The 52975-nt window shown below is 66.7% G+C and carries 69 protein-coding genes (2 of these 69 cut by a window edge); 60 read left to right on the top strand and 9 right to left on the bottom strand.

Annotation, left to right across the window (positions count from 1 at the left end):
• The 8 genes from rplC to rplP form a co-directional block, all read left to right on the top strand.
• Positions 1-643 carry the 3' portion of a 50S ribosomal protein L3 gene (rplC, locus tag EIP85_RS10815; protein WP_127902198.1) on the top strand. It extends 92 nt beyond the left edge of the window, so 643 of the gene's 735 nt are visible here — the last part of the coding sequence; its start codon lies off the left edge, out of view; the stop codon is at positions 641-643.
• Complete coding sequence (gene rplD, locus EIP85_RS10810; protein WP_127902197.1) at positions 640-1260, top strand: 50S ribosomal protein L4; 621 nt, start codon at positions 640-642, stop codon at positions 1258-1260. The genes rplC and rplD overlap by 4 nt, the downstream gene beginning before the upstream one ends.
• Positions 1257-1553: a 50S ribosomal protein L23 gene (locus EIP85_RS10805; protein WP_127902196.1), complete on the top strand. Its 297-nt coding sequence runs from the start codon at positions 1257-1259 to the stop codon at positions 1551-1553. The genes rplD and EIP85_RS10805 overlap by 4 nt, the downstream gene beginning before the upstream one ends.
• A 457-nt stretch (positions 1554-2010) precedes the next feature.
• Positions 2011-2847 (top strand): 50S ribosomal protein L2, encoded by an 837-nt coding sequence (gene rplB, locus EIP85_RS10800; RefSeq protein ID WP_127902195.1) that lies wholly within the window; start codon positions 2011-2013, stop codon positions 2845-2847.
• Between the two features lie 3 nt (positions 2848-2850).
• Positions 2851-3129: a 30S ribosomal protein S19 gene (rpsS, locus tag EIP85_RS10795; RefSeq protein WP_068305486.1), complete on the top strand. Its 279-nt coding sequence runs from the start codon at positions 2851-2853 to the stop codon at positions 3127-3129.
• Positions 3130-3132: 3 nt separating this feature from the next.
• Positions 3133-3525, top strand: coding sequence for a 50S ribosomal protein L22 (gene rplV, locus EIP85_RS10790; protein WP_127902194.1), 393 nt, complete (start codon positions 3133-3135; stop codon positions 3523-3525).
• Positions 3525-4235 carry a 30S ribosomal protein S3 gene (gene rpsC / locus EIP85_RS10785; RefSeq protein WP_127902193.1) on the top strand — a complete coding sequence of 237 codons (711 nt, stop codon included), beginning with the start codon at positions 3525-3527 and terminating at the stop codon, positions 4233-4235. Before rplV ends, rpsC begins: the two co-directional genes overlap by 1 nt.
• Before the next feature lie 12 nt (positions 4236-4247).
• A complete protein-coding gene (rplP, locus tag EIP85_RS10780) occupies positions 4248-4661 on the top strand; it encodes a 50S ribosomal protein L16 (RefSeq protein ID WP_127902192.1) in 414 nt (137 codons plus the stop codon).
• 181 nt (positions 4662-4842) lie between these two features.
• Here rplP and EIP85_RS10775 read toward each other — a convergent pair whose 3' ends face one another.
• Entirely contained in the window at positions 4843-5232 is a 390-nt protein-coding gene (locus EIP85_RS10775) for a DoxX family protein (RefSeq protein WP_127902191.1), read from the bottom strand.
• A gap of 310 nt (positions 5233-5542) precedes the next feature.
• On the opposite strand from EIP85_RS10775, the gene rpmC reads away from it, so the two are divergent.
• The 36 genes from rpmC (at position 5543) to EIP85_RS10595 (ending at position 31481) form a co-directional block, all read left to right on the top strand.
• Entirely contained in the window at positions 5543-5746 is a 204-nt protein-coding gene (gene rpmC, locus EIP85_RS10770) for a 50S ribosomal protein L29 (RefSeq protein ID WP_164871694.1), read from the top strand.
• 15 nt (positions 5747-5761) lie between these two features.
• Entirely contained in the window at positions 5762-6001 is a 240-nt protein-coding gene (gene rpsQ / locus EIP85_RS10765) for a 30S ribosomal protein S17 (RefSeq protein WP_127902190.1), read from the top strand.
• Between the two features lie 71 nt (positions 6002-6072).
• Positions 6073-6441, top strand: a complete 369-nt coding sequence (gene rplN, locus EIP85_RS10760) for a 50S ribosomal protein L14 (RefSeq protein ID WP_127902189.1) — start codon at positions 6073-6075, stop codon at positions 6439-6441.
• Positions 6441-6746 carry a 50S ribosomal protein L24 gene (gene rplX / locus EIP85_RS10755; protein WP_127902188.1) on the top strand — a complete coding sequence of 102 codons (306 nt, stop codon included), beginning with the start codon at positions 6441-6443 and terminating at the stop codon, positions 6744-6746. Before rplN ends, rplX begins: the two co-directional genes overlap by 1 nt.
• Positions 6746-7306, top strand: coding sequence for a 50S ribosomal protein L5 (rplE, locus tag EIP85_RS10750; protein WP_127902187.1), 561 nt, complete (start codon positions 6746-6748; stop codon positions 7304-7306). The genes rplX and rplE overlap by 1 nt, the downstream gene beginning before the upstream one ends.
• A gap of 18 nt (positions 7307-7324) precedes the next feature.
• Positions 7325-7630, top strand: a complete 306-nt coding sequence (gene rpsN, locus EIP85_RS10745) for a 30S ribosomal protein S14 (RefSeq protein ID WP_127902186.1) — start codon at positions 7325-7327, stop codon at positions 7628-7630.
• A gap of 12 nt (positions 7631-7642) precedes the next feature.
• Positions 7643-8041 carry a 30S ribosomal protein S8 gene (rpsH, locus tag EIP85_RS10740; protein WP_206615501.1) on the top strand — a complete coding sequence of 133 codons (399 nt, stop codon included), beginning with the start codon at positions 7643-7645 and terminating at the stop codon, positions 8039-8041.
• A 10-nt stretch (positions 8042-8051) separates the two neighbouring features.
• A complete protein-coding gene (gene rplF / locus EIP85_RS10735) occupies positions 8052-8585 on the top strand; it encodes a 50S ribosomal protein L6 (RefSeq protein ID WP_127902185.1) in 534 nt (177 codons plus the stop codon).
• Positions 8586-8596: 11 nt separating this feature from the next.
• Positions 8597-8956 carry a 50S ribosomal protein L18 gene (gene rplR / locus EIP85_RS10730; RefSeq protein WP_127902184.1) on the top strand — a complete coding sequence of 120 codons (360 nt, stop codon included), beginning with the start codon at positions 8597-8599 and terminating at the stop codon, positions 8954-8956.
• Positions 8957-9071: 115 nt separating this feature from the next.
• Complete coding sequence (gene rpsE, locus EIP85_RS10725) at positions 9072-9638, top strand: 30S ribosomal protein S5 (RefSeq protein WP_127902183.1); 567 nt, start codon at positions 9072-9074, stop codon at positions 9636-9638.
• Positions 9639-9650: 12 nt separating this feature from the next.
• The gene (gene rpmD, locus EIP85_RS10720) at positions 9651-9842 is read left to right on the top strand and encodes a 50S ribosomal protein L30 (protein ID WP_127902182.1); all 192 of its coding nucleotides are present in this window, start codon (positions 9651-9653) and stop codon (positions 9840-9842) included.
• Between the two features lie 173 nt (positions 9843-10015).
• Positions 10016-10450, top strand: a complete 435-nt coding sequence (locus EIP85_RS10715) for a GFA family protein (RefSeq protein ID WP_127902181.1) — start codon at positions 10016-10018, stop codon at positions 10448-10450.
• 211 nt (positions 10451-10661) lie between these two features.
• Positions 10662-11141, top strand: a complete 480-nt coding sequence (gene rplO / locus EIP85_RS10710; RefSeq protein ID WP_127902180.1) for a 50S ribosomal protein L15 — start codon at positions 10662-10664, stop codon at positions 11139-11141.
• A gap of 101 nt (positions 11142-11242) precedes the next feature.
• Entirely contained in the window at positions 11243-12607 is a 1365-nt protein-coding gene (gene secY, locus EIP85_RS10705) for a preprotein translocase subunit SecY (protein ID WP_127902179.1), read from the top strand.
• Complete coding sequence (locus EIP85_RS10700; RefSeq protein ID WP_127902178.1) at positions 12604-13251, top strand: adenylate kinase; 648 nt, start codon at positions 12604-12606, stop codon at positions 13249-13251. Before secY ends, EIP85_RS10700 begins: the two co-directional genes overlap by 4 nt.
• A gap of 173 nt (positions 13252-13424) precedes the next feature.
• Positions 13425-13793 (top strand): 30S ribosomal protein S13, encoded by a 369-nt coding sequence (rpsM, locus tag EIP85_RS10695; RefSeq protein ID WP_127902177.1) that lies wholly within the window; start codon positions 13425-13427, stop codon positions 13791-13793.
• Positions 13794-13805: 12 nt separating this feature from the next.
• Positions 13806-14195 (top strand): 30S ribosomal protein S11, encoded by a 390-nt coding sequence (gene rpsK / locus EIP85_RS10690; RefSeq protein WP_127902176.1) that lies wholly within the window; start codon positions 13806-13808, stop codon positions 14193-14195.
• Between the two features lie 116 nt (positions 14196-14311).
• Positions 14312-15328: a DNA-directed RNA polymerase subunit alpha gene (locus tag EIP85_RS10685; protein WP_127902175.1), complete on the top strand. Its 1017-nt coding sequence runs from the start codon at positions 14312-14314 to the stop codon at positions 15326-15328.
• 137 nt (positions 15329-15465) lie between these two features.
• Positions 15466-15885, top strand: a complete 420-nt coding sequence (gene rplQ / locus EIP85_RS10680) for a 50S ribosomal protein L17 (protein ID WP_127902174.1) — start codon at positions 15466-15468, stop codon at positions 15883-15885.
• Between the two features lie 168 nt (positions 15886-16053).
• Positions 16054-17442: a trypsin-like peptidase domain-containing protein gene (locus EIP85_RS10675; RefSeq protein WP_127902173.1), complete on the top strand. Its 1389-nt coding sequence runs from the start codon at positions 16054-16056 to the stop codon at positions 17440-17442.
• Positions 17443-17482: 40 nt separating this feature from the next.
• Positions 17483-18799 carry a replication-associated recombination protein A gene (locus EIP85_RS10670; RefSeq protein ID WP_127902172.1) on the top strand — a complete coding sequence of 439 codons (1317 nt, stop codon included), beginning with the start codon at positions 17483-17485 and terminating at the stop codon, positions 18797-18799.
• Positions 18800-18811: 12 nt separating this feature from the next.
• On the top strand, positions 18812-19195 hold the full coding sequence (gene crcB / locus EIP85_RS10665; RefSeq protein WP_127902171.1) for a fluoride efflux transporter CrcB: 384 nt from the start codon (positions 18812-18814) through the stop codon (positions 19193-19195).
• Complete coding sequence (locus EIP85_RS10660) at positions 19192-20226, top strand: RluA family pseudouridine synthase (RefSeq protein ID WP_127902170.1); 1035 nt, start codon at positions 19192-19194, stop codon at positions 20224-20226. The genes crcB and EIP85_RS10660 overlap by 4 nt, the downstream gene beginning before the upstream one ends.
• Positions 20223-20891, top strand: coding sequence for an HAD-IA family hydrolase (locus EIP85_RS10655; protein WP_127902169.1), 669 nt, complete (start codon positions 20223-20225; stop codon positions 20889-20891). The genes EIP85_RS10660 and EIP85_RS10655 overlap by 4 nt, the downstream gene beginning before the upstream one ends.
• A complete protein-coding gene (locus EIP85_RS10650) occupies positions 20888-21601 on the top strand; it encodes an ATP12 family chaperone protein (RefSeq protein ID WP_127902168.1) in 714 nt (237 codons plus the stop codon). The genes EIP85_RS10655 and EIP85_RS10650 overlap by 4 nt, the downstream gene beginning before the upstream one ends.
• 216 nt (positions 21602-21817) lie before the next feature.
• A complete protein-coding gene (locus tag EIP85_RS10645; RefSeq protein ID WP_127902167.1) occupies positions 21818-22834 on the top strand; it encodes an amino acid ABC transporter substrate-binding protein in 1017 nt (338 codons plus the stop codon).
• A gap of 143 nt (positions 22835-22977) precedes the next feature.
• Positions 22978-24231 carry an amino acid ABC transporter permease gene (locus EIP85_RS10640; protein ID WP_127902166.1) on the top strand — a complete coding sequence of 418 codons (1254 nt, stop codon included), beginning with the start codon at positions 22978-22980 and terminating at the stop codon, positions 24229-24231.
• 1 nt (position 24232) lies between these two features.
• Positions 24233-25540 carry an amino acid ABC transporter permease gene (locus EIP85_RS10635; RefSeq protein WP_127902165.1) on the top strand — a complete coding sequence of 436 codons (1308 nt, stop codon included), beginning with the start codon at positions 24233-24235 and terminating at the stop codon, positions 25538-25540.
• Positions 25541-25550: 10 nt separating this feature from the next.
• Positions 25551-26318: an amino acid ABC transporter ATP-binding protein gene (locus EIP85_RS10630; RefSeq protein WP_127902164.1), complete on the top strand. Its 768-nt coding sequence runs from the start codon at positions 25551-25553 to the stop codon at positions 26316-26318.
• Between the two features lie 196 nt (positions 26319-26514).
• A complete protein-coding gene (locus EIP85_RS10625) occupies positions 26515-27381 on the top strand; it encodes a hypothetical protein (protein ID WP_127902163.1) in 867 nt (288 codons plus the stop codon).
• The gene (gene acpS, locus EIP85_RS10620) at positions 27378-27809 is read left to right on the top strand and encodes a holo-ACP synthase (RefSeq protein WP_127902162.1); all 432 of its coding nucleotides are present in this window, start codon (positions 27378-27380) and stop codon (positions 27807-27809) included. The genes EIP85_RS10625 and acpS overlap by 4 nt, the downstream gene beginning before the upstream one ends.
• A gap of 1 nt (position 27810) precedes the next feature.
• On the top strand, positions 27811-28599 hold the full coding sequence (lepB, locus tag EIP85_RS10615; RefSeq protein WP_127902161.1) for a signal peptidase I: 789 nt from the start codon (positions 27811-27813) through the stop codon (positions 28597-28599).
• Positions 28600-28705: 106 nt separating this feature from the next.
• Positions 28706-29485 (top strand): signal peptidase I, encoded by a 780-nt coding sequence (lepB, locus tag EIP85_RS10610; RefSeq protein WP_127902160.1) that lies wholly within the window; start codon positions 28706-28708, stop codon positions 29483-29485.
• Positions 29482-30165, top strand: a complete 684-nt coding sequence (gene rnc, locus EIP85_RS10605; RefSeq protein ID WP_127902159.1) for a ribonuclease III — start codon at positions 29482-29484, stop codon at positions 30163-30165. Before lepB (EIP85_RS10610) ends, rnc begins: the two co-directional genes overlap by 4 nt.
• 66 nt (positions 30166-30231) lie before the next feature.
• Positions 30232-31140 (top strand): GTPase Era, encoded by a 909-nt coding sequence (gene era, locus EIP85_RS10600; protein WP_127902158.1) that lies wholly within the window; start codon positions 30232-30234, stop codon positions 31138-31140.
• A gap of 8 nt (positions 31141-31148) precedes the next feature.
• Positions 31149-31481, top strand: a complete 333-nt coding sequence (locus EIP85_RS10595) for a DUF1491 family protein (protein WP_127902157.1) — start codon at positions 31149-31151, stop codon at positions 31479-31481.
• A gap of 3 nt (positions 31482-31484) precedes the next feature.
• Here the strand turns inward: EIP85_RS10595 and EIP85_RS10590 are convergent, their stop codons facing one another.
• Positions 31485-32243, bottom strand: a complete 759-nt coding sequence (locus EIP85_RS10590; protein WP_127902156.1) for a sulfite exporter TauE/SafE family protein — start codon at positions 32241-32243, stop codon at positions 31485-31487.
• A gap of 160 nt (positions 32244-32403) precedes the next feature.
• Between EIP85_RS10590 and EIP85_RS10585 the strand changes: the two genes are divergently transcribed.
• Positions 32404-34068: an acyl-CoA dehydrogenase family protein gene (locus EIP85_RS10585; RefSeq protein WP_127902155.1), complete on the top strand. Its 1665-nt coding sequence runs from the start codon at positions 32404-32406 to the stop codon at positions 34066-34068.
• Between the two features lie 64 nt (positions 34069-34132).
• Positions 34133-35152: an NAD-dependent epimerase/dehydratase family protein gene (locus tag EIP85_RS10580; RefSeq protein ID WP_127902154.1), complete on the top strand. Its 1020-nt coding sequence runs from the start codon at positions 34133-34135 to the stop codon at positions 35150-35152.
• A gap of 3 nt (positions 35153-35155) precedes the next feature.
• Here EIP85_RS10580 and EIP85_RS10575 read toward each other — a convergent pair whose 3' ends face one another.
• Both EIP85_RS10575 and recO read right to left on the bottom strand, forming a co-directional pair.
• On the bottom strand, positions 35156-36397 hold the full coding sequence (locus EIP85_RS10575) for an MFS transporter (protein ID WP_127902153.1): 1242 nt from the start codon (positions 36395-36397) through the stop codon (positions 35156-35158).
• A gap of 88 nt (positions 36398-36485) precedes the next feature.
• Positions 36486-37211, bottom strand: coding sequence for a DNA repair protein RecO (gene recO, locus EIP85_RS10570; protein WP_127902207.1), 726 nt, complete (start codon positions 37209-37211; stop codon positions 36486-36488).
• Positions 37212-37464: 253 nt separating this feature from the next.
• Between recO and EIP85_RS10565 the strand changes: the two genes are divergently transcribed.
• Entirely contained in the window at positions 37465-37878 is a 414-nt protein-coding gene (locus EIP85_RS10565; protein ID WP_127902152.1) for a lysozyme inhibitor LprI family protein, read from the top strand.
• A 5-nt stretch (positions 37879-37883) separates the two neighbouring features.
• On the opposite strand, the gene EIP85_RS10560 is transcribed toward EIP85_RS10565, so the two are convergent.
• The 3 genes from EIP85_RS10560 to EIP85_RS10550 all read right to left on the bottom strand — a co-directional run bounded on the left by EIP85_RS10560 (position 37884) and on the right by EIP85_RS10550 (position 41057).
• Positions 37884-38240 (bottom strand): YigZ family protein, encoded by a 357-nt coding sequence (locus tag EIP85_RS10560; protein ID WP_127902151.1) that lies wholly within the window; start codon positions 38238-38240, stop codon positions 37884-37886.
• Positions 38241-38350: 110 nt separating this feature from the next.
• Positions 38351-39217, bottom strand: coding sequence for a thiol:disulfide interchange protein DsbG (gene dsbG / locus EIP85_RS10555; protein WP_127902150.1), 867 nt, complete (start codon positions 39215-39217; stop codon positions 38351-38353).
• A gap of 241 nt (positions 39218-39458) precedes the next feature.
• Complete coding sequence (locus EIP85_RS10550; protein ID WP_127902149.1) at positions 39459-41057, bottom strand: phosphoenolpyruvate carboxykinase; 1599 nt, start codon at positions 41055-41057, stop codon at positions 39459-39461.
• Between the two features lie 340 nt (positions 41058-41397).
• Between EIP85_RS10550 and EIP85_RS10545 the strand changes: the two genes are divergently transcribed.
• The 12 genes from EIP85_RS10545 to EIP85_RS10490 all read left to right on the top strand — a co-directional run bounded on the left by EIP85_RS10545 (position 41398) and on the right by EIP85_RS10490 (position 51247).
• Positions 41398-42099 carry a response regulator transcription factor gene (locus EIP85_RS10545; protein WP_127902148.1) on the top strand — a complete coding sequence of 234 codons (702 nt, stop codon included), beginning with the start codon at positions 41398-41400 and terminating at the stop codon, positions 42097-42099.
• On the top strand, positions 42096-43829 hold the full coding sequence (locus tag EIP85_RS10540) for a sensor histidine kinase (RefSeq protein ID WP_127902147.1): 1734 nt from the start codon (positions 42096-42098) through the stop codon (positions 43827-43829). Before EIP85_RS10545 ends, EIP85_RS10540 begins: the two co-directional genes overlap by 4 nt.
• Positions 43826-44311 carry an HPr kinase/phosphorylase gene (locus tag EIP85_RS10535; RefSeq protein ID WP_422067212.1) on the top strand — a complete coding sequence of 162 codons (486 nt, stop codon included), beginning with the start codon at positions 43826-43828 and terminating at the stop codon, positions 44309-44311. The genes EIP85_RS10540 and EIP85_RS10535 overlap by 4 nt, the downstream gene beginning before the upstream one ends.
• A 28-nt stretch (positions 44312-44339) precedes the next feature.
• On the top strand, positions 44340-45212 hold the full coding sequence (gene rapZ / locus EIP85_RS10530; RefSeq protein ID WP_127902146.1) for an RNase adapter RapZ: 873 nt from the start codon (positions 44340-44342) through the stop codon (positions 45210-45212).
• Between the two features lie 25 nt (positions 45213-45237).
• Positions 45238-45639 (top strand): PTS sugar transporter subunit IIA, encoded by a 402-nt coding sequence (locus EIP85_RS10525; protein ID WP_127902145.1) that lies wholly within the window; start codon positions 45238-45240, stop codon positions 45637-45639.
• Complete coding sequence (locus EIP85_RS10520; protein WP_127902144.1) at positions 45639-45908, top strand: HPr family phosphocarrier protein; 270 nt, start codon at positions 45639-45641, stop codon at positions 45906-45908. Before EIP85_RS10525 ends, EIP85_RS10520 begins: the two co-directional genes overlap by 1 nt.
• A gap of 34 nt (positions 45909-45942) precedes the next feature.
• Positions 45943-46815, top strand: a complete 873-nt coding sequence (locus EIP85_RS10515) for a lysophospholipid acyltransferase family protein (RefSeq protein ID WP_127902143.1) — start codon at positions 45943-45945, stop codon at positions 46813-46815.
• A gap of 161 nt (positions 46816-46976) precedes the next feature.
• Positions 46977-48461 (top strand): AMP nucleosidase, encoded by a 1485-nt coding sequence (locus tag EIP85_RS10510; RefSeq protein ID WP_127902142.1) that lies wholly within the window; start codon positions 46977-46979, stop codon positions 48459-48461.
• Positions 48462-48590: 129 nt separating this feature from the next.
• Positions 48591-48878 carry an HU family DNA-binding protein gene (locus EIP85_RS10505; RefSeq protein ID WP_127902141.1) on the top strand — a complete coding sequence of 96 codons (288 nt, stop codon included), beginning with the start codon at positions 48591-48593 and terminating at the stop codon, positions 48876-48878.
• A gap of 258 nt (positions 48879-49136) precedes the next feature.
• Entirely contained in the window at positions 49137-50021 is an 885-nt protein-coding gene (locus EIP85_RS10500) for a DMT family transporter (protein ID WP_127902140.1), read from the top strand.
• 78 nt (positions 50022-50099) lie between these two features.
• A complete protein-coding gene (locus EIP85_RS10495; protein ID WP_127902139.1) occupies positions 50100-50813 on the top strand; it encodes a cytochrome c biogenesis CcdA family protein in 714 nt (237 codons plus the stop codon).
• A 14-nt stretch (positions 50814-50827) separates the two neighbouring features.
• Complete coding sequence (locus EIP85_RS10490; protein ID WP_127902138.1) at positions 50828-51247, top strand: thioredoxin family protein; 420 nt, start codon at positions 50828-50830, stop codon at positions 51245-51247.
• 15 nt (positions 51248-51262) lie between these two features.
• Here EIP85_RS10490 and EIP85_RS10485 read toward each other — a convergent pair whose 3' ends face one another.
• Entirely contained in the window at positions 51263-51883 is a 621-nt protein-coding gene (locus EIP85_RS10485) for a glutathione S-transferase family protein (RefSeq protein WP_127902137.1), read from the bottom strand.
• Positions 51884-51960: 77 nt separating this feature from the next.
• Here EIP85_RS10485 and EIP85_RS10480 point away from each other — a divergent pair, with 77 nt between their 5' ends.
• Positions 51961-52674: a helix-turn-helix transcriptional regulator gene (locus EIP85_RS10480; RefSeq protein ID WP_127902136.1), complete on the top strand. Its 714-nt coding sequence runs from the start codon at positions 51961-51963 to the stop codon at positions 52672-52674.
• Between the two features lie 116 nt (positions 52675-52790).
• Here EIP85_RS10480 and EIP85_RS10475 read toward each other — a convergent pair whose 3' ends face one another.
• Positions 52791-52975: the 3' portion of an AEC family transporter gene (locus EIP85_RS10475; protein WP_127902135.1), read on the bottom strand. Its footprint extends 763 nt past the window's final position; only the last 185 of its 948 coding nucleotides appear in the window; its start codon lies off the right edge, out of view; it ends in the stop codon at positions 52791-52793.

The raw sequence follows: 52975 nt of genomic DNA, 5'->3' as shown, positions 1-52975 counted from the left end.
CAGCCTGCAAGTCGTGGCGCAGCGTACCGCTGAGAAGGACGGCTACACCGCCGTTCAGCTCGGCGCAGGAACCGCGAAGGCGAACCGTACCACGGCGCCGATGCGCGGTCATTTCGCCAAGGCCAGTGTCGCGCCGAAGCGCAAGATCACGGAATTCCGGGTCAGCCCGGACAACCTGATCGGCGTCGGCGAGGAGATCACCGCGGACCACTACCTGGAAGGCCAGTTCGTGGACGTGGCGGGCACCTCGATCGGTAAGGGTTTTGCCGGTGCGATGAAGCGGCACAACTTCGGCGGTCTGCGCGCCTCGCACGGCGTGTCGATCAGCCACCGCTCGCACGGCTCGACCGGCCAGTGCCAGGACCCCGGCAAGGTGTTCAAGGGCAAGAAGATGGCCGGCCATCTCGGCGCCGTCCGGGTGACCACGCAGAACCTGCAGGTCGTCCGCACCGACGCCGACCGTGGCCTGATCATGGTCAAGGGCGCGGTTCCCGGCTCGAAGGGCGGCTGGGTCACGATCAAGGACGCGGTGAAGAAGGCTGCGCCCAAGGATCTGCCGCTGCCGGCCGCGTTGAAATCGGCCAAGGTGGACGCCGCTCCCGAAGTGGCTGCCGAAGCCCCGGCTGAAGGAGCGACGGAATGAAACTCGATGTGATCCAGCTCGACGCCAAGAAGGCGGGCTCGATCGAGCTTTCGGACGAGATCTTCGGTCTCGAGCCGCGGGCCGACATCCTGCACCGTGTCGTGCGCTGGCAGCGGGCCAAGGCCCAGGCCGGCACCCACTCGGTGCTGGGCAAGTCGGACGTCAGCTACTCGACGAAGAAGATCTACCGCCAGAAGGGCACCGGTGGCGCGCGTCACGGGTCCAAGAAGGCGCCGATCTTCCGTCACGGTGGTGTCTACAAGGGCCCGACGCCCCGCAGCCACGCCCATGAGCTGCCGAAGAAGTTCCGCGCCCTCGGCCTGAAGCATGCGCTTTCGGCCAAGGCCAAGGCGGGCGAGCTTATCGTGCTCGACTCGATCGAGATGAAGGAAGGCAAGACCGCGTTCCTCGCCAAGGCGGCGAAGGAACTTGGTTGGAAGCGCGTCCTCATCATCGACGGGGCCGAGGTGAACGAGAACTTCGCCCGCGCCGCGCGCAACATCGAAGGCATCGACGTGCTGCCGACGATGGGCGCGAACGTCTATGACATCCTGCGCCGCGATCAGCTCGTGCTGACCAAGGCGGGTGTCGAAGCTCTGGAGGCGCGACTGAAATGAGCGCGAAACCCGAACATTACGACGTGATCCGCAAGCCGATCATCACCGAGAAGGCGACCATGGCCTCGGAGGCCAATGCCGTCGTGTTCCAGGTGGCGATGGACTCGACCAAGCCGCAGATCAAGGAAGCGGTCGAGGAGCTGTTCGGCGTGAAGGTGAAGGCGGTCAACACCACCATCACCAAGGGCAAGGTGAAGAAGTTCCGTGGCCAGCCCGGCCGCCGGAACGACGTCAAGAAAGCCTATGTCACGCTCGAGGAAGGCAACACGATTGACGTGACGACCGGCCTCTGAGCCGATCGGACAGGACTTGAGAGGGCCCCTCGCGAAGGCGGGGGGCCTTTTCGCTTTCGGGAGGACGCTTGGGGGATGCGGACCCTACGGGCAGCGCCCGGCCCGATCCGCGGTGCGGCACGCACCGCCGGGCAGCGCCCGGCCGCCCGGACGGGCGGGCGCTTCTTCGCCCTCGCAGAGGGGGATGGCGGAGGGGGAGCGTCACCGAAAAGGGACCGGCCGGGGGCGTGGGGTGCGCCCACCCGCGGTCGGGCGCTGCCTTCTGTGGTCTTGGGGTGGAGGGACCGTGGCGAAATCGCCTTGTGGCTATAGACAACCCCTCCGGCCTCTGATACCTCGCCACGGTCGCGTGGCCTCGGATTCGTTCCGGGGCCATGTGACTTAACCGGGGACCTTCGGGGCCCTTGATTTCGAAGAGACGGGCCTAAGGCCCGCAAAGCAACGGAAGACAGAAAGCATGGCACTCAAGTCGTATAATCCGACGACGCCTGGCCAGCGCGGGCTGGTACTGATCGACCGTTCGGAGCTTTGGAAAGGCCGCCCGGTCAAGACCCTGACCCAGGGTCTTACGAAGACCGGCGGACGGAACAATACCGGACGGATCACGATGTGGCACAAGGGTGGGGGCGCGAAGCGTCTCTATCGCATCGTCGATTTCAAGCGCCGGAAGTTCGATGTCCCGGCGACCGTCGAGCGGATCGAATACGATCCGAACCGGACCGCCTTCATCGCGCTGATCAAGTACAAGGACGGCGAACTGGCCTATATCCTCGCGCCGCAACGGCTTGCAGTTGGCGACCAGGTGATCGCCGGCGCCAAGACCGACGTGAAGCCGGGCAACGCGATGCCGTTCTCCGGCATGCCGATCGGCACGATCGTCCACAACGTCGAGCTGAAGCCCGGCAAGGGCGGCCAGATCGCGCGCGCCGCGGGCACCTATGCCCAGTTTGTCGGTCGTGACGGCGGATATGCGCAGATCCGCCTCTCCTCGGGCGAGCTGCGGCTCGTGCGGCAGGAGTGCATGGCGACCATCGGCGCCGTGTCCAACCCGGACAACTCGAACCAGAACCTGGGCAAGGCGGGCCGCAAGCGGCACATGGGCATCCGCCCGACCGTCCGCGGCGTTGCCATGAACCCGATCGACCACCCGCACGGCGGCGGTGAAGGCCGCACCTCGGGCGGCCGGACGCCGGTCACGCCCTGGGGTAAGGACACCAAGGGCCGCAAGACGCGGAGCAACAAGACGACGGACAAGCTCATCGTTCGTCGGCGCAGCGCGAAGAAGGGGCGGTAATCCATGGCGCGTTCAGTTTGGAAGGGTCCCTTCGTCGACGCCTATCTGCTGAAGAAGGCAGAGAAGGCGCGCGAGAGCGGGCGCAGCGACGTCATCAAGATCTGGTCCCGGCGGTCGACGATTCTGCCGCAATTCGTGGGCCTGACCTTCGGCGTCTACAACGGCAAGAAGCATATCCCGGTGAACGTCACCGAAGAGATGATCGGCCAGAAGTTCGGGGAATATTCGCCGACGCGGACCTACTACGGTCACGCCGCCGACAAGAAAGCGAAGAGGAAGTAAGCCATGGGTAAGGACAAGAATCCGCGCCGCGTGGCCGAGAACGAGGCGATGGCCAAGGCGCGCATGCTGCGCACCAGCCCTCAGAAGCTGAACCTCGTCGCCGGGCTCATCCGCGGCAAGAAGGTCGAGAAGGCCATGGCCGACCTCACCTTCTCGAAGAAGCGCATTGCGGGCGACGTGCTCAAGTGCCTGCAATCGGCCGTCGCCAATGCCGAGAACAACCATGGGCTGGACGTCGACGAGCTCGTCGTCGCCGAGGCCTATGTCGGCAAGAACCTGATCATGAAGCGCGGCCATCCCCGCGCCCGGGGCCGGTTCGGCAAGATCGTGAAGCCGTTCTCGGAACTGACCATCAAGGTGCGTCAGGTCGAAGCTCAAGCTGGGGAGCAAGCGTAATGGGTCAGAAGGTTAATCCGATCGGGATGCGCCTGCAGGTCAACCGGACCTGGGACAGCCGCTGGTACGCCGATAGCAAGGAATACGGCGATCTGCTGCTGGAAGACCTGAAGATGCGCGAGTTCATCTTCAACGAGGTCAAGCAGGCCGGTGTTTCCCGCGTGATCATAGAGCGGCCGCACAAGAAGTGCCGCGTGACGATCCACACCGCGCGTCCGGGCGTGATCATCGGCAAGAAGGGCGCCGATATCGAAACCCTGCGCAAGAAGCTGGCGAACTTCACCGCTTCCGAGCTGCACCTGAACATCGTCGAGGTCCGCAAGCCGGAGCTGGACGCGCAGCTGGTGGCCGAGTCGATCACCCAGCAGCTCGAGCGTCGGGTCTCGTTCCGCCGCGCGATGAAGCGTGCGGTGCAGAACGCGATGCGCATGGGTGCCCTCGGCATCCGGGTCAACGTCGGCGGCCGTCTCGGCGGCGCCGAGATCGCCCGGACCGAATGGTACCGCGAAGGTCAGGTGCCGCTGCACACGCTGCGTGCGGACATCGACTATGCGACCCACGAGGCGAAGACCGCCTACGGGATCATCGGCGTCAAGGTCTGGATCTACAAGGGCGAGATCCTGGAGCATGACCCGCAGGCGCACGACCGTCGGCAGTCCGAGGCGAACGAGGGTGGCGCTGGCCGCCCGCCGCGCCGCGACGCCCGCTAAGGAGGCGAGAAGATGCTGCAACCCAAGCGCACAAAGTTCCGCAAACAGCACAAGGGCCGGATTCACGGCGAAGCCAAGGGCGGCTTCCTGCTGAACTTCGGCTCCTTCGGGCTGAAGGCGACTGAGCCGGAACGTGTCACCGCGCGCCAGATCGAGGCGGCACGCCGCGCTCTGACCCGTCACATGAAGCGTCAGGGCCGGGTCTGGATCCGGATCTTCCCGGACGTTCCGGTCACCTCCAAGCCCACCGAAGTCCGGATGGGTAAGGGTAAGGGCTCCGTCGACTTCTGGGCGGCCAAGGTGAAGCCGGGCCGGATCATGTTCGAGATCGACGGCGTCTCCGAGGACATCGCCCGCGAGGGCCTGCGCCTGGCGGCGATGAAGCTGCCGGTGAAGACCCGGATCATCGCCCGCGAGGACTGGTGATCGGATAGCGGTCCGCGTTCACCGCGCACCGCACGGAATGAAAACCCCCGCCGGGCGACCGGCGGGGGTTTTTCGTTTTCGGCCTGCCCCGGCCCGAAATGGCGGTTGGGAGGCCCCCTGGGGCCAGCGCCCGCCCGCCGCCGGGACGGGTGAGCGCTGGACGTTCTTCAGGCGGAGGGGGTCAGGCGGACTTGGCGCGCTTGGCGTCAAGGCTCCAGACGCCGGCGCCGGCGAAGAACAGGTAAAGGAAGAAGAAGCAGAAGAAGATCGCCGGCTCCCCATGGTTCAGGGCGGGCCAGAAGCTGATCCAGATATGCACCTTGAAATAGGCCACGGCCATCTCGCCCGCTGCGATGAAGGCGGCGAGACGGGTGAAGAACCCGAGGGCGATCATAGCGCCCCCGACCGTCTCGATCACGCCGGCGACCAGGAACAGGGGCGGCAGGTGCCCGTGGCCGAGCGCCGCGGGAAAGCCCACGAGCTTCATCAGCCCGTGTTCGAGGAAGAGGAGCGCCGTGATGATCCTGAGGATCGCGAATATGTAAGGCGCATAGGCATCCAGTTTCGGCATTAGGGTCTCCGGTTGAGGAAGGTAAACGGAAGCGGAGTCTGACGGGTTTGCCCGCGGCGGTCTTCCTGTATGGTTGCACAGCCGCTGTTCCCTGTCGCAGGGGCCTCACGCAATTGCGATGAGGTGAGAGGGCCGCTGCGCCGGTGGGCGCGACGGCGAATCCGCGCTGGGGTAGGAAAAAAAGGCTCCGGCGGCGCGCGGAGGGCTTGCCATGCTGGCCCATCCGGCGTATTGCGCAGCCTTCGCGAGACCTCCTCCGGATTCGGCGTGACCTTTGGGGCGCCCCGGTGATGTTGAAAGGACAAGCCTGATGAAGGCAGACGATCTGCGGGGCCAGAGCCCCGACCAGCTGCGCGACCAGCTGACCCAGTTGAAGAAGGAGGCGTTCAACCTCCGCTTCCAGCAGGCAACCGGCCAGCTGGAAAACACTGCCCGGATGCGTGTGGTGCGCCGCGATGTGGCGCGGGTGAAGACGATCCTGTCCCAAAAAGCCGCTGAAGCGGCGGCGAAGTAAGGAGCAAGACGAGATATGCCCAAGCGCATCCTGCAAGGCACCGTGACGAGCGACAAGAACGAGCAGACTGTGACGGTTCTGGTCGAGCGCCGTTTCAAGCATCCGCTTCTGCACAAGACCGTGCGGAAGACCAAGAAGTACCGGGCTCATGACCCGGCGAACCAGTTCAAGGTTGGCGACGTTGTCCGCATCGAGGAATGCGCGCCGATTTCGAAGACGAAACGCTGGCAGGTGGTTGTCGAAACGACGGCCTGAACCTTCCGGTTTGATCGAAACCCTGGGGGGGAAGAACCCGTGAAGGGCCCCCAAAGGTCGGGAGAAACCAAATGATCCAGATGCAGACCAATCTGGATGTCGCTGACAACTCCGGCGCGCGCCGGGTGCAGTGCATCAAGGTTCTCGGCGGTTCGCACCGCCGTTATGCCTCGGTGGGCGACATCATCGTTGTCTCGGTCAAGGAAGCGATTCCGAAAGGCCGTGTGAAGAAGGGCGACGTGCGCAAGGCCGTCGTCGTGCGGACGGCGAAGGAAGTGCGCCGCGAAGACGGCACCGCGATCCGCTTCGATCGCAACGCCGCCGTGATTCTGAACAACCAGAACGAGCCGGTCGGCACCCGTATCTTCGGGCCGGTCGTGCGCGAGCTGCGTGCGAAGAACTTCATGAAGATCATTTCGCTGGCGCCGGAGGTGCTCTGATGGCTGCGAAACTGAAAAAGGGCGACAAGGTCGTCGTGCTCGCTGGCAAGGACAAGGGCCGGCAGGGCGAGATCCAGCAGGTTTTCCCGAAGGAGAACAAGGCTGTGGTAGAGGGCGTGAACGTCGCGATCCGCCACACCAAGCAGAGCGCGCAGAGCCAGGGCGGCCGCATCCCGAAGGCGATGCCGATCGACCTGTCGAACCTCGCGCTGCTCGATAGCAACGGCAAGGCGACCCGCGTGGGCTTCCGCACCGAGAAGGGCGAGAAGATCCGCTTCGCCAAGACCACCGGGGAGGCGCTCTGATGCTGGACGCGACCGACTACACCCCGCGCCTGAAGGCCGCCTACCGGTCGACGGTGCGTGCCGCGCTCAAGGAAGAGTTCGGCTACAAGAACGACATGATGATCCCGCGGCTCGACAAGATCGTGCTGAACATGGGCGTCGGCGAAGCGGTCAAGGACACCAAGAAGGTGAAGACCGCGCAGGAAGAGCTGACCGCGATTGCCGGTCAGAAAGCCGTCATCACCCATGCCCGCAAGTCGATCGCCGGCTTCCGGGTGCGTGAAGACATGCCGCTGGGCGTCAAGGTCACCCTTCGCGGCGACCGGATGTACGAGTTCCTCGACCGCCTGATCACCATCGCGCTGCCCCGCGTCCGCGACTTCCGCGGCGTCAAGGGCACGTCGTTCGACGGGCGCGGCAACTACGCCATGGGGCTGAAGGAACAGATCGTCTTCCCGGAGATCGACTTCGACAAGGTCGACGAGATCCTCGGCATGGACATCATCATCTGCACGACGGCGAAGACCGACGCGGAAGCCAAGGCGCTGTTGAAGCACTTCAACATGCCCTTCAACAGCTGATCGCGGGAGATAGGAACAATGGCTAAGAAATCCATGGTCGAACGCGAGCTGAAGCGCCAGCGCATGGTGGCGAAATTCGCCGCCAAGCGTGCGAGCCTGAAGGACATCGCGAACAATCAGGAGCTGTCGGTGGAAGAGCGGTTCAAGGCGAACCTCAAGCTCGCCCAGCTGCCCCGCAACTCCTCGGCGACGCGCCTGCACAACCGCTGCCAGATGACCGGCCGCCCGCATGCGTATTACCGCAAACTCAAGCTCTCGCGGATCATGCTGCGTGACCTGGCCTCGTTCGGCCAGATCCCCGGCATGGTCAAGTCGAGCTGGTAAGGAGGTCGGACGATGTATGTGAACGATCCGATCGGCGACATGCTGACCCGTATCCGCAACGCCTCGCTGCGCGGCAAGTCGACGGTGTCGACGCCGGCCTCGAAGCTGCGCGCCTGGGTGCTCGACGTGCTTGTCGACGAAGGCTACATCCGTAGCTACGAGAAGAAGGACTCCGCGAATGGCCAGGGCGAACTGGTGATCTCGCTGAAGTACTTCGAAGGCGCTCCCGCGATCCGCGAGCTTCACCGGGTGTCCAAGCCCGGCCGCCGGGTCTACATGGGCGTCAAGGACATCCCGAGCGTCCGCAATGGCCTCGGCGTGTCGATCGTCTCCACGCCGAAGGGCGTGATGTCGGATGCGGCAGCGCGCTCCGCCAATGTTGGCGGCGAAGTGCTCTGCACGGTCTTCTGAGGAGAGGGATATGTCTCGTATTGGCAAAAAACCGGTCGAGCTTCCGAAGGGGGTGACCGCCTCCCTCTCCGGGCAGACCGTGGAAGTGAAGGGGCCGAAGGGCACCCGTCAGTTCACCGCGACCGACGATGTGAACATCTCGATCGACGGCGACAAGGTAAAGGTGGACCCGCGTGGCACCTCCAAGCGCGCTCGCGCGCAATGGGGGATGAGCCGCACCATGGTCGCCAACCTCGTGAAGGGCGTGACCGAGGGCTTCAAGAAGGAGCTCGAGATCAACGGCGTCGGCTACCGTGCCCAGATGCAGGGCACCACGCTGAAGCTGTCGCTCGGCTACTCGCACGAAGTGAACTTCGAGGCGCCGAAGGGGGTGACCATCACCACCCCGAAGCAGACCGAGATCGTGGTCGAGGGTATCGACCAGCAGCAGGTCGGCCAGGTTGCCGCGAACATCCGCGAATGGCGTGGTCCCGAGCCCTACAAGGGCAAGGGGATCAAGTACAAGGATGAGTTCATCTTCCGCAAGGAAGGCAAGAAGAAGTAAGGGGCGCGAAAATGGCGAACACGAAAAGAGATCTGTTCCTCAAGCGCCGCTTGCGCGTTCGGAACAAGATCAAGTCGATGGCCGGCGGCAAGCTGCGTCTGTCGGTTCACCGCTCTTCCAAGAACATCAGCGTGCAGCTGATCGACGACGTGAAGGGCGTCACCGTGGCCGCGGCCTCCTCGCTGGAGAAGGACCTCGGCGTGATCGGTCACAACAACATCGACGCGGCGACCAAGGTCGGCGCGGCGATCGCGGAACGGGCCAAGAAGGCGGGCGTCGAAGAATGCTACTTCGACCGCGGCGGCTTCCTGTTCCACGGCAAGATCAAGGCGCTTGCCGATGCGGCCCGTGAAGGCGGGCTGAAGTTCTAAGACTAGGTGGGGGACGTCCGCGTCCCCCCGATGATCCGGGCCCCGGACCTTCGTTCCGGGGCACCAGGATTGGACCAAACGGTGCGGGCGCGCGCCACCATGGAAGGGAAGCCTTATGGCAGAACGTGAAAACCGCCGGGATCGCCGTGAGCGCGAGGAAACCCCGGAATTCGCCGATCGTCTCGTCGCGATCAACCGGGTCTCGAAGACGGTGAAGGGCGGCAAGCGCTTCGGCTTCGCGGCTCTCGTGGTGGTCGGTGACCAGCGCGGCCGTGTCGGCTTCGGCAAGGGCAAGGCCAAGGAAGTTCCGGAAGCGATCCGCAAGGCCACCGAGCAGGCGAAGCGGAGCATGATCCGCGTGCCGCTGCGCGAGGGCCGGACGCTGCACCACGACGTCGAGGGCCGCCATGGCGCGGGCCGCGTTGTGATGCGGACCGCCGTTGCCGGTACCGGGATCATTGCCGGTGGTCCGATGCGCGCCGTGTTCGAAATGCTGGGCCTGCAGGACGTCGTGGCGAAGTCGCTCGGTTCGCAGAACCCGTACAACATGATTCGCGCCACGATCGACGGCCTGACGAAGGAAGCCAGCCCCCGGATGGTCGCGCAGCGCCGCGGCAAGAAGGTGGCCGACATCCTGAAGAAGCCGGAAGCCGAGGCCCCGGCCGAAGCCGCCGAAGCGTAAGGAGCGAGGACCATGGCCAAGAAGACCATCGTCGTGAAGCAGGTGGCCTCCGCCGCCCGCCGCCCGGAGATCCAGACCGCCACGCTCAAGGGCCTGGGGCTGAACAAGCTGAACCGCACTCGCGAGCTGGAAGACACCCCGGCCGTGCGTGGGATGGTGAACAAGATCCCGCACCTGGTGAAGATCATCGAGGAGCGCGGCTGAGCTTCAGCCGGACAGTTCGAGAGACAGCAAACGCCCCGGTGAACACCGGGGCGTTTCGCATTTTTCCGCCTGCGGGCATCGCTGACCAATCCGTTCCTCGACGTGAGGGGCGGAATTCGGCCTAATGGAGGCGTGCCGGACTCACCCGGTCCGGCAGGACAAGGGAGGAACTCATGGCGGAGCACAACGGAGGTTGCGCGCATATCCATACCCACTCCAGCGCGGAGCCGATCGATAACCACATGTGTCACTGCAATGTCTGCAAGGCCGTCACCGGCCAGCAGATAACGCATGTCGCCTTCTTCAATTATTCCGATCTGGAGGTGGATCACCCCGAACTGCTCAAGCGGCAGCCGTTCAACAAGGACAATCCGGACGGCGCCCTGGAGCTCTGCACCTGTTCGGTCTGCGGGACGCCGATCCTGCTCGACGACAAGCAGCACCGGATCCGCGTCGCCGTGCCGAACCTGATGGGCTACGAGGCGAGCTTTCCGAAGGCGACCTACCACGCGTTCTGGGACACGACGAAGGGCTATGCGAAGCCCAGCGACGGCAGGCCGGTCTTCGAGGCGTTCCGGCCGGAGTTCTCGATGCCGCAGCCGGCCTGAGGGCTGGCTGCCGAATCGGGCCATCCGGACCCCAGGACATTTCAGGCCCGCCGCCGGTGCCCCGGCGGGCCTGATCACGTCGGGCTTGATCGTGGCCGGGGGAGCCTCTATACGCCCCCGGTGGCCCATTCCGGGCCCGACTCGGAAATCAACCAAGAAACGCCGTGGCCGCCCTTTCGCTCGCGGGTGCGTCCGGCAAGGAGAGAGCGATATGAAGCTTAACGAACTCGCCGACAACGAAGGCGCCGCCCGCAAGAAGAAGCGCGTTGCGCGCGGCCCGGGCTCGGGCAAGGGCAAGACCGCCGGCCGCGGTATCAAGGGTCAGAAGTCGCGTTCGGGCGTGGCGCTGAACGGGTATGAAGGCGGCCAGATGCCGCTTTACCGCCGCCTGCCGAAGCGCGGCTTCACCAAGCCGAACCGGAAGGAATGGGCGGTCGTCAACCTCGGCCTGATCCAGAAATTCATCGACGCCGGCAAGCTCGACGCCAAGGCGGAGATCACCGAGGACGCGATCATCGCGGCCGGCCTGACCAACCATAAGCGCGACGGTATCCGCGTTCTCGCCAAGGGCGAGATCAAGGCCAAGGTGAAGCTCGCCGTCTCCGGCGCGTCGAAACCGGCCGTGGAAGCCATCGAGAAGGCTGGCGGCTCGGTCACGCTGCTGCAAGCGGCCCCGGTCGCGGCCGAATAGTGGTTGTGGGCGGGCGCGTTCCCGCTTACATGAACCCCTAGTTTTCCTGCGCCGCCGATCCGGGAAACCGTTCGGCGGCGCTGTCGTGAAAGAGACGGGCTATGGCATCTGCTGCAGAGCAAATGGCGGCGAACCTCAGCTGGGGCGCGCTTGGCAAGGCGACGGAGCTGCGTCAGCGCATCCTGTTCACCATCGGGTTGCTGATCATCTACCGCCTGGGGACCTGGATTCCGGTTCCGGGCATCGACCACAACGCCTTGGCGAACTTCATGGACAAGGCGCAGAACGGCCTTGGCGGGATCCTGAACATGTTCACCGGCGGCGCGATCAGCCGCATGGGGATCTTCGCGCTCGGCATCATGCCGTATATCTCGGCCTCGATCATCGTGCAGCTGCTCGTCACCATGGTGCCCTCGCTTGAGGCGCTCCAGAAGGAAGGCGAGCAGGGCCGCCAGAAGATCAACCAGTACACGCGCTACGGCACGGTCGGGCTGGCTGTCTTCCAGGGCTTCGGCATCGCCCGCTCGATCGAGATCGGCAAGCTCGCGACCCATCCGGGACTGAACTTCGAACTCAGCTGCGTCATCACGCTGGTCGGTGGCACGCTGTTCCTGATGTGGCTGGGCGAGCAGATCACCTCGCGCGGGATCGGCAACGGCGTTTCGCTGATCATCTTCATCGGCATCATCGCGCAGAGCCCGCGGGCGGCGGCGCAGTTCCTGAGCCAGGGCCGCGAGGGCGTGATCTCGCCCGCGATCATCATCATGGTGATCCTGATGGTCGTCGCGACCATCGCCTTCGTAGTGCTGATGGAGCAGGCGCAGCGGCGCGTGCATATCCAGTATCCACGGCGACAGGTGGGGATGAAGGTCTATGATGGCGGCTCATCGCACCTGCCGGTGAAGCTGAACCCGTCGGGGGTGATCCCGCCGATCTTCGCCTCGTCGCTGCTGCTGCTGCCGACGACGATCTCCACCTTCTCGGGCAACCAGACCGGGCCGATTATGTCGACGCTTCTGGCCTATTTCGGGCCGGGGCAGCCGTTCTATCTGCTTTTCTTCGTGGTGATGATCGTCTTCTTCACCTTCTTCTATACCCACAACGTTGCCTTCAAGGCCGATGACGTGGCCGATAACCTGAAGAACCAGAACGGCTTCGTTCCGGGGATCCGGCCGGGCAAGAAGACCGAGGAATACCTTACCTACGTCGTCAACCGCGTGCTTGTCGTCGGCTCGGCCTACCTGGCCTTCGTCTGCCTCCTGCCGGAGATCCTGCGCCACGAGTTCTCGATCCCGTTTTACTTCGGCGGCACCTCGGTGCTGATCGTGGTCTCGGTCGCGATGGACACGGTGAGCCAGATCCAGTCGCACCTGCTGGCGCACCAGTACGAGGGCCTGATCGAGCGTTCGCAGCTGCGCGGCAAGAAGCGTGGCGGCAGCACCCGCAGGGCGCCGACGCGGCGATGAACCTGATCCTGCTCGGGCCACCGGGTGCCGGCAAAGGCACTCAGGCGAAGATCCTTGTCGAGAGCCGGGGCCTTGCCCAGCTCTCGACCGGGGACATGCTGCGCGAGGCCAAGACCAGCGGAACCGAGATGGGTCACCGGGCGGCCGAGGTGATGAACCGCGGCCAGCTCGTCTCTGACGAGATCGTCGTCGGCCTGATCGAGGAGAAGCTGGAAGCGCCGCATGGCGCGGGCTTCATCTTCGACGGCTTCCCGCGGACCCTGGCGCAGGCCGACGCGCTTGGCGCGCTGCTCGACCGCCACGGCCAGGAGGTCGACGCGGTGATCGAGATGCGGGTGGACGACGCGGCGCTGGTCAGCCGGATTTCCGGCCGCTTCACCTGCGCGACCTGCGGCGCGGTCTATCACGACGAGACCAAGCCGACGGCGAAGCCCGGGGTCTGCGATGTCTGCGGCGGGACGGAGTTCATCCGCCGCGCCGATGACAATGCCGACGCGCTGAAGCAGCGGCTTCTGGAGTACTACAAGAAGACCTCGCCTCTGGTCGGCTACTACCACGCGAAGGGGCTTCTTCACGGGGTCGACGGCCTGGGTGAGATCGGTGCGGTTTCGGCCGAGATCGCGAAAGTTCTTGACAAGCTCTGAGCTTTTGCTCCCGGCGGCTTGACGGGGGCGGCAAAAGCCCATATCTCACGGCGTCTCTTCCCAAAGAGATTCGCCTTCGGCCATGGCCGTGGGCATCGAGCGGCCCGGGTGTCCGGGCCCGTTGTGAAAAAAGGTTCTGGTATTACGGAACCGCAACGAAAGGACGTGAACACGTGGCCCGCATTGCTGGCGTCAACATCCCCACCGCCAAGCGCGTACCCATCGCGCTGACCTATATCCACGGCATCGGCCATCATTTCGCCGAGCAGATCTGCGAATCCGTCGGCATCGACCGGACCCGCCGCGTGAACGAACTCAGCGACGCCGAAGTTCTGGCGATCCGCGAATTCATCGACGCGAACTTCACGGTTGAGGGTGACCTCCGCCGCGAGGTGGCGACCAACATCAAGCGTCTGATGGACCTTGGCTGCTACCGCGGCCTGCGTCATCGCCGCAACCTGCCAGTGCGCGGCCAGCGCACCCATACCAACGCTCGCACCCGCAAAGGCCCCGCGAAGGCCATTGCCGGCAAGAAGAAGTAAGGGGAGGCAGGAATGGCTCGCGATAAGGTTCGGACCAAGCGCAAGGAGCGCAAGAACATCGCCGCTGGCGTGGTTCACGTGAACTCCTCGTTCAACAACACCAAGATCCTGATCTCCGACGTGCAGGGCAACGCGATCTCGTGGTCGTCCGCCGGCACGATGGGCTTCAAGGGCTCGCGCAAGTCGACGCCCTACGCCGCCCAGATGGCTGCGGAAGATGCGGCCAAGAAGGCGCAGGAGCACGGGATGAAGACCGTCGAGGTCGAGGTTCAGGGCCCGGGAACCGGCCGCGAATCGGCGCTGCGCGCGCTGGCCGCTGCGGGGCTGACCGTGACTTCGATCCGCGACGTGACGCCGATCGCGCACAACGGCTGCCGCCCGCCGAAGCGTCGCCGCGTCTGATTGAGGCAATTTGACATTGGGCCGTGCGACTTTCGCGCGGCCCGCATCCGTTTTGATGATCCTCGGGCGTCTGCGGTCTTCGGACATGGGCCGCTGACAGGTATGGAGGCGAAAGCATGATCCACAAGAATTGGCAGGAACTGATCAAGCCGATGCAGCTTGAGGTCCGTCCCGGTGCGGATCCGTCCCGCCAGGCGACCGTCGTGGCCGAACCGCTGGAGCGGGGCTTCGGCCTGACGCTGGGCAACGCGCTGCGTCGCGTTCTGCTCTCGTCGCTTCAAGGCGCGGCGATCACCTCGGTGCAGATCGACAACGTGCTGCACGAGTTCTCGTCCGTCTCCGGCGTGCGCGAGGACGTGACCGATATCGTGCTGAACCTGAAGGGCGTCGCGCTCCGGATGGAAGTCGAAGGGCCGAAGCGCGTCTCGATCTCCGCCAAGGGGCCGGGCGTCGTGACCGCGGGCGACATCTCCGAGACCAACGGCATCGACGTGCTCAACAAGGATCACGTCATCTGCCACCTCGACGATGGCGCCGAGGTCTACATGGAGCTGACGGTCAACACCGGGAAGGGCTACGTGGCGGCCGACAAGAACCGCCCCGAGGATGCCCCGATCGGCCTGATCCCGATCGACGCGATCTACTCGCCGGTCAAGAAGGTCTCCTACGAGGTCACACCGACCCGTGAGGGCCAGGTGCTCGACTACGACAAGCTGACGCTGAAGGTGGACACCGACGGCTCGCTCTCGCCGGATGATGCGGTTGCCTATGCGGCCCGCATTCTGCAGGATCAGCTGTCGATCTTCGTCAACTTCGAAGAGCCCGAGCAGGCCGGCCGTGGCGCCGAGGAAGAAGGTCTCGAGTTCAACCCGCTTCTGCTGAAGAAGGTGGACGAGCTGGAGCTTTCGGTGCGGTCCGCGAACTGCCTGAAGAACGACAACATCGTCTATATCGGCGACCTGATCCAGAAGACGGAGGCCGAGATGCTTCGGACCCCGAACTTCGGCCGCAAGTCGCTGAACGAGATCAAGGAAGTGCTCTCGGGCATGGGTCTGCATCTCGGGATGGACGTCGAGGACTGGCCGCCGGAGAACATCGAGGACCTCGCGAAGCGGTTCGAGGACCAGTTCTGATTGACTCTTTCGGGGCCGTCGCCTAGACGGCCCCGCACATGCCCGGGACGGCCGGGGACGACATGGGCAATGGTGCCCCAAGGTGAGCGGCTCGCAAGACAGGGTCGCCGGACAAAGCAAAACGAAGGATCAAAGCCATGAAGCATGGTGCCGGCTATCGCCGCCTGAACCGTACCCACGAGCACCGCAAGGCGCTCTTCGCCAATATGGCGGGCTCGCTGATCGAGCATGAGCAGATCAAGACGACCCTGCCGAAGGCCAAGGAACTCCGCCCGATCATCGAGAAGCTGATCACGCTCGCCAAGCGCGGTGATCTGCATGCCCGCCGTCAGGCCGCGGCCCAGCTGAAGCAGGACGCCTATGTCGCGCGCCTCTTCGACGTGCTCGGCCCGCGCTACAAGGAACGCCAGGGTGGCTATGTCCGGATCCTGAAGGCCGGCTTCCGCTATGGCGACATGGCCCCGATGGCGATCATCGAATTCGTCGATCGCGATCCCGAAGCCAAGGGCGCTGCCGACAAGGCCCGCGTCGCGGCCGAGGAAGCTGCCGCGGAATAATCCCGCGCAGCAGCCCACGCGAGATCTGGAAGCCCGCCACCGGCGGGCTTTCTGCTTTTCCGGCCCATGTCTTCGGCCCATGTTTTCGGGGTTGTGAACGCCGCGTCATTTACCTTGGCGCAACCCCAGTGGCATTACCGCTTCAACGGAACATGCAGGGAGACGCCGATGAAACCCTTTGCCGTTCTCTTCGCGCTCGCGCTGAGCGCGGGGGCCGTGACGGCCCGCGCCGAGGTGCAGGTCCCCCAGACCACAAGCCAGATCACGCTGAGCTTTGCGCCGGTGGTGAAGGCTGCAGCGCCTGCCGTCGTCAACGTCTTCGCCAAGAGCATCGTTCGGCAGAGCGCCAGCCCCTTCGCAGGTGACCCGTTCTTCGGCCCGCTTTTCCGCGACTATGCCCAGACCCAGCCGCGGGTGCAGAACTCGCTTGGCTCCGGGGTGATCCTCTCGCCGGACGGGCTGGTGGTGACCAATTACCACGTCATCGCCGGGGCGAACGAGATACGCGTCGCGCTGAAGGACCGGCGGGAGTTCCCGGCAAAGGTGGTGCTGGCCGACAAGGCGGTGGACCTGGCGGTCCTGAAACTCGACGGCGCGCATGGTCTGACGGCGCTGAAGCTGCGGGATTCGAATTCGGTGCAGGTCGGGGACCTCGTGCTCGCCATCGGCGATCCGTTCGGGGTGGGGCAGACGGTGTCGAGCGGCATCGTCTCTGGCCTTTCGCGTTCGCTTCTGTCGCTGAACAACGGCAAGGGCTACTACATGCAGACCGACGCGCCGATCAATCCGGGCAACTCCGGCGGCGCGCTGGTGGACATGACCGGGCGGCTGGTGGGGATCAACTCCGCGATCCTGTCGCGTTCCGGCGGGTCGAACGGTATCGGCTTCGCGATCCCGTCGAACCTCGTGCGCGCCTTCCTTGCGCAGGCCGAGGCCGGGGCCAAGCATTTCGTGCGCCCCTGGGCGGGGATGACGGAGCAGGCGGTGGACGCCTCGCTGGCCGAGAACCTGGGGATGGCCGCGCCCGACGGCGTGCTGGTGGCGGCCATGGCGGGCGAGAGCCCCTTCGCCCGCGCGGGCGTGGCGCGGGGCGACGTGATCCTCAGCATCGACGGGCAGCCGGTGAACAGCCCGCAGGAACTGAGCTACCGGATGACCGCCGCCGGCCTCCACCGCAGCGTTCCGGTGACCTACCTGCACAAGGGCGAGCGCCGGACGGCGGATGTCGCGCTGATGCCGCCACCTGACCGGCCTGCGCGGGAGGAACTGACGATCTCAGGCAATGTCGTCTTCCGCGGGCTGACAGTGGAGAATGTGAACCCCGCGGTGATCGCGGAACTGTCGCTTCCGGCCGATGCCAAGGGCGTCGTCGTTGCTGATGCCGAGGATTTCGCGGCGCAGGTGGGCCTGCAGCGGGGTGATATCCTGATCTCCGTCAACGGTCATCCGATCCACAGCCCGGCCGACGTGCGCCGCGCATCGCGTGAGCAGACGCATTACTGGCGGGTGGAGGTGATCCGGGGCGGTAACCGCCTGAGGCTGCGCTTCTCCATCTGACCTTTCCCCCGCCGGGGCGGCGTCGTAATCTCGCGCCGGCATGTCAGACCTGTTCGACACATCCGCCCCCGAGGCGCCCCAAGCGCCGCGCCCGCTGGCCGACCGGCTGCGGCCGCGCAGCCTTTCGGCCGTGATCGGGCAGGACAAGGTGCTTTCGCCCGAGGGGCCGCTTGGCGCGATGCTGGGCTCGGGGAGCCTGTCGTCGCTGATCCTCTGGGGCCCGCCCGGGGTGGGCAAAACCACGATCGCGCGGCTTCTGGCGGATGAGACGGACCTGGCCTTCGTCCAGATCTCGGCCATCTTCACCGGGGTGCCGGAGCTGAGGAAGGTCTTCGAGGCCGCCAAGCTCCGCCGCCAGAACGGTCGCGGCACGCTGCTTTTCGTCGACGAGATCCATCGCTTCAACAAGGCGCAGCAGGACGGCTTCCTGCCGCATATGGAAGACGGGACGATCCTCCTCGTCGGTGCCACGACCGAGAACCCCTCCTTCGAGCTGAACGCAGCGCTTCTGAGCCGGGCGCAGGTGATCGTGCTGGAGCGGCTGGAGCTGTCCGACCTCGAGCGCCTCGCCCAGCGGGCGGAGAAGGAGGTCGGCCGCGCGCTGCCCTTGAAGGCGGAGGCGCGCGAGCGGCTCTTGGAGATGGCCGACGGCGACGGCCGGGCGCTTCTGAACCTGATCGAACAGGTGATGGCCTGGAAGGTCGCCCAGCCGCTGGACGTGGCGGCGCTGGGGCAGCGTCTGATGCGGCGCGCGGCGAAGTACGACAAGTCGGGCGAGGAGCATTACAACCTCATCTCCGCGCTGCACAAATCGGTGCGCGGATCGGACCCGGACGCGGCGCTCTACTGGTTCGCCCGCATGTTGGAGGGCGGCGAGGATCCGCGCTACCTCGCCCGCCGGATCACGCGCATGGCGGTAGAGGATATCGGGCTGGCCGATCCGCAGGCGCAGACGCAATGCCTTCATGCCTGGGAGCTGTACGAGCGGCTCGGTTCGCCGGAGGGAGAGCTGGCGCTGGCACAGGCGGTGATCTACCTCGCCCTCGCGCCGAAGTCGAACGCCGGATACGTCGCCTACAAGGCTGCGCGGGACGAGGCACGGCGGACCGGATCGGCGATGCCGCCGAAGCATATCCTCAACGCGCCGACGAAGATGATGAAGGATCAGGGCTACGGCGCGGGCTATACCTACGACCATGAGGCCGAGGATGGCTTCTCCGGCCAGAACTACTTTCCAGAAGGTGTCCGGCGCCCTGTGTTTTACGAGCCGCCCGAAAGGGGCTATGAGCGCGAGTTGAAAAAGCGAGTCGACTATTTCGCAAAGCTTCGGGCGAAGCGGCAGGCCGACAGGACTTAGGGAACGTGGGATATGTTTGGGACGGTGTTGCAGGTCGCGATTGGCGGCGCGATCGGGGCTTCGGCCCGGTATCTGGCGGGGGTCGCGATCCTGAGGAGCTTCGGCAGCCATGAATTCCCGCTCGGCGTGATCGCGGTCAATATCCTCGGCTCCTTCATCATGGGGGCCCTGGTGGTCTTCCTTGGCCAAAAGGGTCTGACGCATTGGAACGCACTTCTGGCGACGGGCGTTCTTGGCGGCTTCACCACATTCTCTTCCTTCTCTCTGGAAAGCTGGCGCCTGTTCGATACCGGCCGCTACGACCTTGCCGCGCTCTATATCCTGCTTTCTGTGGCGGTCTCCCTGATCGCGTTGATCGCGGGGGTCCACCTGATGCGGACGGCGCTGGCAGCATGAGCGGCGTCAAGACCCTGACGGTATCGGCCGACGATGGCGAGCAGCGGCTCGACCGCTGGCTGAAACGGCGCTTCCCGCAGGTCTCGCAGGGGATGGTGGAAAAGTTCTGCCGCACCGGGCAGATCCGCGTCGATGGCGCGCGGGTGAAGGCCTCGACCCGGGTCGGGCCGGGGATGCAGGTGCGCCTGCCGCCGCTGCCGAAGGAAGAGGGGCCGGCGAAGGCCAAAGGCCCGGTCATGCTCGACGCCGACGTCAAGATGATCCAGCAGGCCGTTCTTTACCGTGACGAGCATATCATCGTGCTGAACAAGCCGGCGGGACTGCCGAGCCAGGGCGGATCGGGCTTGGCCGGGCGGCATGTCGACGGGCTGGCAGAGGCTTTGCGCTTCGGCCTGCCGGACAAGCCCGCGCTGGTTCACCGACTGGACAAGGATACGTCGGGCATCCTGCTCTTGGCGCGGACCACCAAGATGGCCCGCGCGCTGTCCGAGGCGTTTCGCCATCGCAACACCCGCAAGATCTACTGGGCCGTGGTGGCGGGCGTGCCCGCGCCGCGCATGGGCACGATCCGCTACGGGCTGGTCAAATCCGGCGGCCGGGGCGACGAGAAGATGCGCTGCATCCCGCCCCGCGAGGTCGACAAGACCGAGAATGCCAAGCGCGCGACGACCGATTACGCCGTGCTCGACGCGCTCGGCACCCGCGCGGCCTGGGTGGCGCTGGTGCCGATCACCGGGCGCACCCACCAGCTTCGCGCCCATATGGCCGAGATCGGGCACCCGATCGTGGGTGACGGCAAGTACGGCGGATCGGGGCAGGAGAACCTCGGCGACGGCTGGGGCGCACAGCTTGGCGGCGACATCAGCCGGAAGCTGCACCTTCATGCCCGCTCGCTGACCATCACGCATCCGGCGACGGGCAAGGTGATGACCTTCACCGCGCCCCTGCCGGCGCATATGGCCAAGACCTGGAAGACGATGGGCTGGTCGGCAGCGGATGTGCCGGCCGACCCGTTCGCGGAGGAAGAATGAGCTTGCGGCTGGTCGTGTTCGACGTCGATGGCACGCTGGTCGACAGCGGGGCGATGATCCTCGCGGGGTTCCAAGGTGCCTATGCGAAGCGCGGGATTCCCTGCCCGGGCGAGGCGGAGATCTTCTCGATCATCGGCCTTTCGCTGGGCGTCGCGGTGGCACAGCTGTCGCCCGGCCTATCGGAGGCGGAGCAGGCGGGGCTCGTCCAGGCCTATCGCGAGATCTACTCCGCCGGCCGCAGCGCCCCGCCGCCGCCGCTTTTCCCCGGCGCGCGGGCGGCGCTCGACGGGCTTCGCGCCCGGCCCGAGGTGCTGCTGGCCGTGGCGACGGGAAAATCCCGGCTGGGGCTTGATCACGTCCTGGCGCCGCACGATCTGCTGGGGATGTTCCTCAGCTGCCAGGTGTCCGACAACCATCCCTCCAAGCCGCATCCCTCGATGCTGGAGGCCGCCCTGGCCGAAACAGGGGCAGAGGCCGCTGGCGCGGTCATGGTGGGGGATACCGAGTACGACATGCAAATGGGCCGGAACGCGGGCTTCCTCAACATCGGGGTGAGCTGGGGCCATCACTCGGCCGAACGTCTGCGCGCCGGCGGGGCGGATGTGGTCATCGACCGGTTCGAGGATCTGATGCCGGCGCTCGACAGGCTCTGGGCTGCGGCATGAGCGGTGGGTGGGCACCGAAGCGGTTCTGGACCGAGGCGCGGGCCGAACCGGCCGAGGGCGGATTTGCCGTGCATCTCGACGGCCGCGCGGTGCGCACACCTGCCAAGGCGCCCCTGGTGGTGCCGAGCCGCGCAATGGCCGAGGCGATCGCGGCCGAGTGGCAGGCACAGGAAACCGTCGTCGATCCGCGCTCCATGCCGGTGACGCGTTCGGCCAATTCGGCGATCGACAAGGTGATCCCGCAATTTGACGCGGTGGCCGAGATGCTGGCGGCCTACGGCGACAGCGATCTGCTGTGCTACCGGGCCGAGAGCCCCGCGGAGCTGGCCGCGCGGCAGGCAGAGGCATGGGATCCGCTGCTGGCCTGGGCCGGCACGGTGCTCGGCGCGCCGCTGGAGCCGCGCGCGGGGATCGCGCACCGTCCGCAGCCGCCCGAAAGCCTTGCAGCGCTGGACGGGGCGGTGCGCGCGCTGACGGCCTTTGAACTGACCGCGCTGCATGACCTCGTGGGGATCTCCGGCTCGCTCGTCATCGGGCTGGCGGCGGTGCATGGGCACCTGGCGGCGGAGGAACTCTGGCCGCTAGCGCGGGTCGACGAGGACTGGCAGCAGCGGCTGTGGGGCGTGGATGAAGAAGCCGCCGCGGCGGCCGAAGATGCCCGCGCAGCCTTCCTCCACGCGGCCCGATTTCACGCGCTTTGCCGCGTCTGAAGGCGGCCTGCACATAAAATCGCACATGTGTGAAGATAGTTACCATTCTTATCAATGGCTTGTCTTTTTCATTGGCGCTTTCCGACACAAGTCTTGACGTTTTCTTGATAATTTGGACAAATTCGTGAACCGTTGGGGATGCCCGCTGCAAGGGTTCGGCGGCTCCGGATTTCGTTCAAACGCCCGAAGTGGCGACGACAACAGGAAGAGGACGTTATGAAAACTACCGTAATGCTGGCCGCCGTGGCGGCGGCGGGTCTTGCCGCATCCGTGGCCTCGGCCGGCACGCTGGACGACGTGAAAGCGCGTGGCGTGCTCAACTGTGGCGTGAACACCGGACTCGTCGGCTTCGGCGCGCCGGATGCCAACGGTCACTGGAGCGGCTTCGACGTCGCCATCTGCCGCGCGGTTGCCGCCGCGGTGCTGAACGACCCGAACAAGGTGAAATTCGTGCCGACCACCGGCGAGACGCGCTTCACCGCGCTCTCCTCGGGCGAGATCGACATGCTGGCCCGGAACTCCACCTGGACCTTCAAGCGCGAGAACGACCTGAAGCTGACCTTCGTGGGCGTGAACTACTACGACGGCCAGGGCTTCATGGTGCGCAAGGATCTGGGCGTGAATTCCGCCAAGGAACTCGACGGTGCCACGATCTGCGTGCAGACCGGCACCACGACCGAGCTCAACCTTGCCGACTACTTCAAGTCGAACAACATGAAGTACACGCCGATCTCGATCAAGACGGACGCCGAGGGCAAGCAGCAGTTCCTCGCCGGCGCCTGTGACGCCTACACCACCGACGCCTCGGGCCTGGCCGCGCTGCGCGCCACCTTCGAGAAGCCGGCGGATTACGTCATCCTGCCCGAGATCATCTCCAAGGAGCCGCTCGGCCCGGTGGTGCGCCAGGGCGACGACCAGTGGGCGTCGATCGTGCGCTGGACTCTCTTCGCGCTGATCGAGGCCGAGGAGAAGGGCGTGACCTCGAAGAACCTCGACGAGATGGCCAAGGGCACCAACGATCCGGAGATCAACCGTCTGCTCGGCAGCTCGGACAACCTCGGCTCGATGATCGGTCTCGACAAGGAATGGGCCAAGCGCGCGATCGCCGCGGGCGGCAACTACGGCGAGATCTTCGAGGCCAATATCGGGGCCTCCACGCCGATCGGTCTTGCGCGCGGCCTGAACGCGCAGTGGAACAAGGGCGGCCTGATGTACGCCATCCCGTTCCACTAGGATCACGGGCAAGGACCGGGCGCCCCGATGGGGGCGCCCGTTTCGCTGAAGGGAACGGACCAACGGACCCTTAGGGCCGGAACGCCCGAAAGCGCTGACCAGAACAAAAAGCCGCAGCGACGTCCGAAAACGGGGAAAAATCCATGAGCCTAGCCGGAGAACAGCCGAAACGCGCCTTTCGGTTGAGCATGCTGGTCTACGACTCGAGGTATCGGGCCTATACGATCCAGGTGTTGTTCATCGCCGCGCTTGCCGTCCTGATCGGGTGGCTGGTCAACAACGCGGCCGAGAACCTTGCCCGGCTCGGCATCACGCCGGATTTCTCGTTCCTGTGGAACCGGGCCGGCTACGACATCAGCATGAAGCTGATCCATTACACCAATGACAGCACACATGGGCGGGCCGCGCTGGTCGGGCTGATCAACACGCTCTTCGTCTCGGCGCTCGGCTGCGTGACGGCGACGATTCTGGGCGTGGTTGCGGGCGTGCTGCGGCTCTCGAAGAACTGGGTGATCGCGCGGCTGATGACGGTCTATATCGAGGTCGTCCGCAACGTGCCGCTGCTGCTCTGGCTGCTGGTCATCTATGCGGTCTTCACCTCTGTGACGCCGTCGCCGTCGGAGTTCCGCGGCACCCATCCGAAGGCCGAGATGTGGTTCTGGGGATCGACCGCGATCACCAACCGCTACGTCGCGCTGCCCTCGCCGGAATTCTTCCGCTCGCTGGGCAATGTCGACCTTGGCATCTTCAAGGTCAGCCTCGACCTTCTTGCGCTGATCGCGGTGATCGTGGCGGGCGTTCTGGTGCAGCGCGCTCTGCGCCGCCGCGCGACGCGGATCCAGGAGGCGACGGGCCGGCGGCCGGCGACCTGGTGGGCGCCGATCCTTTGCATCCTGGTGCCGGTCGTGGCGCTGCTGATGCTGCTGGGCTTCCACCTCGACGATCCGCGGATCCGGGGCTTCAACTTCTCCGGCGGGATTCTGGCGCCGAATTCCATCTTCGCGCTGTGGTTCGGGCTGTCGGTCTACACCGCCACCTATATCGCCGAGATCGTGCGCGCGGGCATCCTCGCCGTCTCCAAGGGCCAGACCGAGGCCGCCCATGCCCTGGGCCTGCGCCCGCGCCGGACGATGAGCCTTGTCGTGCTGCCTCAGGCGCTGCGCGTCATCGTGCCGCCGCTGATCTCGCAGTTCCTCAACCTCACCAAGAACTCCACGCTGGCCTTCGCCGTGGCCTATCCCGATCTCGGCGCGACGCTGGGTGGGATCACGCTGAACCAGTCCGGCCGGGCGCTGGAATGCATCCTGCTGATGATGGTGACCTATCTCGCCATCTCGCTGCTGATCTCGGCGGTGATGAACGCCTACAACCGCGCCGTCCGGCTGAAGGAGCGCTGACATGGCAGACACAGACGCCTTCTTCCGCACCGAGATGCTGCCGCCGAAGGAGCCGCCGCTGAGCCAGCGCGGCGTCTGGAAATGGATGCACGAGAACATGTTCTCGTCCATCGGCAGTGGCGCGTTGACCGTGCTGGGCATCCTCTTCGTGCTTTATGTCCTGGCCTCGGCCTTCCCATGGTTCGCGCATTCCGTCTGGCATGCGGACTCATTGCGCCAGTGCCGCGACATCGTCCACAAGACCTGGGGCCCGGGGACCGACGGCGCCTGCTGGGCGGTGATCCGGGCGAACTGGAACCTCTACCTTTACGGGTTCTACCCGATGGAGCAGATCTGGCGGCCGAACCTTGCCTTCCTGCTGCTTCTGGTCGCCCTGAGCCCGATTCTCTTCAGCCGCCTGCCGCGCAAGATGATCTGGTTCTCCGCCTGCTACCCGGCACTGGCTTACTGGCTGATCTGGGGCGGGACGCTCTGGATCTCGGTTACCATCATGGCGGGCTTCGCGGTGGGCGCGCTGGTGCTGCGGTTCCTCGGCCGCATCGCGGGTACCGCGCTCGGCGTGGGGGGGGCGGTGCTGGGCGCCGTGCTCTGGTGGCTGTTCGTAGCCGCGCCGGTGGCGACGGCTTTGGCCGATATCGTGCCGCTGCACCTGACCTTCGTGCCATCGGACAAGCTGGGCGGGTTCCTTCTGTCTTTCATCACCGGCATGTGCGGCATCGGCTTCTCGCTGCCGATGGGGATCCTGCTGTCGCTCGGCCGCCGCTCGGACATGCCGATCATCAAGACCTCCTGCGTGCTCTTCATCGAATTCGTCCGCGGCGTGCCGCTGATCACGCTGCTTTTCACCGCGTCGTTCCTGCTGGCCTATTTCCTGCCGCCGGGGACCACCTTCGACCTGGTGCTGCGGGTGATCATCATGGTCACGCTCTTTTCGGCCGCTTATATCGCAGAGGTGATCCGCGGTGGCCTGGCCGCGATCCCGCGCGGGCAGTTCGAGGCGGCGGATGCGCTTGGCCTAGACTACTGGAAGGCGCAGCGGTTGATCGTCATGCCGCAGGCGCTGAAGATCTCCATCCCCGGGATCGTCGGTGTCTTCATCGGTCTTTTCAAGGACACCACGCTGGTGATCATCGTGGGCCTTCTCGACCCGCTCATGGGTATCTCAAACGCCGTCCGCGCCAACGTTGCCTGGAACGGTGTCTACTGGGAGCCCTACATATTCGCTGCAACAATCTTTTTCATTTTCTGCTTCGGCATGTCGCGCTACTCGATGTATCTCGAGGGCAAGCTGAAGACCGACCATCGCTAGGGAGTTCGACATGGCTGAAGCCGCCAGGATGCAGGTCTCTCACGAGGTCGCCGTCCAGATCACCAAGATGAACAAGTGGTACGGCACGTTCCACGTTCTGCGCGACATCGACCTGACGGTGCATCGCGGCGAGCGGATCGTGATCGCCGGGCCCTCGGGCTCGGGCAAGTCCACGCTGATCCGCTGCATCAACCGGCTTGAGGAACACCAGGCCGGCCAGATCATCGTCGACGGGACCGAGCTGACGGGCGATCTGAAGAACATCGACAAGGTGCGCTCGGAAGTCGGCATGGTGTTCCAGCACTTCAACCTCTTCCCGCATCTGACGATCCTGGAAAATCTGACGCTGGCCCCGATGTGGGTGCGCAAGACCCCGAAGCGCGAGGCCGAGGAAACAGCGATGTATTTCCTCAACAAGGTGAAGATCCCGGATCAGGCGCAGAAATACCCCGGCCAGCTTTCTGGTGGCCAGCAGCAGCGGGTGGCCATCGCGCGCTCGCTTTGCATGAAGCCCAGGATCATGCTCTTCGACGAGCCGACATCGGCGCTCGACCCGGAGATGATCAAGGAAGTGCTCGACACCATGATCGAGCTGGCCGAGGAGGGGATGACGATGCTTTGCGTCACCCATGAGATGGGCTTCGCCCGTCAGGTGGCGAACCGGGTGATCTTCATGGATCAGGGCCAGATCGTCGAGCAGAACGAGCCGAACGAGTTCTTCAACAACCCGCAGTCGGATCGCACCAAGCTGTTCCTCAGCCAGATCCTCGGCCACTGAGGGGCAGGGTTGGGGGCGTTCAGCCCCCGCGGAAACCCGACCCCGCAAGCCGTGCTTTCAGCCAGCACCGACCTGCCGGCGCGGCGGTCTGCAACGACGGCGGCGCCGCGCGCGAAATCCTGAGCCGATGACCCTCTGCCCTCATGGACTTGGCGGCCGCGGCGTGGTCCTATGCGCCGCAAGTCTGGAGGAATGGATGTTCTGGCGCCTGGTGAAACTGCCGTTTCGGATGTTGATGGCGCTGTCGAAGAGACTGCTTGTCGCGCTTTTCCTTCTCGCGCTGGTGCTGGCCATTGCGGGGGTGAGTTCCAACGTGGTCTTCTCCTCGCTCTCGGATCTGGTGGAGGCGGTGGTGCCGCAATATTCGGTCCGCGCGGAGCAGACCCGGCTGCTCGCGGCCGCGCGAAAGCGGGCGGAGAACGAGACCCGGCGGGCCGATGCCGCGGTGGCGGCGGCGAGTGACCTGAAGGATCGCAACGCGGCGCTGAGCCAGAACAACGATGCCCTTTCGGCCACCAATGCCGCGCTGAAGCAGCAGGGCGACACGCTGACCCAGGCCAATGCCGCCCTGAAGGCGGAGAACAAGACCCTGGCCGCGAAAGCCGCGAAGGCGGAGGTCACCTACCAGGGCCGCACCATCCCCGCGGCCGAGGCGGTGGCGGAGGCGACGCGTGCCTTGGCCGATCGCATCGCGGCCGATGCCAAGCGCCGGCTCGCCGTGGCGCCGGGCGAGGCGATGCCTTTTTACGGCGTGCCGCTGGTCGCGGCCGGCACCGCGCAAGACCTGCAGGACGACTGCGCCGCGATGCGCGACCTGCACGGGCTCGACGTGGCCTTCAATGCCGCGACCGCGCTGACCGATCAGGGCGTCTGCGAGCTGAACCCGCCGGAGGCGGGCGCGCTCTGGGCCCGGGTGCGCAATGATGCGACGGCGCTCTGGCAGGCGCTCTCGGATCGCTTCAACGGGTTGCCGACGCTGGTCGAACCCCCTGGCTGGGACGCGCTGCTGGCGCAGGGCGAGGCGCTGATCACGCCGATGCCGCAGGTGACGGCCAAGCCATGATCCTCGGCATAGGCACCGATCTCGCCAATATCGAGCGGATCGCGGGCACGCTGGAGCGGTTCGGCGACCGCTTCCGCAACCGCGTCTTCACCGAGATCGAGCAGCGGAAGGCCGAGCGGCGGGCCGACACGGCGGGCACCTACGCCAAGCGATGGGCCGCGAAGGAGGCCTGCTCCAAGGCGCTCGGCACCGGCCTTCGGATGGGGATCTCGTGGAAGGACATGGCGGTCGTGAACCTCCGTTCCGGCCAGCCGCAGATGCATCTGACCGGGTGGGCGGCCGAGCGGCTGGCGAAGATGACACCGCCGGGGCACCGAAGCGTGATCCACGTGACCTTGACGGACGATCATCCTTGGGCTCAGGCGATCGTGGTGATAGAGGCGCTGCCCGAGGCCGTAGACGCCGGGGACGACAAGAGGACGGGATAGAATGGCTCGCAAGGAAAAGAAGGAAGAGGGCATCGTCGACACGATCAAGACGGTCGTCTACGCGTTGCTGATCGCGGGCGTCTTCCGCACGCTCTTCTTCCAGCCGTTCTGGATCCCCTCGGGGTCGATGAAGGACACGCTGCTGGTCGGCGACTACATCGTGATCAACAAGATGGCCTATGGCTATGCCGCCGTCTCCTGCCCGTTCAGCTTCTGCCCGATCCCGGGGCGGATCTTCGGCTCCACCCCGAAGGTGGGCGACGTGATCGTGTTCCGCCACCCGGCCAGCAACGAGGACCTGATCAAGCGTGTGATCGGCGTGCCCGGTGACACGGTGCAGATGAAGCAAGGGCTTCTCTACATCAACAACAAGCCGGTGACGGTGAAGCCCGACGGGACGTTCAAGGAGACCTACGCGCCCCAGGGGCCGCAGGGCGACCTCCCGCGCTGTGACAACGGGCCGGTGGGTATCGGCGGCGAGTGCGACAAGCAGCGCTACCGCGAGACCCTGCCCGGCGGCGTGACCCACGACATCCTGAACATCCAGAACGACGGGCCCTACGACAACACGCCGCTTTATACCGTGCCGAAGGGCGATCTTTTCGTGATGGGCGACAACCGGGACAACTCGGCCGACAGCCGGGTGCCGGTCTTCAGCGGCGGTGTCGGCATGGTGCCGATCAAGAACGTGCTCGGACGGGCCGACATGATCATCTTCTCCTCCGCCGGGCGGTCGCTGTTCTACTTCTGGACCTGGCGGGCGAAGCGGTTCTTCAAATGGATCGAGTGACTGTCGAGGCCTGATCAGGGCAGCGGACCGGGCCGGGCCCCGCGCTTGACACGCGCCCTGCGCCCGCGCATGTAGCCCGACAGGGCAAGAGCGGGACGGGCAGCGGATGGTGCGGGCGGTCGAAGGCATTCTCGACACGGTGAAGACCATTGTCACCGCCCTCCTGATCGCCGGGGTCTTCCGCACGTTCTTCTTCCAGCCGTTCTGGATCCCCTCCGGCTCGATGAAGGACACGCTTCTGATCGGCGACCTGCTCTTCGTCAACAAGATGGCCTACGGCTATTCCCGCTATTCCTGCCCCTTCGACCTGTGCCCCTTCGAGGGCCGCATCTTCGCCACCATGCCCAAGCGTGGCGACGTGGTGGTCTTCCGCCACCCGGTCAACGGCGAGGATTACATCAAGCGCCTGATCGGCCTGCCCGGCGACACCGTGCAGATGCGCAACGGCCGGCTCTACATCAACGGCAAGGAAGTGCCGGTGAAGGATGACGGCAGCTTCGTCGAGAAGATGCGCCCGCAGGGCCCGATGGGCCAGTATCCGCGCTGCGCGAACGTGCCCGTCCCGCCGGGCGGCGACTGCGTGAAACAGCGCCAGCGCGAGACCTTGCCCGATGGTGTCACGCACGACATCCTGAACATCATCAACGATGGCGAGGCCGACAACACGCCGGTCTTCAAGGTGCCGAAGGGCGAGTTCTTCTTCATGGGCGACAACCGCGACAATTCCGAGGACAGCCGCTTCCCGCAGGATGTCGGCGGTGTCGGCTTCGTGCCGTTCCAGAACCTGATCGGCCGGGCCGACAGGGTGATGTTCTCCTCTGCCGGTCGCTCGCTCCTCTATTTCTGGGACTGGCGCCCGGGCCGGTTCTTCAAGGCGATCCAATGAAGCTTGCGGCCGATCTCCAGGCCTTCGCGGAGCGGCTCGGCCACGGGTTCAAGCGGCCGGAACTACTGTTGCGCGCCGTCACCCATGCCTCGATCTCCGCCCCCTCGCGGCCGGACAACCAGCGGCTGGAGTTCTTGGGCGACCGTGTCCTGGGGCTGGTGATGGCCGAGGCGCTGCTGGCCGCCGATCGGGGCGCGAGCGAGGGCCAGCTGGCCCCGCGCTTCAACGCGCTGGTGCGCAAGGAGGCCTGCGCCGACGTTGCACGGGAGCTGGACCTGGGCGCTGTCCTGAAGCTCGGCCGGTCCGAGATGATGTCCGGCGGCCGGCGCAAGGAGGCGCTTCTCGCCGACGCGATGGAGGCGGTGATCGCCGCGGTCTACCTCGATGGAGGCTTCGAGGCTGCGAAGTCGGTGGTTCTGGCCCATTGGGGCGGGCGGATCGACGCGGTGGAGGCCGACGCCCGCGACGCCAAGACCGCGCTGCAGGAATGGGCCCAGGCACGCGGCCAGACGCCGCCCGCCTATGCCGAACTGGCCCGCGAGGGGCCGGACCACGCGCCGGTCTTCACTGTCGAGGTGCGGCTGGCCTCGGGGGAGGCCGCGCGTGCCACTGCCGGTGCCAAACGGCAGGCCGAGCAAGCGGCGGCGCGGGCGCTTCTGGAGCAGTTGGAGGCGGGCTGACGACTGCGGCTCTGGCCAAGTGGTGCGAAATCAACTATCGCAGCCGGCAGCCAATCCGAGGAGCCCATGTCCAAACGCGCCGGTTTCGTTGCCCTTATCGGGGAGCCCAATGCGGGCAAGTCGACCCTCCTGAACAGGATGGTCGGCGCCAAGGTCTCCATTGTCACCCATAAGGTGCAGACGACGCGGGCCCGGATCCGGGGCATCTGCATGGCGGGCGAGGCGCAGATCGTCTTTGTCGACACCCCCGGCCTGTTCCGCCCGCGCCGCCGGCTGGACCGCGCCATGGTGGCGGCAGCCTGGGGTGGCGCCGCGGATGCCGACCTGATCGTGCTGCTGATCGAGGCCCATCGCGGGCTGACGGACGGCGTGCGCAGCATCCTCGACGCGCTGAAGGAGCGGCTTTCGCCGAAACAGCGCGTGGCGCTCGCGATCAACAAGATCGACCGGGTGAAGGCCGAGGCGCTTCTTGCGCTGGCCGAGGAGATGAACGCGGCCTTCGCCTTCGAGCGGACCTTCATGATCTCCGCCGAGCGTGGCCACGGGGTCGAGGACCTGCGCGACTGGCTGGCGGGAGAACTGCCCGAGCACGAATGGTATTACCCGGAAGACCAGATCGCCGATGCGCCCATGCGCGCTATCGCCGCCGAAATCACCCGCGAGAAGCTGACGCTGCGCCTGCATGAGGAGCTGCCCTACCAGTTGACGGTGGAGACCGAGAGCTGGCGGGACCGCGACGATGGCTCCACCCGGATCGACCAGATCATCTATGTCGCCCGCGACGGCCACAAGGGGATCGTGCTTGGCCACAAGGGCGAGACGATCAAGGGCATCTCCACCGCCGCCCGGGCGGAGATCGCCAATTTCCTTGGCCGGCCGGTCCACCTTTTCCTGCAGGTGAAGGTACGCCCGAACTGGGAAGACGAGGCCGAGCGCTATTCCGAGATCGGGCTCGAGTTCAAGGACGGGGACTGACCCCGCCGATGGCGCGGCTCACCTCCAGCTTTTGGGTGCATGCCTATCTCGCGCGGCTGCGGCAGGCCGATATACCGGCCTATGTTACCGCGCATGGCGATGATACCGCGGGCGCCGTGCTGGTGAAGCTCGCCACGCTCGACGGCCGGGCGCAGGCCTTCCAGCGCTCCTTCGACCTCATGAGCGGCGCGCGGACCTGGGTGACGCTGGCCGAGGGGGCGGAGCGGGAGGTGGACGAAGCCATCGCTCGCCAGCGTGGCTTCGATCCCGACCTCTGGGTGATCGAGGTGGAGGACCGGCAGGGCCGCAGCCTGCTCGACCAGGACGGGCTCAGCGACTGACGCTCAATACCCCAGCGCGCGGCGCAGCAGGTTGAGGCCGGCGAGCGCCAGAACGATCAGCGTCCAGCGTCGGAACCGCGCGGCATCGAGCCGGTCGTGCAGCTTGAAGCCTGCCCAGATGCCCAGGAGGGCGGGCAGCACGAGGGTAGCGCTCAAGGGTGCGGTCGCGGCGTTCAGGATGCCGGAGCGCAGGTGGCCGGCCAGCAGCATCACCGCGCCGATCAGGTACACGACGCCCTGCACCCGCATGCCTTCGCGCTTGTCGATGTTGAACGACAGAAGCATCGCGATCAAAGGCGGCCCCCAGACGCCCGAGAGCCCGCCGTAGAACCCCGCGATCGCGCCGGAGATGATCTCTGCCCGCGGCCGGTTATGGGCGGGGAAGCGCAGCTCCAGCCCGCCAAGCTGGCTCAGCGCGAAAAGCGAGATCGGCAGGCCCAGCGTGCCCAGCAGCAGCGGCGCGGGGATGGCGACGACGAGCTGGGAGGAGATCGCGATGAAAATGCAGAGCGTGATCACGTGGCGCCGCCAGTCGTAAAGGCTGGCCAGCGCGGGGCGTAGGCCCTGCCGGAAGGCCTGGATCAGGTTGGTGGCCACGGTCGGCAGGATCAGCGCCGCCAGCGCCTCGTGCGCGGGCAGCAGGGAGGCGAGGCCGGAGATCATCAGCATTGGCATGCCGAAGCCCACCGCGCCCTTCACGAAGCTGGCAAACAGCGTGACCGCGATCACGCCGATCAGGATATGCGGTGGCAGATCGAACATTTTTCCCCGTCCCTCAGGGCGTTTCTAGCCTGCCCGAGCGGGAGGTACAGGTGAAATCTGATGCGACATGTTTGTGCGCATTTTCGGGCGTAAACGAATTAATGTTGCGCTGCGGTTGCGAAGCCCGTATCACGATGCGACCGCAGAAAGGATCCGACTCATGCCGCATGACGGGGTCGCCATGACCGATGCTGCCCTCCTGCCCGACCTTGCGGAGCTGACCGCCGCCGCGGTCCCGGAGCTTCACGCCCTGCGCGACCGTGCGGTGGCGGCGCTGCGGGCGCGCGTGGCGCCCGACGGCGCGCCCTCCGCCGCGGCTCTGGAGGCGGAGCAGTTCGCGGCCCATTCCGCGTCATGGCTCGCGACCTATGTCGAGGCGCTCTCGGCGCTGCAGGACTGGGCGCTGCGGCTTCGGGCTGCCGGCCGGTTCGGCGAGATCGAGGCGCTGATCCTGCAGATCGGCTTCGGCGAATACCTCGCCCAGATCGCGGGCGGGATCCCGATGAGCCAGGGGGAGGTCGCGCGCTTGCAGGACCTTGGCCTTTCCCCCGGGTTCGGCGCGGCGGCGGAGCGCCTCATGGCCCGGGGCAACTCCGCCGCCGCCCGATCCCGCCTCGCGGCGCTGATGGCCGAAGGGCAAGGGCAGGCGACGTTTGGCGCAAGCGGGCTCGACGACGAGCTGGAGATGATCCGCGACCAGTTCCGCCGCTTCGCGGACGAGGAGGTCATCCCCCATGCCCAGGGCTGGCACCTGAGGGACGAGCTTATCCCGATGCCGGTGATCGAGGCGCTGGCGGAGATGGGCGTCTTCGGCCTGACGATCCCGGAGGAATACGGCGGCTTCGGCCTGTCCAAGGCCTCCATGGTCGTGGTTTCGGAGGAGCTTTCGCGCGGCTATATCGGCGTGGGCTCTCTCGGCACCCGTTCCGAGATCGCGGCGGAACTGATCCTTTGCGGCGGGACGGAAGCGCAGAAGGCGCATTGGCTGCCGAAGATCGCAAGCGGAGAAATCCTGCCGACGGCCGTCTTCACCGAGCCGAATACCGGATCGGACCTCGGCGCGCTTCGTACCCGCGCGGTGCGCGACGGAGCGGACTGGCGCATTACGGGCAACAAGACCTGGATCACCAACGCCGCCCGGGCGCATGTGATGACCCTTCTGGCGCGCACCGATCCGGAGACCGACGACTGGCGCGGCCTTTCGATGTTCCTCGCCGAGAAGGCGCCGGGGACGGAGGCGGACCCTTTCCCCACGCCCGGCATGACTGGGGGCGAGATCGGCGTGCTCGGCTACCGCGGCATGAAGGAATACGAGCTCGGCTTCGACGGGTTCCGCGTCTCGGGCGAGAACCTTCTGGGCGGCGCGCCGGGGCAGGGGTTCAAGCAGCTCATGCAGACGTTCGAGAGCGCCCGGATCCAGACCGCGGCCCGCGCCGTGGGTGTGGCGCAGGCAGCGCTTGAGGCGGGGCTGGACTACGCCAACGGCCGGCAGCAGTTCGGCAGGCCGCTTGCGGCCTTCCCGCGCGTGTCCGGCAAGCTCGCCATGATGGCGGTGGAGATCGCGATCGCCCGCCAGCTGACCTATCGCGCGGCCTGGGAAAAGGACCATGGCCGCCGCTGCGACCTGGAGGCCGGGATGGCGAAGCTTCTTGCCGCGCGGGTGGCCTGGGCCGCGGCCGACAATGCGCTGCAGATCCACGGCGGCAACGGTTTCGCACTGGAATACCGCATCAGCCGGATCCTCTGCGATGCGCGGATCCTCAACATCTTCGAGGGCGCGGCCGAGATCCAGGCGCAGGTCATCGCGCGGCGTCTTCTGGGCTGAGGGTTGCTCCGCGGGCGCCCCGGCCCTAGCTTGCCCCGGGTGATCCATCAGCCGGGAGGTGCGGATGCCGGGGAAGGTTGTCGTCACCGGGGCCTCGGGCTTCATCGCGAAACAGGTGCTGCTTCGGTTCCTCGACGCCGGATACGAGGTGACGGGCACGCTCCGCTCGCCTGCCCGGGCAGAAGAGGTGCGCGCTGCCCTACGGCCCGCGCTTGCCGTTCCGGGAAGCCTCGAGCGGCTGAGATTCGCCACTCTGGACCTGGAACGGGATGACGGCTGGGATGACGCCTTCGCCGGGCATGAGGCGCTGATCCATACCGCCTCTCCCTTCCCTCTGGCCCAGCCGAAGGACGAGGCGGAGCTGATCCGTCCCGCCGTTGAAGGCACCCGCCGGGCGATGGCCGCGGCGGCGCGGGCGGGGATGCGACGCGTGGTGCTGACCTCGTCCGTCGCCGCGGTCTCGGGCCGGGAGCCCGCGACTGGCAAGCTTGCTTTCGACGAGCACGATTGGACCGACACCGCCCATCCCGCGACCACGGCCTATATGAAGTCTAAGACGCTGGCGGAGCGTGCGGCTTGGGATTTCGCTGCCGAGGCCGAGGGGCTGGAGCTCGCGGTCATAAACCCGGCCTTCGTGCTGGGCCCGCCGCTTGACGGGAAGTACGGCAGCTCGATCGGCGTGATCAGGCGGGTGCTGCGCGGCAGGGACCCGATGGTGCCCCGGATCAGCTTCGGCGTGGTCGACGTGCGCGACGTGGCAGAGATGCACCTGCGCGCGTTGGAGCGGCCGGACGCAGCGGGCCAGCGCTTCATCGCCTGCGCGGGCACGATGTGGTTCGCCGAGATCGCAGCGGCGGTTGCCGAGGCGGCGCCGGGACGTCGCGTCGCTCGGAGGGTCGCGCCTGATATCCTGATCCGGGCGCTCGGCGTCTTTGACCCTTCGATCCGCGCGATCGTGCCCTCTCTCGGCCGGTTCGAAGGCGTCTCGAACGACCGGGCGCGGGACGGGCTGGGGATGAGCTTCATCCCCGGGCCGGAGGCGGTTAAGGCCTCGACCCGGGCGCTGCTCGCGCTTGAGGCCTGAGCGCTATTCGCCGGGTTCGATCGTTCGCAGCGGAAGGCCATGCGAGGGCCGCGCGGCGCCGAGGCGGGGATGCAGGTTTGCCGCCAGCGCCGAGGCGGTGAGAAGCCCGCATCCGGCGGCGAGAAAGACGCCGGAGACGGGCGCGGCCAGCAGCACCAGCCAAGCGATGCCGGGCGTCAGGATGCCGGAGACGTCACGGAAGCTTGAATAGATCGCGGCCATCTCGGTCCGCTCCGAAGGCTTCACGGCCATCAGGAACGGCAGCCCGGCCGAGACGTCGAGCAACACCAGGAAGATCGAGCCAGAGGCCAGAAGCGCAACCGTTCCCCAGGGCAGGGGGGCGGCGAAGGCGGCGGCGGCGAAGAAGGTGCCTGCGCAGAGGAAGGCCGCGCGGATCGCCTTGCGCACCCCGGCGCGCTGGATGAAGCGCAGAAGGAACGGCGTGGTGAAGAGCATGGCATTCGACAGCGACAGCGCGAAGCCGCCAACCCGTTCGCCCAGACCGTGCTCGACGCAGAAGATCGGCAGGTAGACGACGTAAACCCACCAGCCGCAGGACCGGGTGACGGCGAAGACCCAGCCCAGCACCAGCCTCGGCTGGGCAAGGAAGCGGCCGAGATAGGCGAGCGGGTTCGGCGCGGGGGCCTTCGCGCGGCTGATCGCCTTGCCGTTGCCGAGCCGGAGGTGCCAGAAGGCTGTCACCAGCAGCACCGCGAAGCAGAGTGCGAGGATGAAGGGGGCGGGCGCCCAGAGGCTTCGCAGCCAGACGCCCAGCACGGGGCCCAGGGTCCAGGAGGTCGCGCTGTAAAGCATCTGCTGGCTCTGGCAGCGGCCGAGGTGGATCCGTGGCACGTAGTCGAGCACATAGGCGTTGAGGCAGACAAAGCAGGTCGCCGTGCCGAGGACGGTGAACAGCAGCGCGAAGCTGGTGGCGGTCGGCCCGCCGTGGATCGCGAGGCTCAGCCCCAGCATGTAGGAGCAGGTCCCGGCCGTATACATCCACCGCCGCGGGATGAAGCGGGTGAGCCAGGGCACCATGAGGCCGGTCGTCAGAGAGCCGCAGCCGACGAAGAAATAGAGCCGGGATTCGAGCGAGGCGCTGCCGAGCGCGTCATAGACCACCAGCGGCATCACCGAGATCATGAGGCCGCGGATGGCGGCTTCGATGCCGGAGAGGGTCGCGAAGCCGGAGATGCTTGGCGTGTCGGCGTGTTTCAGCAAAAGCGGTATGTAACGCGGCGCCATGGCGGCCAGATCTCCCTGCCCGCATTGGCGCTCGGGGCGGGCCGCGCGTCTGCATCGGCGGCGACAGGGGCAGGTCGTTTGTGGTGGATCAGGCGGTGCGGGACAGCAGCGCCACCAGCCGGCGCCGCGCCTCGGGCAGCGGGCGATGGCCGAGTTCCGGGGCGAGGTGGTTCTCGAGAAAATGGCCGGTCAGGCGCAGGCCGGCCGCGATCTCTGCCGCGCTGGCCGGGCCCTGGCCGAGAAGCGCGGGGGGCAGCGGCAGAAGCCGATCTGCCCATTCCCCCGCCGCCCCGCGGCTGACGGCGCGGCCGGAGCGGGGGCTGACATAGGCCAGATCCTCGCGGCTGCCGGTCAGCGCGCAACTGCCGAGATCAAGGCCGAAACCCATTTCTTCCAATAGGTTAAGCTCCCACCGCAGGTAGAGGAGCGGCCAGTCGGACCCCTCTGCCAGCGCGTCGAAAAGCGCAAGGGAGGCGGCGTAGAGATCGGGGTGCGGCTCGCGTTCCGGCAGGGTGAAGGCAAGCAGCGCGGCGGTGGAATTCAGCCCCGCCAGCGCCAGCCGGTCCGACAGGATCGCGCCGGCGCGGCTGCGGATCGGTTCGACCGTGAAGGCGCCGATATGGGCGTCGAGCCGGGCGCGCCAGGCCAGCGAAAGCTGGGCGCCGGGCTGCAGGATCGGGGCGATGCGGCGCGAGCCGCCGCCGCGCACGACGCCGGCGTGGCGGCCGTGGCCGGCCGTGAAGACTTCGATGATCGCGGCGCTTTCGCCGTGGCCGCGGGCCGACAGCAGGACGCCTTCGTCGCGCCATTCCATCGTTTCAGTAAGCACCCCGGGGCGCGCCCGGCAAGGGGTTGGGAGGGCTGAAAAAACCGCCTGCCGATTCAACACAGCTTTTGCACCGCTTTCGCACCGTAAATGTACCGTATTGCGGGACGGTGGTGGCGGCCTTCGCCCAACGGCCGGCCGGACGGCTTGACAGGTCGGTCCCGGCGGCGAGGCTTCAGGGGTGAGTCACATTCGCGACTTGCGCCGAAATTGATTTTTCGAAGTGTTTGGAGGTCCCAGGATGTACGCCAGATTTTTCGCCCTTTGTCTTTTCGCCGTGGGAACGGCCCTGTCTGCCTGGCCGGCCGCCGCGTTGAATTGCGCCAACCCGCAGACCCAGCTCGACATGGATCAGTGCGCGGGCGCGGCGCTGAAGAAAAGCGACGCCGAGCTGAACCGGGTCTACGGGCAGGCGATCCATCGCCTCAAGAGTAGCCCGGCGCAGACGAAACTTTTCCGGCAATCGGAGCGGGCGTGGATTGCCTACCGCGACGCGCATTGCGCCTTCGTGGCCTCCGCCGTCGAGGGGGGAAGCGCGCAGCCGATGGTCCAGGCCATGTGCCTCGACGACTTCACCAAGGTGCGGACGAAGCTGATCGAGGGGTTTCTGCATTGCCCCGAGGGCGATCTGAGCTGCCCGATCCCGCCCGGCTGAACCCGTCACCCGGCGCGCAGGTCTTCGAGGTAGATCCGCACCGCCTCCTGCACATGCCGGAAACGGTCGCCGCCCAGGTGCTTGCCGCCGAACCAGCGGGTGACCACGACGACATGGTCACGCAGCTCCTCGCGCTCCAGCATGCGCAGGATCACCATGCCGGCGCCCGCCTCGCCGTCGTCGTTCTTCAGCGGGCCCTCGCCGGTCAGAAGCGCCCAGCTGTTATGCGTCGCCTTGGCGAATTTCTTCCTGCGGCACAGCTCCTTGAGGAAGGCCTTCGCCTCCTCCTCGGACGCGCAGGGACCGCCGGAGACTGCGTATTTCGAGCCTCGGTCGCTGATGATGTTCTCGAGGATGCGCATGGGGCGAGGCTTAGAGCCCGCCGCCCCGTCCCGCAAACGAAAACGCCCCGGGCGAACCCGGGGCGGTCTGTCGTGTTGTGCTGGCCCGGATGTGCCGCCCGCGCGTGGCCTTAGCTGGCGCTGCCGATCTTGGCGACGAGGCTGGCTGTGTCGGGGTCGTAGCCGGCGATCGCGTGCGGTTTGCCGGAGGCGTCCTTGTAGAGCAGGTAGGGCGTGCCGCCGATGCCCTGGCCGTTCATCCACTCGTTGTTGGCCTTGACCTCTGCCACGGCGGCGCTGTCAGTGGTATCGGGGGTGATGCCGCCTTCCTCGTTGGCGACGTCGAACTTGTCCTCGTCCGTCGCCAGCGCCGCGGCCGGGTCCTTGGCGGAGAGGATCGCGGCGGCCTTGCCGAGCGAGCTGGGCTTCAGGAAGCCGACCTGGATGATGTGCACCTTCACCTCGCCCTTGGCGACGAAGGATTTCAGGTCGTCATAGGTCTTGTGGCAGTAGATGCAGTTCGGGTCGAAGACGATCCAGAGCTCCTTCTTCGCGCTCGGCTGACCCCAGAGGTAGGTCTTGGCCTTGTCGAGGGCGGCGAAGTTCTCGGCCGCGCCCGGGGGCTTCGGCAGCACCGAGGCGGCGGCGAGCTGTGTCAGGTCCTGCCCGTCGGAATCGATGATCGAGCCCTGGATGATGTATTTGCCGTCCGGCGTGGCATAGAGGATCGCGTTATGGCTGGGGCCGGCGGAGAGGGCGACGCCGATCAGCCCGTCGGGGGCCTTGAAGGCCTTCAGGATCTTGGCGTGGCCCTGGCTGAGCTTGTCGATCGTGGCGGCGACCGGCGCAGGGACGGGCACGATCTCGGGTGCGGTCTGGGCCTGGGCCGGGCGGGTGAGCGCGGGCAGGGCCGCCATCGCGGCGAGGGCCGCCGCGAGCACCAGGCGCCGGGCGCCTGTGGCGGTGCGGTTGCGCCGGTGGGTCGAGGGGTGGGCCATGGGAAATCCTTCTCGCCTGTCTGTTCGCTGGCCGGAGCGGCCATGTCGCAGGTTGCATCTCTGGGTCCGGGCCGCAAGGGGGGGGGCAGGGTGCACTCGACTTGGTGAGGAGGGGCAGGGACCGTCCGCGGGTGGGCGCCGGCCCGGCGGGCTACGCCCGCTGTTTCGGGCCGGGGGAGAGCGGACGGGCGGGGCGCAGAGGTGCGCAATGAATGCGCACCCCGCGTGGCCCGAAGGCAGCTCAGCCGATTGCCGCCGCCTTCACGTCGGCGTCGATGAAGGGGACGTATTGGGCGAAGTTGTCGGCGAACATCGCCACCAGCTTCTTCGCCTGCGCGTCATAGGCCGCGCCATCCGCCCAGGTGCGGCGCGGCTCCAGCAGCGCCGCGTCGACGCCCGGCACGTGGACCGGGACCTCGAAGCCGAAGTTCGGGTCGCGCCGGAACTGCACCGAGCGGAGCGAGCCGTCGAGCGCGGCCGTCAGAAGCGCCCGGGTGGCCTTGATCGGCATCCGCTTGCCGGTGCCATAGGCGCCGCCGGTCCAGCCGGTGTTGACCAGCCAGCATTCGGCGCCGAAGCGGGCGATCTTCTCCTGCAGGAGCTTGCCGTAGACCTCGGGCCGGCGCGGCATGAAGGGCGCGCCGAAGCAGGTGGAGAAGGTCGGCTGCGGTTCCGTCACGCCGACCTCGGTCCCCGCCACCTTGGAGGTGAAGCCGGACAGGAAGTGGTACATCGCCTGCGCCGGGGTCAGCCGCGCGATGGGCGGCAGCACGCCGAAGGCGTCGCAGGTCAGCATGATGACGTTCTTCGGATGCCCGCCGAGCGCCGTCGGCGAGGCGTTGGAGATGCAGGTCATCGGGTAGGCGCAGCGGGTGTTCGCGGTCAGGCTCGCGTCGTCGAAGTCGATGGCGAGCGTGTCGGGGTCGAAGACCATGTTCTCCACCACGGTCCCGAAGGTGTGGGTGGTGGCGTAGATCTGCGGCTCTGCCTCGGCCGAGAGGTTGATCGTCTTGGCGTAGCAGCCGCCCTCGAAGTTGAAGACGCCCGTGTCCGACCAGCCATGCTCGTCATCGCCGATCAGCGTGCGCGCCGTGTCGGCGGAGAGCGTGGTCTTGCCGGTGCCGGATAGACCGAAGAACACCGCCGTCTGCTCGATCTCGTCATGGGCGTGGTTGGCCGAGCAGTGCATCGGCATCACGCCCTTCTCGGGCAGCAGGTAGTTCAGAAGCGTGAAGACGGATTTCTTGTTCTCGCCCGCATAGGCGGTGTTGCCGATCAGGATCAGCTTCTTTTCGAAATTGAGCGCGATCACCGTCTCGGACCGGCAGCCGTGCCGGGCCGGGTCCGCCTTGAAGGACGGGCAGTTGATGATGGTGAAATCGGGGATGAAGCTTTCCAGCTCGTGCCGGCCGGGCCGCCGCAGCAGGTGGCGGATGAACAGGCCGTGCCAGGCGAGCTCGGTCACCACGCGCACGTCGAGCCGGTGGGCGGGGTCGGCGCCGGCGAAGAGATCCTGAACGAAATACTCGCGGCCCTGCATATGCGTCAGCATGTCGGCATGGAGCCGGTCGAAGGCGTCGGGCGCCATCGGCGCGTTGTTCTCCCACCAGATCGTATTCTCGACCGAGGGGGTGCGGACGACGTGCTTGTCCTTCGGAGAGCGGCCGGTGTGCTTGCCGGTGGAGACGAGGAAGGCGCCGCCGAGGCCCAGCGTCCCCTCGTCGCGCTTCAGCGCGGCCTCGATCAGGGCGGGTTCGAGGAGGTTGTAGTAGACGTCCCCCAGACCGGTGATGCCCTGATCTTCCAGGCAATGCGAAGGGTTCACGTGTCCGTGTTTCATCTGCAAGCTCCAATGACCGCCGCGGCGGTTCTCTCCGTTCAGGGGGCGCCAGGGCCAATTGGCGCCAAAGGGTCCTGCGGAACCCTTCCAGAAAGCTATATCATGGCGGTTCTGTAAAGGAACAGAAGGGTTTGGCCATGATAGCGCAACCAAGCGCAGGTTAGCGCAACCAGCCGCACCCCCACACGGGGAAGTGAGACATATTAGTCAACGATTCCGAATTTCGGTGTTTTCTGATGTCTCCGCCGGGGGCGATTCGCACTTAGCGGTTGATTCGAAACGCTGAAAACCGGACACTGTGGCAAAAAACAGGCACAGAGAGCAGATAAGGGGAAAACTCATGTCGAGGATTGCGCTCGTCGATGACGATCGGAACATTCTGACATCCGTTTCGATGACCCTGGAGGCCGAGGGGTTCGAGGTCGAGACCTACAACGACGGGCAGACGGCACTGGACGCGTTCAACAAGCGCATGCCGGACATGGCCGTTCTGGACATCAAGATGCCCCGGATGGATGGCATGGACCTGCTGCAGCGGCTGCGGCAGAAAAGCGCCGTTCCGGTGATCTTCCTGACCTCCAAGGATGACGAGATCGACGAAGTTCTGGGCCTGCGGATGGGCGCGGACGACTACGTCAAGAAGCCATTCAGCCAACGCCTTCTGGTTGAGCGGATCCGTGCGCTGCTGCGCCGGCAGGACGCGATCGCCTCGGGCGAGGTCGCGACCAGCGAAGAGAACAAGGTGATGGAGCGCGGCAGCCTGGTGATGGACCCGCTGCGCCATTCGGTGGTCTGGCGCGGGCAGGAAGTGTCGCTGACGGTGACCGAATTCCTGCTGCTGCAGGCCCTCGCCCAGCGGCCCGGCTTCGTCAAGAGCCGTGACCAGCTGATGGATATCGCCTATGATGACCAGGTCTATGTCGACGACCGCACCATCGACAGCCACATCAAGCGGCTGAGGAAGAAGATGCGGTCGGTCGATCCGGAATTTTCGGCGATCGAGACCCTTTATGGAATCGGCTACCGATACAACGAAGAATGAACATCGCGTCGGGTTTCGAGAGGAGCGAGAAGGTGCAGGCCCCAGCCCCTGAGGTCCTGCTGGGCGAGGATTGGGTCGAGGCCGACGAAGACGGCGAGATCGAGGGCCGTCGCAGGCGGTCCGGCTTCGCCTTCCTCAACTCCTCCCCCCTGGCCCGCAAGATCATTATCTTCAACCTGCTGGGGTTGATCATCCTGGTCACCGGGGTGCTCTACCTCAACCCGTTCCGCGACAGCCTGGTGATCCAGGCCGAGCGGGGCATCGTCTCGCAAAGCCGCCTGATCGCCCATGCGCTGGAGGCGCAGCAGGCGGCAAGGGCAGGTGCGGCCGCGGGCGCCACGGCACAGAGCCCGGCGCAGAGCGCGGGCGAGATGGCCGCGACGCTGTCGGATGCCGGGCTGGCGCCGGGAAGCGAGGCCTTCCTCTTCGATCCCTCGGGCAAGCAGATCGCCCGTGTCGTCGGCTCGGCGCAGGACAATGTTCAGGGCCTCTCTACCCAGCCCAGCAACGCGGTGATCACCAATTTCCTGAGCGGCGTGTGGAACGCCGCCTCCTCCGTTCTGGGGGGGGGCGCGCCGAAGGCGGGCAATGAGAGCGCGACGCAGCAGGTGGCGTCGCTGGTGCCGAGGGCGCTTGGCGGCAAGACCGTGGTGCAGACCACCACCAACGCGGCGGGTCATGCCGTCTTCACCGTGGCGACCCCAATCATGGGCCCGACCGGGGTGACGGGCGTCGTTGCCGTGGCCAGTGCGGCGGGCGAGATCGACCAGCTTGTCAGCAACGAGCGCGAGCAGGTGCTGCAGATGTTCGTCATCGCCATCCTGGTCTCGATCGGGCTGAGCCTGGTGCTGGCTTCGACCATCGCCAACCCGCTGTCCGACCTCGCCGCCGCAGCCGAGCTCGGCCGCGACAAGAACGCCCGCAAGATGAGCCCGGGCCGGGTGCGCATCCCCGACCTGACGGCGCGGCCGGACGAGATCGGGCGGCTTTCGGTCGCCCTGCGCGGCATGGTCGCGGCGCTCTACGACCGGATCGAGGCGAACGAGCAGTTCGCCTCCGACGTTGCCCACGAGATCAAGAACCCGCTGGCGAGCCTGCGCTCCGCCGTCGCCTCGCTTCGCATGGCGAAGAAGGACGAGCAGCGCGACAAGCTGCTGTCGGTCATCGACCATGACGTGCGACGGCTCGACCGGCTCGTCTCCGACATCTCCAACGCCTCGCGGCTCGACGCCGAGCTGGTGAAGGAGGAGGAGGAGCGGTTCAACCTGCTCAAGACCATCTCCAACATCACCGAATACCTCGGCCAGGAGGCGGTGAAGAAGCGGGTCGATTTCATCACCGACCTGCCGAGCGAGCCGATCATGATCTCCGGCCTCGAGGGGCGGCTGGCGCAGGTCTTCGTGAACCTGATCACCAATGCCATTTCTTTCTGCGAGGAGGGCGACGCGGTGCGCGTCTGGGCCCGCAAGCGCGAGAACCGGATCCTGGTGGTGGTGGAGGATACCGGGCCCGGTATTCCCGACCAGGCGCTGGGCAAGATCTTCAAGCGCTTCTATTCCGAGCGCCCGCCGGGGCAGTTCGGCGACCATTCCGGCCTCGGCCTCGCCATCTCCAAGCAGATCGTGGAGGCCCACGGCGGCGTGATCTGGGCCGAGAACATCCGCCCGACCGACGCCGATCCGGGCTCTGAACCGCTGGGCGCCCGCTTCGTCGTGGGCCTGCCGGTGTGAGCCGGGCGCCCGCGCCGCAGGACCCGGCCGCGCCGATCGGCGGGGCCGCGCCGGGCGACGGGGAGCCGGAACAGACGCTTCATGCCTCCTGTGTCGTGCTTGAGCGGCGCGGTCTGCTGATCCTCGGTGCGGCGGGCACCGGCAAATCGGCGCTGGCGCTGGGGCTGATGGCGCTGGGTGCGGCGCTGGTTTCCGACGACAGGACCCATGTGCGGCGCCGGGGCGACCGGGTCTATGCGCGCGCGCCCGAGGCGATCGCCGGGCTGATCGAGGCGCGGGGCCTTGGCATCCTGCGCGCGGAAGCGGTGGCGGAGGTGCGCGTTTCGGCGGTGATGGAGCTGGACCGGCGGGACCTGGAGCGGCTGCCCCCGCCGCGGACGATCGCGCTTCTGGGCTGTGAGGTTCCGCTTCTTCACGGCCAGTTGAGCCCTTATTTGCCTGCGGCGCTTCTGCAATACTTCAAGGGAGGGCGGCAGGCATGAGGCCGCGGTTTCCGGGGAGAACGGCAGGGTGACGGAGAACGGCGGCTACCGGCTGGTCCTTGTAACGGGGCCTTCGGGCGCGGGGCGCTCGACGGCGATCCATGCTTTCGAGGATCTCGGTTACGAGGCGATCGACAACCTGCCCCTGTCGCTGGTGCCGAGGCTGCTGGACGGCCCGCCGCTGCCGCGGCCGATCGCGCTGGGCATCGACGTGCGGAACCGGGAGTTCTCGGTCAACGCTTTCCTGGCGCTGGTCGATCGGCTGACGCGGGCGCCGGATGTCAGCGCGGAAGTGCTGTTTCTCGACTGCGCGCCGGAGGAACTGATCCGCCGCTACGCCCAGACCCGCCGCCGCCATCCGATGGCCCCGGCGGAGGCCCCGGCGGAGGGCGTCGCGCGCGAGATCGAGCTTCTGGAGCAGGTCCGCGCCCGGGCCGACGTGCTGGTCGACACCACCCGGCTTACGCCGCACGAGCTGGCGGCCGAGATCGGGCGCTGGTTCGGCACGGAGGGCGGGCCGCGACTGACCGTCTCGGTCTTTTCCTTTTCCTACCGGCGGGGCGTGCCGCAGGGGGTCGACCTGGTCTTCGACACCCGATTCCTGCGCAACCCGCACTGGCAGGCGGCGCTGCGCGAGAAGGACGGGCGCGACCCGGACGTGTCCGGCTATGTCGAGGCGGACGAGCGCTTCGCGGACTATTTCCGTCTGCTCACCGATCTGGTGCTATTGATGCTTCCGGCGCAGCTTGCGGAGGGGCGCGCTCATCTTGCGATTGCATTCGGGTGCACCGGGGGACAACACAGGTCTGTTGCGGTCGCAGAAAAACTCTCCGAGGTGCTTGCGGAGGCGGGTTGGCAGGTGTCTAAACGGCATCTGGAGTTGGAGCGGCGGGCCGGTTAGGCACGCCATCGGCAAGGTACAAGGCGTGATCGGAATCGTGATCGTCGCACATGGCGGGTTGGCGCGGGAGTATCTCTCCGCGATGGAGCATGTGGTGGGCAAGCTGCCCGCCATTCGCACCATCTCGATCGAGGACGACCACGACCGGGCGCAGAAGCAGCAGGAAATCCGTGACGCGGCAGACGCGGTCGACGACGGATCCGGCGTGGTCGTGGTCACCGACATGTTCGGCGGCTCGCCCTCGAACCTGAGCCTGCCGGCCTGCGCGCGCGGCGACCGGCGCATCCTTTACGGCGCGAATCTGCCGATGCTGGTGAAACTGGCCAAGTCGCGTGACCGCAAGGTCTCTGACGCGGTGGCGTGCGCGCTGGATGCCGGGCGGAAATACATCAATAGCCTGGATCTGGGCGGTGGACAGAGTGTGTAATGGCGGAACGGAGCCTGAAGATCGTTAACGAGAAAGGTCTGCATGCGCGGGCCTCCGCCAAGTTCGTCGAGCTCGTCGAGGCGCATGATGCCGCGGCAGAGGTCAGCCGCGACGGTATGTCGGTCGCCGGCGACAGCATCATGGGGCTTTTGATGTTGGCAGCGTCGCGCGGAACCACTATTCAGGTCCGAACCAGCGGTGCCGAGGCCGACAAGCTGGCGGACGCGCTGGAAGCGCTCGTTGCGGATCGGTTCGGCGAGGAATTCTGAGGCGACGAGCGGGCCTCGTGGGGACAGAAGACCCGTGAACGACCAAACGTCACAACCCTCCCGCTTTATCGGCGACGCCGACTACAAGCCCTACGACAAGCGCCGGCTGTCCTATGCCGGGACCTTCACCAGCCCGTTCAAGGCCAATGCCATCCGCGTTCTGGAATGGCTGACCGGCAAGTTCACCCTGCTGCGCCTGATCCGCCGCTTCGAGGCGCGCGGGCCCGCCCGCGGCAAGGAGTTCTGGGACCGCACGCTGGACATCATGGGGATCGACCTCATGACGCCGGCCGAGCAGATCGCGCGGATTCCCAAGAGCGGCCCGGTCGTCGTGGTGGCGAACCACCCGCATGGCCTAGTCGACGGGCTGGTGATGGGCTGCCTGGTGGGCCATGTGCGGCAGGACTTCAAGATCCTCACCCGCTCGCTTCTGACCGGGATCGAGGAGATCGCCTACCACATGGTCCCGGTGCCTTTCCCGCACGAGGATGGCGCGCTGGAGAAGGGCCTGGAGATGCGGCGCATCGCCATGGAACACCTGAAGGATGGCGGGGTGGTGATCCTGTTCCCCTCCGGGCAGGTGGCGGCCTCGGAGAACTGGTGGGGCCCGGCGGTGGAGGCCGAGTGGAACCCGTTCACCGCGAAGATGATCCTGAAGAGCGGGGCGGTGGTGCTGCCGATCCGGTTCCAGGGCCAGAATTCGCGCTGGTACCATATCGCCAACCAGCTGTCGGCCACGCTGCGGCAGGGATTGCTGCTGCACGAGATCAAGCATGCGCTGAACCATCCGCAGGCGCCGATCATCGGCGAGCCGATCGGCCGCGAGGAGATCGCGAAATGGTCCAGCAACCCGCGGGGCTTCATGGCCTGGCTGCGCGAGCGGACGCTGGCGCTGGGCCAGGACTGAACGCCGACCGGGCCGGGGCAGGGCCGCGGCGGGGCGTTACCCAAGCTTCACTTGAGCGGGCGGACGCGGACCGGCAGGATCGGCGGAAGGCCGCGGCACCCGGGGGTTGATCGCGGCCCCCGCGACAGTGCATAAGCGGCGATCCACTGATGAGAGCCGCCATGACACGTGCCGATCCGAACCTGCCGATCCTGACCCCGATCCCGCCCGCGGCGGAGACCTTCACCTCGGCCCGGGCAGCAGTGGACCGTCTGGAGGAGCTGTACGAAGACGCAACCCGGTTCCTGTCGAAGCATTTCGGCGAGATCATCGGCGGCGTGCGCCCGGCGGCGCGCTACCGCGCCTTCTACCCCGAGATCCGGCTGACGGTGACGAGTTTCCTGAAGGCCGACAACCGGCTGAGCTTCGGCCATGTCACCCAGCCCGGCACCTATTCGACCACCGTCACCCGGCCGGACCTGTTCCGCAACTACCTGGAGCAGCAGATCGACCTTCTGATCCGCAGCCACGGCCAGCCGGTCGTCATCGGTGCCTCGGCCGTACCGATCCCGGTGCATTTCGCGCTGGCGACGATGTCCGGCGTGGCGGTGCCGCAGGAGGGCGTGCTGGACTTCTCGCTGCGCGATTTCTTCGACGTGCCGGATCTTTCGACGACGAACGACGATATCGTCAACGGCCTCAGGACCGCCAATCCCGACGGCTCGGCGCCGCTGGCGCCCTTCACCGCGCAGCGGGTGGATTACTCGCTGGCGCGGCTGAGCCATTACACGGCGACGGACGCGGAGCATTTCCAGAACCACGTTCTGTTCACCAACTACCAGTTCTACGTGCAGGAATTCGAGGGCTTCGCCCGTGCGGCGCTGGCCGATCCGGCCTCCGGCTACACCGGCTTCGTGGCGCCGGGGAACCTGGAGATCACCGCGGCCGACCAGGCCTTCGACGGCGTGCCGAAGACGCCGCAGATGCCGGCCTATCACCTCAAGCGCGCAGACGGGCAGGGGATCACGCTCGTCAATATCGGCGTCGGCCCTTCGAACGCGAAGACGGCGACCGACCATATCGCCGTGCTGCGCCCGCATGCCTGGATGATGGTCGGGCATTGCGCGGGACTGAGGAACAGCCAGAGCCTTGGCGATTTCGTGCTGGCCCATGCCTATCTGCGCGAGGATCACGTGCTTGACGACGATCTGCCTGTCTGGGTGCCGATCCCGGCGCTGGCCGAGGTGCAGGTGGCCCTGCAGGAGGCGGTGGCCGAGGTCACCAAGCTCGAGGGCTACGAGTTGAAGCGGATCATGCGCACGGGCACGGTCGCCACGATCGACAACCGCAACTGGGAACTGCGCGACCAGTCCGGGCCGGTGCATCGGCTGAGCCTCAGCCGCGCCATCGCGCTTGACATGGAAAGCGCCACGATTGCGGCCAACGGTTTCCGGTTCCGGGTGCCCTACGGCACGCTTCTCTGCGTCTCCGACAAGCCGCTGCATGGTGAGCTGAAGCTGCCGGGAATGGCCAGCGACTTCTACCGAACGCAGGTCGCCCGGCATCTGGAGATCGGTGTGCGCGCGATGGAGCGTTTGCGCGATATGCCTCTGGAACGCATCCACAGCCGCAAGTTGCGTAGTTTCGAGGAGACGGCCTTCCTCTGACGCGCGGTTTTTCCGCGCGCAGTGCTGAAATTGCTTGCTTCAGCCAGCAAAACAAGGTGTAGCGGGACCATCGCCCGTAACCGGGCATGAGACCCCGCATCAAGCCGGGCACAAAACGAGGAGACAATGATGTCGAAACCCATGACCAAGACCCAGCTCGTCGCCGCGCTCGCCGAGGCGATGGGGTCGGACAAGAAAACCGCCTCCGGCGCGCTGGACGCGATCGCTGCGATCGTGACCAAGGAAGTGGTCGACGGTGGCGCCGTGACCCTGCCGGGGATCGGCAAGGTGTCCTGCCGCGCCCGCCCGGAGCGGATGGTGCGCAACCCGGCGACGGGCGAGCAGATCTCCAAGCCGGCCGACAAGGTCGTGAAGATCTCGGTCGCCAAGGCGCTGAAGGACAGCGTGAACGGCTGAGCCCGTTCCCATTCCGCGCCCGCAAGGGCCGTGCAGGGTCGCCGTTCGGCGGCCCTTCTTCGTTTTTGGGGGGAAGGGCTTGACCCCCACCCGATGCGCGGCGCGCAGCGTCGCCGGGCAGCGCCCACCCGCGGTCGGCCCCCGCCCTCCTTGGTCGAGGGCAGGCGAGGGGCGCTTGCCCCTGCCGGTGGGCGCTGTAGGGTCTCGTCCGGGCTGCCGGTATTCGGCCGCCCTGGGGGAGAAGAGAAGGGGCCGGGCTTGGACATCGTTGCAATCGGGATGGGGCTGAGCTTCGCTCTGGTATGGTCCTCCGCCTTCTCGGCGGCGCATATGATCGTGGCCGCCGCGCCGCCGCTCTGGGCGCTGGTGCTGCGGTTCCTGCTGGCCGGGATCATCGGCGTGAGCATCGCCGCAGCCCTTGGGCAGACCCCCCGGCTGACGCGCGGCCAGTGGCGGGCGACGGCGGTCTTCGGGCTTTGCCAGAACGCGCTCTACCTCGGGCTCAACTACATCGCGATGCAGCGGGTCGACGCCTCGCTGGCCGCCATCATCGCCTCGACCATGCCGCTGATCGTGGCGCTGGCGGGCTGGGCCTTCCTGGGCGAGCGGCTGCGGCCGCTGGGCGTGGCGGGGCTGGTGGCGGGCTTCGTCGGCGTCACGGTGATCATGGCGACGCGGCTTCAGGGCGGCGCACCGGCCTGGGGCGTGGCGCTTTGCGGGGTGGCGGTCGTGGCGCTGTCGCTGGCCACGCTGACGGTGCGGGGCACCTCATCCGGCGGGAACGTGCTGATGATCGTGGGGCTGCAGATGCTGGTGGGGGCCGTCGTGCTTGGCGTTGTCGCCGGGCTGACGGAGCCGTTCCGGGTGACGGTCACCCCGGCCCTCGCCGCGGCCTTCGTCTATGTCACGCTGGTGCCGGGGCTGCTGGCGACCTGGATCTGGTTCATGCTCGTCAACCGGATCGGACCGACGCGGGCGGCGACCTTCCACTTCCTCAACCCGTTCTTCGGCGTTCTGATCGCGGCGGTGCTGCTGCATGAGCAGGTGGGGCCGTCGGATATCCTGGGGGTCGCGATCATCGCCGCCGGGATCTTCGCGGTGCAATGGTCGCGGACCCGCAGGGTGGCGCCGGCCGCCCACTGACAGTTATGTGAAGAGCGATCCGTAACGGTTCGCGCGGCGTAGACTCGTTCAGGCAAGAGCAATGGAACGGGACTGCCGATGACCATGATTCTGGCCTATGCCGCGGGGCTGCTGGTTCTGATCAATCCCTGCGTGCTGCCTGTGCTGCCGCTGGTGCTGGCCTCTGCCCTGCAGGCCAGCCGATTTGGTCCGCTGGCGCTGGCGCTGGGTCTCGGCACGGCCTTCACGGCGGCGGGCGTGGGCATCGCGGCGCTGAGCGCGGCCTTCGGGATCGGCAGCGAGGCGCTGGCCCGGGGCGGGGCGCTGGCGCTTGCGGCCTTCGGGCTTCTGATGATGATCCCCGCGGCCGGCCGCGGCTTCGCCTTTGCCACCAACGGCTTCGCCGCCCGGGCCGACCGCGGCGCGCAGCGGATCGAGGCGCGGGGCGCGGGCGGGCAGTTCCTGGGCGGGCTGCTGCTCGGCGCGATCTGGAGCCCCTGCGTCGGCCCGACGCTGGGCGGCGCGCTGGCGCTGGCGGCACGGGGCAAGGGGCTGGCGGAGGCCGGGGCCACGATGCTGGCCTTCGCGGCCGGGACCGGTACCGTTATCCTGATCCTTGGCTACGGCGCGCGCTCGCTGATCTCGCGCAACCGGGCCGCGATGCAGCGGCTTGCGCAGCTCTCGCGTCCGCTGACGGGCGCGATCTTCGCGCTTACCGGCCTCGCCCTTTATTTCGGGCTCGAACATGTGGCGGAGGGCTGGCTGGTCTCGATCACGCCGGCCTGGCTGCAGGACCTTTCCGTATCGATTTGAACAGGGAGATAAAGATGAACCGTCGCGATTTCCTCATGCTGACCGCTACCGTCTCGCTCGCCGCGCCGCTGGTCGCCAAGGCGGCGGCGCCGATGGCCTACAAGCCCGGCCTGGTGAAGAGCGCGCTGGGCGAGGGCAAGGTCGTCTTCCTCGAATTCCACGCCACGTGGTGTTCCACCTGCGCGGCGCAGACGCGCGTGATCGACAGGCTGCGCAAGGCCAACCCGGCCTATGGCAAGCATGTCGACTTCGTGGTGGTCGACTGGGACACCTACAGGAACAGCGCGATCGCCCGCCGGCTGAAGGTCAGCCAGCGGGCGACGCTGATCGTTCTGAAGGGCGACAGGATGATCGGCCGCCTCGACTGGGAGACCGGCGAGGCGAAGATCAAGGCGCTGATGGACAAGGCGCTCGCCGCCGCCACCAGCGCCTGAACGCGGGCCTGAGGCTCAGGCCGCCATCGCCTCCATCGCAGCGCGGTCGCGCGCCACGGTGCGGGCGACGGCCGGGCGCGCCTGGCAGCGGGCATGCCAGTCCTGGATCGACTTCAAGTCGGGCAGACCGTCCGGGTACCAGGCGAAGGTAGAGGACATCAGCAGGTCCACCGCCGTGAACCGCTCCCCCAACAGGTAGGGGCCGGCGTCGAGGGCACGGGCGAAGCTTTCCAGGACCTCGTGCATCCCGCGGTAGCTGTCGCGCAGGAAGGGGTGGGTGATCTCCATCCGGTCGAAGATCACCACCGGCTCCACCACCGAGCCGTAATAGGCGATCCAGCTGAGGAAGCGGCCCCGTTCGGCGGTGCCCGGGGCGGCGCCGAGCTTCGCCTCGGGGAACTTCTCGGTCAGGTAAAGGAGGATCGCGGTCGATTCCCGGATCAGCGCCGGACCGTCGACGAGGAGTGGCACCTTGCCCTCGGGGTGCGGGTTGGCGGGGTCACGTTCGCCCGAGGGCGGGATCGCGCGGCGGATGGTGACATCGCGGATCCGCACGCGGTCGAGCGCGCCAAGCTCGTCGATCAGGGTGACGATGCGGGAGGAGCGGGAGAAGGGCGAATGGTAGAGCGTGATCATGGCGTGAGCTTTCTTCTGGCGGGTTTCGATAAGAGGATTATGCTGCACCCCTCCTGACAGTTTCCGGCAGTAGCCCGATGGCCCGCGCAGATCGCCTGTTCCGCCTGATGCAGCTTTTCCGCGACCTGCCCGCCCCGGTGACGGCGGCGCGGCTGGCGGAGGGGACGGGGGTGAGCCTCCGCACGCTCTACCGCGACATTGACACGCTGCGCGCGGGCGGCGCGCTGATCGACGGCGAGCCGGGCTATGGCTACCGGCTGGTCGAGGATACCGCCCTGCCACCGCAGACCTTCGGGCGGGAGGAGATCGAGGCGCTTGTCCTCGGCCTTGCCGAGGTGCGCTACATGGGCGACCGGGCGCTGGCGGCGGCGGCGGAGATGGCGCTTGCGAAGATCACCGCCACGCTGCCGGAGCGGCAGCAGCGACAGGCGATGCATGCGGTGGTGAAGAGCTACCGTTTCGAGGGCCGGCCGGAGCCCGCGATCCACATGGGCGCGCTGCGCGAGGCCTGCTGGGAGGAGCGGGCGCTGGACCTCGTCTATGTCGACACCGACGGGCAGCGGACGGAGCGGCGGATCTGGCCGCTCTCCATCATCTTCTTCGAGAAGGTGCAGATGTGCCTGGCCTGGTGCTGCCTGCGGCAGGGGTTCCGGCGGTTCCGCCTGGACCGGATGGAGGCGATTGCGGCGACGGGGGAGAGCTTTCGCCCGCGCCGGGTGCCGCTTTTGCGCGCCTTCCTGGACGAGATCCGGGCGGAGACGGCGAAACGGCGCCCGCCTGGACCCGGCTGAGGAGGGCCCGGATCCCGTCAGGAGCGGAGGTGTCGGTGTCGGTCGGGCCGAGGAGGCGGCCGGGAAGCGCCGCATCGGGCTGCGCGGCCGGGACAGGGCCCGCCCGCCGCACCCGATCAGCGCAGCAGCGCGAGGACGCCGGTGAGGGTGACGAACGAGGTCAGCACCGCCGCCAGCAGCGCCAGAGAGGCCAGCCCCTCGCGCCCATGCGCCTGGGCTATGATCGGAAAGATGCCCATCATCGGCACAGCCGCCATCAGGATTGCGGCGTGGGAGAGGATCGGCGTGGGCGGCGCGATGC

Source organism: Solirhodobacter olei, assembly GCF_004010155.1.
GTDB lineage: Bacteria > Pseudomonadota > Alphaproteobacteria > Rhodobacterales > Rhodobacteraceae > Solirhodobacter > Solirhodobacter olei.
This window is presented reverse-complemented; position numbering and strand designations above follow the sequence as displayed.

Coding starts and splice junctions, on each gene's coding strand:
- rplD (WP_127902197.1), top strand. CDS start 640: ATGAAACTCGATGTGATCCAGCTCGACGCCAAGAAGGCGGGCTCGATC.
- EIP85_RS10805 (WP_127902196.1), top strand. CDS start 1,257: ATGAGCGCGAAACCCGAACATTACGACGTGATCCGCAAGCCGATCATC.
- rplB (WP_127902195.1), top strand. CDS start 2,011: ATGGCACTCAAGTCGTATAATCCGACGACGCCTGGCCAGCGCGGGCTG.
- rpsS (WP_068305486.1), top strand. CDS start 2,851: ATGGCGCGTTCAGTTTGGAAGGGTCCCTTCGTCGACGCCTATCTGCTG.
- rplV (WP_127902194.1), top strand. CDS start 3,133: ATGGGTAAGGACAAGAATCCGCGCCGCGTGGCCGAGAACGAGGCGATG.
- rpsC (WP_127902193.1), top strand. CDS start 3,525: ATGGGTCAGAAGGTTAATCCGATCGGGATGCGCCTGCAGGTCAACCGG.
- rplP (WP_127902192.1), top strand. CDS start 4,248: ATGCTGCAACCCAAGCGCACAAAGTTCCGCAAACAGCACAAGGGCCGG.
- EIP85_RS10775 (WP_127902191.1), bottom strand. CDS start 5,232: ATGCCGAAACTGGATGCCTATGCGCCTTACATATTCGCGATCCTCAGG.
- rpmC (WP_164871694.1), top strand. CDS start 5,543: ATGAAGGCAGACGATCTGCGGGGCCAGAGCCCCGACCAGCTGCGCGAC.
- rpsQ (WP_127902190.1), top strand. CDS start 5,762: ATGCCCAAGCGCATCCTGCAAGGCACCGTGACGAGCGACAAGAACGAG.
- rplN (WP_127902189.1), top strand. CDS start 6,073: ATGATCCAGATGCAGACCAATCTGGATGTCGCTGACAACTCCGGCGCG.
- rplX (WP_127902188.1), top strand. CDS start 6,441: ATGGCTGCGAAACTGAAAAAGGGCGACAAGGTCGTCGTGCTCGCTGGC.
- rplE (WP_127902187.1), top strand. CDS start 6,746: ATGCTGGACGCGACCGACTACACCCCGCGCCTGAAGGCCGCCTACCGG.
- rpsN (WP_127902186.1), top strand. CDS start 7,325: ATGGCTAAGAAATCCATGGTCGAACGCGAGCTGAAGCGCCAGCGCATG.
- rpsH (WP_206615501.1), top strand. CDS start 7,643: ATGTATGTGAACGATCCGATCGGCGACATGCTGACCCGTATCCGCAAC.
- rplF (WP_127902185.1), top strand. CDS start 8,052: ATGTCTCGTATTGGCAAAAAACCGGTCGAGCTTCCGAAGGGGGTGACC.
- rplR (WP_127902184.1), top strand. CDS start 8,597: ATGGCGAACACGAAAAGAGATCTGTTCCTCAAGCGCCGCTTGCGCGTT.
- rpsE (WP_127902183.1), top strand. CDS start 9,072: ATGGCAGAACGTGAAAACCGCCGGGATCGCCGTGAGCGCGAGGAAACC.
- rpmD (WP_127902182.1), top strand. CDS start 9,651: ATGGCCAAGAAGACCATCGTCGTGAAGCAGGTGGCCTCCGCCGCCCGC.
- EIP85_RS10715 (WP_127902181.1), top strand. CDS start 10,016: ATGGCGGAGCACAACGGAGGTTGCGCGCATATCCATACCCACTCCAGC.
- rplO (WP_127902180.1), top strand. CDS start 10,662: ATGAAGCTTAACGAACTCGCCGACAACGAAGGCGCCGCCCGCAAGAAG.
- secY (WP_127902179.1), top strand. CDS start 11,243: ATGGCATCTGCTGCAGAGCAAATGGCGGCGAACCTCAGCTGGGGCGCG.
- EIP85_RS10700 (WP_127902178.1), top strand. CDS start 12,604: ATGAACCTGATCCTGCTCGGGCCACCGGGTGCCGGCAAAGGCACTCAG.
- rpsK (WP_127902176.1), top strand. CDS start 13,806: ATGGCTCGCGATAAGGTTCGGACCAAGCGCAAGGAGCGCAAGAACATC.
- EIP85_RS10685 (WP_127902175.1), top strand. CDS start 14,312: ATGATCCACAAGAATTGGCAGGAACTGATCAAGCCGATGCAGCTTGAG.
- rplQ (WP_127902174.1), top strand. CDS start 15,466: ATGAAGCATGGTGCCGGCTATCGCCGCCTGAACCGTACCCACGAGCAC.
- EIP85_RS10675 (WP_127902173.1), top strand. CDS start 16,054: ATGAAACCCTTTGCCGTTCTCTTCGCGCTCGCGCTGAGCGCGGGGGCC.
- EIP85_RS10670 (WP_127902172.1), top strand. CDS start 17,483: ATGTCAGACCTGTTCGACACATCCGCCCCCGAGGCGCCCCAAGCGCCG.
- crcB (WP_127902171.1), top strand. CDS start 18,812: ATGTTTGGGACGGTGTTGCAGGTCGCGATTGGCGGCGCGATCGGGGCT.
- EIP85_RS10660 (WP_127902170.1), top strand. CDS start 19,192: ATGAGCGGCGTCAAGACCCTGACGGTATCGGCCGACGATGGCGAGCAG.
- EIP85_RS10655 (WP_127902169.1), top strand. CDS start 20,223: ATGAGCTTGCGGCTGGTCGTGTTCGACGTCGATGGCACGCTGGTCGAC.
- EIP85_RS10650 (WP_127902168.1), top strand. CDS start 20,888: ATGAGCGGTGGGTGGGCACCGAAGCGGTTCTGGACCGAGGCGCGGGCC.
- EIP85_RS10645 (WP_127902167.1), top strand. CDS start 21,818: ATGAAAACTACCGTAATGCTGGCCGCCGTGGCGGCGGCGGGTCTTGCC.
- EIP85_RS10640 (WP_127902166.1), top strand. CDS start 22,978: ATGAGCCTAGCCGGAGAACAGCCGAAACGCGCCTTTCGGTTGAGCATG.
- EIP85_RS10635 (WP_127902165.1), top strand. CDS start 24,233: ATGGCAGACACAGACGCCTTCTTCCGCACCGAGATGCTGCCGCCGAAG.
- EIP85_RS10630 (WP_127902164.1), top strand. CDS start 25,551: ATGGCTGAAGCCGCCAGGATGCAGGTCTCTCACGAGGTCGCCGTCCAG.
- EIP85_RS10625 (WP_127902163.1), top strand. CDS start 26,515: ATGTTCTGGCGCCTGGTGAAACTGCCGTTTCGGATGTTGATGGCGCTG.
- acpS (WP_127902162.1), top strand. CDS start 27,378: ATGATCCTCGGCATAGGCACCGATCTCGCCAATATCGAGCGGATCGCG.
- lepB (WP_127902161.1), top strand. CDS start 27,811: ATGGCTCGCAAGGAAAAGAAGGAAGAGGGCATCGTCGACACGATCAAG.
- lepB (WP_127902160.1), top strand. CDS start 28,706: ATGGTGCGGGCGGTCGAAGGCATTCTCGACACGGTGAAGACCATTGTC.
- rnc (WP_127902159.1), top strand. CDS start 29,482: ATGAAGCTTGCGGCCGATCTCCAGGCCTTCGCGGAGCGGCTCGGCCAC.
- era (WP_127902158.1), top strand. CDS start 30,232: ATGTCCAAACGCGCCGGTTTCGTTGCCCTTATCGGGGAGCCCAATGCG.
- EIP85_RS10595 (WP_127902157.1), top strand. CDS start 31,149: ATGGCGCGGCTCACCTCCAGCTTTTGGGTGCATGCCTATCTCGCGCGG.
- EIP85_RS10590 (WP_127902156.1), bottom strand. CDS start 32,243: ATGTTCGATCTGCCACCGCATATCCTGATCGGCGTGATCGCGGTCACG.
- EIP85_RS10585 (WP_127902155.1), top strand. CDS start 32,404: ATGCCGCATGACGGGGTCGCCATGACCGATGCTGCCCTCCTGCCCGAC.
- EIP85_RS10580 (WP_127902154.1), top strand. CDS start 34,133: ATGCCGGGGAAGGTTGTCGTCACCGGGGCCTCGGGCTTCATCGCGAAA.
- EIP85_RS10575 (WP_127902153.1), bottom strand. CDS start 36,397: ATGGCGCCGCGTTACATACCGCTTTTGCTGAAACACGCCGACACGCCA.
- recO (WP_127902207.1), bottom strand. CDS start 37,211: ATGGAATGGCGCGACGAAGGCGTCCTGCTGTCGGCCCGCGGCCACGGC.
- EIP85_RS10565 (WP_127902152.1), top strand. CDS start 37,465: ATGTACGCCAGATTTTTCGCCCTTTGTCTTTTCGCCGTGGGAACGGCC.
- EIP85_RS10560 (WP_127902151.1), bottom strand. CDS start 38,240: ATGCGCATCCTCGAGAACATCATCAGCGACCGAGGCTCGAAATACGCA.
- dsbG (WP_127902150.1), bottom strand. CDS start 39,217: ATGGCCCACCCCTCGACCCACCGGCGCAACCGCACCGCCACAGGCGCC.
- EIP85_RS10550 (WP_127902149.1), bottom strand. CDS start 41,057: ATGAAACACGGACACGTGAACCCTTCGCATTGCCTGGAAGATCAGGGC.
- EIP85_RS10545 (WP_127902148.1), top strand. CDS start 41,398: ATGTCGAGGATTGCGCTCGTCGATGACGATCGGAACATTCTGACATCC.
- EIP85_RS10540 (WP_127902147.1), top strand. CDS start 42,096: ATGAACATCGCGTCGGGTTTCGAGAGGAGCGAGAAGGTGCAGGCCCCA.
- EIP85_RS10520 (WP_127902144.1), top strand. CDS start 45,639: ATGGCGGAACGGAGCCTGAAGATCGTTAACGAGAAAGGTCTGCATGCG.
- EIP85_RS10510 (WP_127902142.1), top strand. CDS start 46,977: ATGACACGTGCCGATCCGAACCTGCCGATCCTGACCCCGATCCCGCCC.
- EIP85_RS10505 (WP_127902141.1), top strand. CDS start 48,591: ATGTCGAAACCCATGACCAAGACCCAGCTCGTCGCCGCGCTCGCCGAG.
- EIP85_RS10495 (WP_127902139.1), top strand. CDS start 50,100: ATGACCATGATTCTGGCCTATGCCGCGGGGCTGCTGGTTCTGATCAAT.
- EIP85_RS10490 (WP_127902138.1), top strand. CDS start 50,828: ATGAACCGTCGCGATTTCCTCATGCTGACCGCTACCGTCTCGCTCGCC.
- EIP85_RS10485 (WP_127902137.1), bottom strand. CDS start 51,883: ATGATCACGCTCTACCATTCGCCCTTCTCCCGCTCCTCCCGCATCGTC.
- EIP85_RS10480 (WP_127902136.1), top strand. CDS start 51,961: ATGGCCCGCGCAGATCGCCTGTTCCGCCTGATGCAGCTTTTCCGCGAC.